The sequence below is a fragment of the Streptomyces sp. NPDC048496 genome, from assembly GCF_043200055.1.
Taxonomy (GTDB): domain Bacteria; phylum Actinomycetota; class Actinomycetes; order Streptomycetales; family Streptomycetaceae; genus Streptomyces.
The window spans coordinates 55854-97710 of sequence record NZ_JBICXB010000023.1; the positions used below are offsets into that span (position 1 = coordinate 55854).

Consider the following 41857-nt stretch of genomic DNA (forward strand, 5'->3'; position numbering starts at 1 on the left):
ATCCACAGCACGGTGAAGCCGAGGACGACGACCCCCGCGCACGCGACCAGCAGCCGGGACCGGAGCACCACACCCACCACCGTCACGGCCGCAGCGAAGAGAAGCGGCAGCCAGACCGACCCCCACGGTCCCGGCCGCGCACCGCTGATGCCGTTGAAGAGGTCTGCGATCCGGTACTGCCGCCCGAGGCGGCCGTCGTACCAGTCACGGAAGGGGCTCAGCACGGCGGCCGCCGCTCCTGCGAGAGCGACGGTCGAGCCGAGGACGTTGCGGATCATCATCGGCCTCCTGCGGTCGTGCGGACCGGCGTCGCGCGTCAGCACCGCTCTCGGCGTCGACGCTACGCCGGGCCCCTGGCCCCCGCCATGCAGGAGCGCACCGGCCGGACGGCCCTTCCCGTGTGCCATGCGTTACGGTGTCGCGCGGTCGTTCGACAGCAACATGACAACAACACAAGGGGGGCTGCATCGGTGATGCGGCAGCATCTGAAACTCTCGGCGGTCCTGGTGGCGGTGGTGCTCGCGCTGACCGGCTTCTCGACCTCGACCCACGGTGGCAAGAGCCGCGGCGGCAAGAGTCGCGGCAGCAAGAGCCATGGTTCGAGCAGTAGCGGCGGCGGCTGCTCCAACTCCAAGAAGAGCAACGGCAGCTACCACCACAACGACTACGACGACGATGACAACTCGTCGAGCAGCTCGTCCGGGGGCTCCACCTACGAGACCGCGACCCCCGGCGCCACGGCGACCGACGCGCCCCAGGTGACCGTCGTCCGCTGCGCGCAGCCCCGCAAGGGCAAGCGGCGCGCCGTGACGGCCTCCACCGTCCGCATCGCGGCCGTTGCGTACGACACGCACATGTACGACATCGACGTCACCTTCCTCGACGCGGCCGGCAGCACCGTCGACACCGGCGAGGCGAGCGTGGAGGTCGACGGCGGCGCGAGCCGGACCCTCTCCGTGCGGATGGACACCCCGGGCAAGGTGTCCCGGGTGAAGAAGTGCCGGGTCGAGGCCACGCTCAGCTACTGACCGCGCTCACCGCAGCCCGAACCCGCTGTCGCCCCGCCCCCGCCCCTTGAACAGCTCCCCCTGCCGCTCCACCGGCAGGTTTCCGAGCGCGATCAGGTGCGGGGCGTGGGCCAGCGCCTGGGTGCGCGCCGCTTCCTTGGCGGACCACACCGCCCGCACCGTTCCCTGCACCGCCCCGGTCGGGTACGACGCGATGACGGCCGCCGCCCGCACCGCCGCCGCCACCGCGCCGCCGGGCGCCGTCACCTCGCTGACCAGCCCGGTCTCGTACGCACGCCGGGCCGTCACCCGTTCGGCCGTACCCATCAGGGACATCCGGGCGACCTCCCCGAACGGCATCCGCTGCGCCATGTGAATCGCCTCGTACGCGCTGACCATGCCGTATGTCGTATGCGGGTCGAAGAACGTCGCTTCCTCCGACGCGATGACGAACTCCGCCTCGCCCAAAAGATAGAACGCCCCGCCGCACGCCATCCCCTCCACGGCGGCGATCACCGGCTTCCACAGGTCGTTCGTCTTCGGTCCGATCGCGAGCAGCGGATCGTCGATCGTGTACGGGGACGAGGGCTGCGGCACCGCCACGTCCCGGTCGATCCCCGTACAGAAGGCGCGCCCGCCCGCACCGGTGACGACGACGGCCCGCACCCCGTCGTCGAAACGGAACGCCCGCCACGCGGCGGCGAGTTCGTCCGCCGTCGCCAGGTCGATCGCGTTCAGCTTCTCCGGCCGGTCGAGGGTGACGACCGCGACCCCGGTCTCCTTGTCGGTCTCCGTCCGCAGCGTCATCGTCGCCCGCTCACCGTTCCAGCAGCCAGCGGACCACGGTCAGCTCCGGGCTCACGGGCGCGAAGACCGCCCTCACCGGTGCCCCGATCCGCAGCCGCGCCGGATCGACCGAGTTCAGCGGTGCTTCGGGGCCGCTGACCACATTGCCGACCAGCCGGATGCGCGGAGCTTCGGCGAGTTCGACGACCACCGCGTTGTACGGGGCCTGCGCGGTGTACGCGGGCAGCAGCGGCGGATGCGGCAGCACGTACGACCAGATCCGGCCGCGCCCGTTCATCGCCCGCCACTCGCTCTCGAAGGACTGGCAGTGCGGGCAGCAGGGCCGCGGCGGGAAACGGAGGGCGCCGCAAGCGGGGGCGGCGCACGCCTGGACACGGAGTTCGCCCCGGGCGGCGTACTCCCAGAAGGGGGCACCGTCCTCGTCGGCGACAGGCAGCAGCAGCGAATCCATGGTCCTCTCAACTCCTCAGCAGTACGGCGGAGGTCGGCACGCCCTCACCGGCGGTGACCAGACAGGTGGCGGCGTCCGGAACCTGCGCGGTGGAGATCCCGCGCAGCTGCTTCACCCCTTCGTTGATGAGGTTGAAGCCGTGCACATACGCCTCGCTGAGCCCGCCGCCCCCGGTGTTGATCGGCAGCCGGCCGCCACTCTCCAGCGCCCCGCCCTCGGTGAACGCGGCACCCTCACCGCGCCCGCAGAAGCCGTAACCCTCCAGGGAGAGCGGGATGAGCGGGGTGAACGCGTCATAGATCTGTGCGACATCGACATCGTCCGGCCCGAAGTCGGCGTGCTTCCACAGCTGTCGGGCGGCCGTCCAGGCGGGGCCGGTGAGCGGGTCGTCGTTCCAGTAGTTGACCATCCCGTGGTGCTGGGCGGGCAGCCCCTGGGCGACGGAGTGGATGTAGACGGGCTTTTGGCGGCAGTCCCGGGCCCGCTCGGCGGAGACGACGACGCAGGCCAGTGCCCCGTCCGTCTCCAGACAGTTGTCGAAGAGACAGAGCGGCTCACTGATCCAGCGGGAGGTCATATACATGTCGCGGGTCAGCGGCCGTTCGTACATCACCGCGTCCGGGTTCTGGTTGGCGCGGTTGCGGCAGGCCAGCGCGACATTGAAGAGATGGTCGCGGGTGGCCCCGTACTCGTGCATGTACCGCCGCGCGAGCATCCCGATCTCGTCGGCGGGCCGCAGCAACCCGTACGGGCGGGTCCACTGGGCGGGGGTGGGCAGCTGGGCGGTGGTGTTCCTCCAGGGCCTCGGCCCCGAGCCGCGCTTCCGCGAGCGCCAGGCGACCCCGACGCTCGCCTGTCCGGTGGCGACGGCGGCGGCGAGATGCGCGATCGTCGCGCACGAACCACCGCCTCCGTAGCCGACCTTGGAGAAGAAGGTGACATCACCGGCCCCGATCGCCTTGGCGACCTCGACCTCGTCCGTCTCCTCCATCGTGTACGAGGCGAACCCGTCGACCTCCGACGCGGCGATGCCCGCGTCGTCGAGCGCCGCCACGATGGCCCGGCAGGCCAAGGTCTTCTCGGATTCGGGGAGTTGTTTCGCGAAGGCCGTCTGTCCGATCCCTGCTATCGCCGTCACGTCCTTGAGCGTCGCCACCCGCCACCTCCGCGATCGTCATGACTGCTGACAGCGGCAGAGGCTACAGCTAATCTGACGGATAGTCAGCTATTGCGGTTCGGTGGGAGGGGATGCGATGCGCGGCGACGAGGAATGGGGCAGCATCCCGAGGCTGGTGCGGGCGGCGGCGCAGCGGTACGGGGAGCGGGAGGCTGTCGTCGAGGGCCGCACCCGCATCTCGTACGTCGAACTCGGTGACCGCGTCGAACGCGCCGCCGCCGCGTGCATGGCCTCGGGCGTGGAGCCCGGCGACCGGGTCGCCGTCTGGGCGCCGAACACCCTGGACTGGATCGTCTCCGCGCTCGGGGCGGTCACGGCGGGCGCGGTCCTGGTCCCCCTCAACACGCGCTTCAAGGGCGCGGAGGCGGCGTACATCCTGGAACGCAGCCGGGCGAAAATGCTCTTCATCACCGGCACGTTCCTGGGCACGTCGTACGTGGCGTCACTGCGCCGCGCGGCGGCGGAACTCCCGCACCTGGAGCGGGTGGTGGTGCTTGCGGACACGGCACCCGAGTCCTACGTCACCTGGAAGGACTTCCTGGCGGCGGGGGAGCGGATATCACCTGCCGCGGTACGGGACCGGGCCGACGCGGTCGCCTCCTCGTCCCCGTCCGACATCATCTACACCTCCGGCACCACAGGCCGTCCCAAGGGCGCCGTCATCACCCACGCCCAGACCCTGCGCTGCTACGCGATCTGGAGCGAGCTGGCCGGCCTGCGCGAGGGCGACCGCTATCTGATCGTGAACCCGTTCTTCCACACCTTCGGCTACAAGGCGGGCATCATCGCGTGCCTGATGCGGGGCGCGACGATGATCCCGCAGCCGGTGTTCAACGTGGACACCGTCCTGGCGAACATCGCCGCCGAACGCATCTCGGTCCTCCCCGGCCCGCCCAACCTCCACCAGTCCCTGCTGGACCACCCGGCGCGGGCGACGCACGACCTCTCGGCCCTGCGCCTGGTGGTGACGGGTGCGGCGGTCGTCCCCCTCCGACTGGTGGAACGCCTGCGCACGGAGCTGGGCATCGAGACGGTCCTCACGGCATACGGCCTCTCCGAGGCGAGCGGCATCGTCACGATGTGCCGAAGGGGCGACCCGCCCGAGACGATCGCCTCCACCTCCGGCCGAGGGATCCCGGACACGGAGATCCGCGTCCTGGCCGACCCGGGCGCCCCCGGCGAGGTCCTGGTCCGCGGCTTCCACGTGATGCGGGGCTACTTCGAGGACCCGGACACCACGGCCGCCACGATCACCGAGGACGGCTGGCTCCGCACCGGCGACATCGGCATCCTCGACGAGGCGGGCAACCTGCGCATCACGGACCGGATCAAGGACATGTTCATCGTCGGCGGCTTTAACGCGTACCCGGCCGAGATCGAACAACTCCTGGGCCTCCACCCGGACATCACAGACGTGGCGGTGATCGGCATCCCTGACCCGAGGCTTGGCGAGGTCGGCAAGGCGTACGCGGTCCGGCGCGCGGGCACCACGCTGACGGCGGACGACCTGATCGCCTGGTCGAGGCGCGAGATGGCGAACTACAAGGTGCCGAGAGCGGTGGAGTTCGTGGGGGAGCTGCCGCGGAACGCGAGCGGGAAGGTGGTGAAGGGGGAGCTGCGGGGGCGGGCGGGGTCCTGACGGCTCACGGTGAGCCAGGGCTCCGGACCGGCAGCCCCAGGGACTGTGCGGATTCGACGAGCCGCTTGTCGTACGCCACGAACGCAGTGAGCGCCCGTCCCAGCCCCGCCGCTGCGGCCAGATGCAGAGCATCCAGGGAACGGAGCCGGTGCCCGGGGGACAGGCTGCCCGCGCGGTCGAAGAGCAGGGGCGGTATGCGGATGAGGGCGCTTTCGTCGAGCCAGCTTTCGGCCTCCGCGGCTACATCGGGGTCCACGCCCACAGCATGCAGCGCACGCCGTACCTCGGTCCGCGCGAGGTCGCAGGTCAGGGCGATGGCAGAGCCTTGGGTGGGCAAGACCGATTGGAGGGAGCTGCGGGGGCGGGGGTAGGCGGGCTCAGCTCGAGGGCCGGGTTGTCACCTGGAGCACGTACACGCACTGGTGCCGGATGACGGTGAGGCAGAGGAACATCCCGCCCGGCACGAATGTGGTCTGCACGCCGCCACCCGCCCCTTGGAACGACGTGCCGTCGAGGTGCAGCGCGGACGCGGCCCACACGAGCTCGTCGGCGCGCTTCTCGACCTCGGCGACAAAGACGGGCGGGGGCGGAGTGGCGCCTCAGATGACGTGGGTCTCGTCCGGGTCGTACTCCCACCGCCACTCACTCATGTGCGAGAGGCTCCCGGGCGGACGCGTGCACGCTCCGGATCTCGTCCATGGCTGCCCGCCAGGCAGGGGCATCCCTGTCGAGGTTCTGCACCGCGTACTCGGCAGAGTGCAGGCGGCCGGCGGCAACAGGAAGCCGGGCGATCTCCACCGCGACGGCCCATGCCTCCAGGAACTGCATGATCGGCCCCAGGCTGCCGGTCTCCGCAGCCAGCGCGATGGCTGCGTCCTTCTGCTGCTCCATCTCGCCCAGCCGGTGCGGAGCCACCCGCGCGAGGGTGACTCGGAGCGCCGCCGGGGTCCGCTGCGGGCGGGGGATGAGGGGCCCCGCGGGGTCGATGCGCTGTGCGGTCATTCCGGTCCCTTCGCGCGTCTTCGCAGCCACGGTACGGGAGAGGCGTGCGGCGGCGCATGTGCTTCACCGGATGGGGGGAATGGGGTGATGCGGGCACGATCGCGGCAGTATGGTGATTGGTATGGCAACTAAGAAATACACGGTCACCCTGCCGGAGGAGCTGGCGGAGGAGATCCGCAGCGAGGTCGGCCCCGGTGCGTTCAGCGCGTATGTCACGCGCGCCATAGAGCGCCAGCGCGAGCACGACCGGCTGGGGGAGCTGGTCGCCTGGATGCAGGAAGAGGGCGGGCCGCTCACAGAGGAGGAGCAGGCCGCGGCTGCGGCGGAGTTCCGCGACATCGAGCGGTGGTTCGAGGAGCGGGAATCCGGGGCGCAGGGCGGGGCGGCAGCTGCCTGATGGGAGACACCTGCTTTGTGCTGGACAGCGAGGCACTGTCCAGGGCCGTACTCCGCGACAGGGCCATGACCGCCATCCTCACGAAGGCTCATCAGTCCGGTGTCCGCGTGGTGACCAGCTCCATGACACTCATTGAGGCGTATCACAGCAAGATTCGGCGACCCGTCTGGAACTGGGCGATGGCGCGGGTGGTGGTCGAGCCCGTGACCAAGGAAATCGCCGACGAGGCGATTGAACTATTGGGGAAGACCGGGCTGCACGGCCATAAGTACGCCATCGATGCGGCCCTGGCGGTGATCGCGGGGCGTCAGCCGGGGCGAGTGGTGGTCTTCACGTCGGACGATGACGACATGGGGAAGTTGTGCGAGGCGAGGGTGCTGGTGCGGCGGCTTTAGGGGCGACCGGGAGCACACAACGCGAGGGGCCCGAGCCGACGGCTCGGGCCCCTCTTTCCTGCGCGTGTGGCTCAGGTGGCGTGGATGTCCTGCGGGGTCACCACGGTGGCGTGCATGTCCTGAGTGGTGACGGGGGTGGCGCCGGTCATGTGGCTGTCGGCCAGGGCGGGGCTGGCCGCGCCGAGACCGAGGGCCACGGCGAACGCGGCGGCGACGAGCGTCTTCTTCGTGCGGGTCATTCCAACTCCTGTGTGAGGAGAGAGCTTCCGGACGTGAAGTGACAGTAGTGACAGGGGGGGCGATGGTGGACCCCGTTGGCGGGAAGCGGTCGAACGTTGGCGCGAATAAGTGAGCCGGTGTGCGAACATGCAGCGGCCGCGACGGCTCCCCCTCCGCGCCGCCGCGGCCACTCCCCATGCGAGTTAGGACTAGTTGGGCTTCGGAGCCGATGCGTGACTATCGAGGGTGGTGATCTCTTCGCCAGAGGCGTGGCTGTCCTGGACCGTGAGCACTTCGCCGGAGGCGTGGCTGTCCAGCGGCTTGATGGGACTGCCGGAGGCGTGGCTGTCCTGCACGGTGAGCTCTTCGCCGGAGGCGTGGCTGTCCAGCGGCTTGATGACGGGCTTCTTGGCGTCGCTCATCGTGGTCAACTCCCGTGATTCGTTTGATGCAGACGGTGGGTGATGCCCGCCCGGCGGTTCCCCCGTGGATCGCCGGACGGGCATCTCTGGGCCGTTCACCATAGTGGGGTGGCCCTTCGTCGATCCGTCTGCCCCCCGACGCGACGGCTCGATGGGTATAAGAGTGCCGTCAGTCGATAAACGAACGATGAACGCCGAAGAGGGAACTCACGCAGCCACGATGGGCGACAGCAGACTGCGAACCTCCTCGGCCTCGCTGGAACCCAGGTGTTCGTAGATTGCCAAGGCTTCGCTCCAGCAGGCTCTGGCGCGGTCCGGCTGGTCCATCTGCTTCAGTGCCCGACCCAGGACCGTGAGCACCGTGCCGCGACGCCACTCACCTCCGATACCTCGCAAGGCGATTGCCTGTTCGGCATGGGCTGCGGAAAGTGTGTAGCGCCGTGCGGCGAGATGTACTTCGGCGAGCCTGAAGTGAGTGACACCTTCCCATAGCGGCTGGCGGTTCTCGTGGAAGATGCCGAGCGCCTGGGTCAGCTGATCAAGCGCCTCAGGCAGTCGCCCGGCCTGGGTGAGTGCGAGGCCGAGGGCATATCGCCCATTTGCGAGACGCAGGGCCAAGCCCAGTCGGTCGTAGATTTTGATCCCTTGCTCAGCGAGATCCACAGCGCTGTCTGTACGGAACAGAGCCAGATGGATCCTGGAGAGGTTGCACAGTGCACTCGCCTCGCCGGGCCTGTTGCCATCCGCACGAAAAGCCTCGATGGCCTTCTGGAGGTAGGCCTCGCCCTCCGCGTGGTGATTGCGGTAGATGGCGAGGATGCCGCGTTCATTGGGGGCGTTGCCACTTGTCCACGGATCTTCCGCTGTGACGCCGAGCGCCATGGCGTGGTGCGCCTCGACATCGGCCTGTTCGAACAGGCCAGCGTTGCTGTACACCTGCGTAAGCGTGGTGCGTGCCCGACCTTCTGCGCGGGGGTCGCCCGCCGCGATGGCAGCTTCGCGCAGTGCGGTGGCCGCTGTTTCGTACCTGCGAGCATTTGCTCCTGATTCCGCGAGGTCCTTGACTGCCATCAACAGATCGACTGCCCGCCGCAGGGTCTGTTTGCCGAGGGACTGCAGCACACATGCGAGCAGGCAGTCTGCCTCGGCATAGAGCCAGTCGAGCGCTCGAGGACGGTCGGCAAATGCGTACCCCGGGTACTGGGTGGGCTCCAAGTGATCCACGGTTCGATCCCCCGGCCGCTCCAGCGCATACACCCCCGCCGCCGTGGCCAGATAGAAGTCCAGCAGCCGCGAAAGCGCAAACTCCCGCTCCTCCGACGGCTGTTCGTCCCGCTCCGCGCACGCACGCGCGTAGAGCCGCACCAGGTCGTGGTAGCGGTACCTGCCCGGCGCCGCCGATTCCAGGAGCGACGTGTCGACCAGGGACTCCAGTACGTCCTCCGCCGCATGCGCCTCCAGGTTCAGCAGTGCCGCCGCTGCCGCCAGGGAGATGTCCGGGCCGTCCGCCAGGCCCAGCAGGCGGAACGCGCGGGCCTGGGCCGGTTCCAGCTGGCCGTAGCCGAGTTCGAAGGTGGCCTTCACCGCCAGGTCGCCCGCCTGGAGCTCGTCCAGGCGGCGCCGCTCGTCCGCGAGCTTCGCCGCCAGGACCGAGACCGTCCAGGTGCGGCGAGAGGCCAGGCGGGAGGCGGCGATGCGGATGGCCAGGGGGAGGAAGCCGCAGGCGGCGACCACGTCGAGGGCGGCCTCGCGCTCGGAGTTGACGCGCTCCTCGCCGACGATGCGGGTGAAGAGCTGGAGTGCCTCCTCGGGGGACATCACGTCCAGGTCCACGAGGTGCGCGCCCGCCAGGTCGACCATGCGGACGCGGCTGGTCACCAGGGCCGCGCAGCCGGCCGTGCCGGGCAGCAGGGGGCGGATCTGCGCCGCGTCGTGCGCGTTGTCCAGGAGGACCAGGATGCGGCGGCCGTCGAGCGTGGAGCGGTACAGCGCCGCCCGTTCGTCCAATGAGTCGGGGATCGCCGAGTCGGCGGTGCCGAGGGCGCGCAGGAACGCGCCGAGCACCGTCTCCGGCTCCGCCGCCCGTGCGCCGGCGCCCTGCAGGTCGACGTAGAGCTGGCCGTCCGGGAAGTGCGGGCGCGCCTGGTGGGCGACGTGCACGGCGAGGGTCGTCTTGCCGACGCCGCCGATGCCCGCGAGCGCCGACACGGCCATGACCGAACCCTCCGCCGTCGCCAGCCGGTCGCCCAGTTCGCGTACGAAGGAGGCGCGGCCGGTGAAGTCCGGCACCGTCGCCGGGAGCTGGGCCGGGCGGACGGCGGCGGGCGCGGGCGTCGCCTCGTCGGCCGGGTGGGCCAGGTCCTCGTCGGCCTGCAGGATCCGCTGCTGGAGCTGCGAGAGCTCGGGGCGCGGGTCGACGCCCAGCTCGTCGGCGAGCAGCCGGCGCGTGTCGGCGTACACCGCGAGCGCTTCCGCCTGGCGGCCGCTGCGGTACAGGGCGATCATCAGCAGTTCGCGCAGCCGCTCCCGCAGCGGGTGCGCCGCGGTGAGTGCGGTGAGTTCGGAGACCGCCTCCGCGTGGCTGCCGACCTCCAGATCCAGGTCGAGCCGGGTCTCGGTGAGCTGGAGCCGCCACTCGGCGAGCCTGGTGCGCTGGTTCTCGGCGTAGGGGCCCGGAACGGAGGCCAGGGTTTCGCCGTCCCACAGCGCCAGCGCCTCGTTGAGCAGGGTGCGGGCCCGGCACCGGTCCCCGCCCGCCCGCGCCTTCTCCGCGTCGGCGGCCAACTCCTGGGCCGTCGTGAGGTCGAGAGCGTCGGGCCGGGTCCGTATGGCGTATCCGCCGGCGTTGCTGATCAGCGTGGACGGGTCGAGGATCTTGCGCAGCCGGGACGCGTACGTCCGTACGGCGGCGAGCGCCTGGGACGGGGGCTCGTCGCCCCAGATGGCGTCGATGAGTTCGGCGGCGGTGGCCGTGCGTCCGTCGCGCAGCAGCAGCGCGACCAGCAGGGCACGCTGCTGCGGCGAGCCGGACGCCAGCGGTTCGTCGTCGCGCCAGGCGCGTACGGGGCCGAGCACGGCGAACCGCAGACCGGCCCCGGTCGTCTGCTGCTGAGCAGCGCGCTGCTCCGGAACGCGCGCACGTGGCCCGTGGTCACGGCCCATTGATGCCCCCTGTCCTGGTCGCCCCGCCAGTCCTGCCGGTCGCGCTGATCCCGCTGGTGCTGCTGATCCTGATGGTCCCGCTGGTGCCTCTGCCCGGAAAAACCGCCGCTGCGCCGATGTGGTCCGGGTGGATCCGGATGACGACCTACCGCCGGTATCGCGGTCAACAGTCTGCCTTGTTATGGGCGGACACGTCAGCAGTGGGTGACGCTCTGCACAAGCCCTCGACAACGATTTGGAGCCGAGGCGCGGTCCAGATAGCTGACGGTATGTCAGATCGGCGCTACCGTGGTGCACATGGAGACCTTCCCGAAGATCATCTCGGTGGACGACCACACGGTGGAGCCCGCTCATGTCTGGCGGGACCGGCTCCCGTCCAAGTACCTCGACCGCGGCCCGCGCATCGTCCGCGCCCCGCTGAAGGAAATGACCTTCCTGGGCGGCAGGTTCGCACCGGTGATGGGTGCGAAGGGCGACGAGGGGCCGATCGGCGACTGGTGGGTGTACGAGGATCTGCACCGGCCGCTCACCCGGCTCGACACCTCCGTCGGCTACGACCGGGACGAGATCAAGCTCGAAGTCATCACGTACGAGCAGATGCGCCCCGGTTCGTACGCGGTCCCGGACCGGCTCGCCGACATGGACATCAACCACGTCCAGTCCGCGCTCTGTTTCCCGACCTTCCCGCGGTTCTGCGGCCAGACGTTCACGGAGGCGAAGGACCGTGAACTCGGGCTGCTCGGCGTGCGCGCGTACAACGACTGGATGGTGGAGGAGTGGTGCGGCCCCGACGCGCAGGGACGGCTGATCCCGCTGACCCTCGTCCCACTCTGGGACGCACAGCTCGCCGCCGACGAGGTCCGGCGGAACGCCGCGCGCGGGGTGCGTGCCGTCGCGTTCTCCGAGATACCCCCACATCTCGGACTCCCGTCGATACATACGGACGAGTGGGATCCGTTCCTGCGGGCCTGCGACGAGACGGGCACCGTGATCGCGATGCACATCGGCTCGTCCTCGAAGATGCCGTCCACCTCGGCCGACGCCCCGCCCGCGGTCGGCTCCACCATCACCTTCGCCAACTGCTGCTTCTCGATGGTCGACTGGCTGATGAGCGGCAAGTTCGAACGGTTCCCGAACCTCCGGATCATGTACGCGGAGGGTCAGATCGGCTGGATCCCGTACATCCTGGAACGGGCCGACGTGGTCTGGGAGGAGAACCGGGCCTGGGGCGGTGTCGCCGACAAGGTGCACCGACCGCCGTCGGAGCTCTTCACCGAGCATGTGTACGGGTGCTTCTTCGATGACGCGTTCGGGCTGAAGAACCTGGACGCGATCGGCGTCGGAAACGTCCTGTACGAGACCGACTATCCGCACTCGGACTCGACCTGGCCCAAGTCGCGCGAGGTCGGCGAGGCGCAGATGGGGCACCTGGACCCGGACGTGGTGGACCTGATCGTGCGCCGCAACGCCATCGATCTGCTGGGGCTCACGGACGAGGGACTGTGGGCGGGGCCGGGGGCGTGAGGCCGTAGGCCCGCCGGCGGGTGGTGCGGCACGGGGCCGGCTCCCGTCCGCGGCGGCACCGGGCGGGGTATCACAAGGCAGGAGCCCCGCTCCCCCACCGAGGCGGGGGAGCGGAGCTCCTTGGGTACTGCATGCCGGCCGCGATCGGCCGACCCGGGCAACTAGGCCGGGCTGACGTTCTCAGCCTGCGGGCCCTTCGGCCCCTGAGTGACGTCGAAGTTCACGACCTGGTTCTCCTCGAGGGAGCGGAACCCGGACGCGTTGATCGCGGAGTAGTGAACGAAGACATCCGGGCCGCCGCCGTCCTGGGCGATGAAGCCGAAGCCCTTTTCAGCGTTGAACCACTTGACGGTTCCGGTAGCCATAAGCCCTCCTTGGGCCAAAGGGTTGCCCTGCTCCAGAACCTGCAAAGAAGTCTGAAAACTACAAAAGCCTGCGGGTTACATGCTCCGCAGGCTCTGTACTGCAAGGGAAACCAAACTGCAACTTGCGTCGAGCCTAGCACGCAGCGTGTGCGGAACGGTAGAGGGAAAGATCACTTCACCCGGATGTTTGATTGCCCTGCCGAGAGGCTGACGGAGATAGCGGTCGGAAGGGGGCCCGGGGGTGTCGTTCGGGTGGCGCGGAGGTGGCCGCGGAGACACGCCGGGGCGCGGGACCGGCAGGCGCGGAGGGGCGGGAGGGCGCGCCCCTCCGCGCCCCGGTGGCGGCGGGATGCCCGCACGGGTCTAGCCTCGCGATGTGGACAATTCAACCGTCTCCCCCGCAGCAGGCGACGACCGTCGCAGCAGGCCGCGCGTCGGCCACATCCAGTTCCTGAACTGCCTTCCCCTCTACTGGGGCCTGGCACGGACCGGAACGCTGCTCGACCTGGAGCTGTCGAAGGACACCCCGGAGAAGCTCAGCGAGCAGCTGGTACGCGGTGACCTCGACATCGGCCCCATCACCCTCGTCGAGTACCTGCGCAACGCCGATCAGCTCGTCGCCTTCCCCGATATCGCGGTCGGCTGCGACGGGCCCGTCATGTCGTGCGTGATCGTGTCGCAGCTGCCCCTGGAGCAGCTCGACGGGGCCCGGGTGGCACTCGGTTCCACCTCGCGCACCTCCGTACGCCTCGCTCAGCTGCTGCTTGCCGAGCGGTATGAGGTGACGCCCGACTACTACACCTGCCCGCCCGACCTCGGCCTGATGATGCAGGAGGCGGACGCCGCCGTGCTGATCGGCGACGCCGCGCTGCGCGCCTCGCTGCACGACGCGCCGCGCCTCGGTCTGCAGGTCCATGACCTGGGGCAGATGTGGAAGGAGTGGACGGGGCTGCCGTTCGTCTTCGCGGTCTGGGCGGCCCGCAAGGACTATCTGGCCGCGCATCCGGCCGTGGTGGCGGAGGTGCACCGGGCGTTCCTCGCCTCGCGGGACCTGTCGCTGGAAGAGGTCACCAAGGTCGCCGAGACGGCGGCGCGGTGGGAGGTCTTCGACGCGGAACTGCTGGAGCGGTACTTCACGACGCTGGACTTCCGCTTCGGTCCGGACCAGCTGTCGGGCGTACGTGAGTTCGCCCGCCGGACCGGGGCGACGACCGGTTTCCCGGTGGACGTGAACGTCGAGCTGCTCGACCACTGATCCGGCACCGGCCACTGTGCGGGAGGGAATGGGCCCGGGCAATAGGTGAATGCTGAACCTTCTCCTGGCTTCCCCGTTTCCTCCCGTGCTGTTTATCGCACTGCCCCGTGGATTCCTTTCCGGTGAATGCCACGAATGCCGCGGCCGGACAGCTCGCACGTCCTGTCCCGAATAGCGGACGGCGTACGGGGTGAGTCCAGGTCGAGTCCCGGATTCGATCGGGTGAACGACTCATTCGCGCCTTTTACTGTGTCGAAAACCGCGGTTCGTTCCCATAGGGGCGAAATCGGCCGATGGTTTCTCTGTGATCGCACGACCTCCGACCCCTAGGCTTCGGTCGGAGGTCCGGCCGGTCCACAGGGGGAGTCCATATGCAGCCGCTGGAAGCCGGCGAACCGCTCACCATCGGTGCCTACCGGTTGCTCGGCAGACTCGGTGCGGGCGGCATGGGCCGGGTGTACCTGGGACGCAGCGCGGGCGGACGCACCGTCGCGGTCAAGGTCGTCCATCCGCACTTCGCACTCGACGAACAGTTCCGTGCCCGGTTCCGGCGCGAGGTCGACGCGGCGCGGCGGATCGGCGCCCAGTGGACGGCGCCCGTCCTGGACGCCGATCCGGACGCACCCGTGCCGTGGGTCGCCACCGGCTATGTCGCCGGGCCCCCGCTGTCGGCCGCGGTCACGGAGCACGGGCCGCTGCCCGAGCAGGCGGTACGGACCCTGGGCGCCGGACTCGCGGAGGCCCTGGCCGCCGTGCACGGGCAGGGGCTCATCCACCGCGACGTGAAGCCGTCCAACGTGCTGCTCGCCCTCGACGGCCCCCGCCTCATCGACTTCGGCATCGCCCGTGCGATCGACGCCACCGCCTCGCTCACCTCCACCGGGGTCTCGGTCGGTTCGCCCGGCTACATGGCACCGGAGCAGATCCGGGGTCTGGAGATCTCGGGCGCCGCCGACGTCTTCTCGCTCGGCGCGGTGCTCGCGTACGCGGCGACGGGCGACGCCCCCTTCCTCGGCGACTCCTCGGCGGTGCTCCTCTACAAGGTGGTGCACGAGGAGCCGGAGCTGGGTGAGATCGAGGGCGAACTGCGGGACGTGATCGCCACGTGCCTGGCGAAGGACCCGGCGCGTCGGCCCACCCCGACGGAGCTCGCCCGACAGCTGGCACCCGGCGGGGCGGCGGCGGCGGTGGCGGCCGGCTGGCTGCCCGGACCGCTGGTGCGCGAGGTCAGCCGCTCGGCAGTGGCGCTGCTGGACCTGGAGCCGCAGGACGGGCCCGTGCAGTCGGGACCGGTGCCGTTCAGCAACGCCTCCCTCGCCGCCCACGGCTCCGCCGACAGCAACGGCGCGCGCGGAGTGTTCGGGCCGCCGGTCGAGCCGACCCGCCCACCCCGGACGTTCCCGTCGGCCGAGACCGGGGACCACGACTCGGACGGGCTCCCCGGCCCCCGTACCCCCGATTCCCGCTTCTCCGTCGGCGCCGACTCCGGACCCGGCCCCGCCGGCCGGAACCGCGGCCGCAGGCTCAGTTGCACCGTCGCCCTCGCCGTGGCGGGCGCGCTCGCCGCCGTGACCGTCGGTGGCGCCCTCCTCTTCGACCTGCTGCCGGGCATCGGTGGCAGCGACGCCGAGCACGGCCGGGTCGCCCGACCCCCTGCTGCGTCCGACAGTGCGTCGCCGAACCCTGCGGACGAGGGCACCGGCGGTGCGGGCCAGGTCACCGCGCTGCCCAGGAGGTTCGTCGGTACCTGGAAGGGGCAGCTGACCGAGAAGACGACCGGACAGCCGCACGGCACCCTCACCGCGGTGTTCACCGAGGGGAAGAAGGGCACGGACGTCGTCCGTATGAACACCACCTTCTCCACCCTCGGAGTGACCGTCAGCTGCAACAGCATCGCGAAGCTCTCCTCCGGCACCGCCGAGGAACTGACGCTCCGGGAGCGCGCCGACCCGGACCGGCCCGGAACCGCCGGGCTCTGCACGGACACCACGACCGACGTCACCTTCACCCTCGCCGGGGACGGCACACTCCGCTTCCGGTCCGAGGAGCGGGGCGCGGGGCTTCCGTACGGCACACTCGCCCGGTCCGGCAACTGACCCCGGGAGGGGCTGGCGTAGGCTGAACCGGTCCATGGATCCGTTGAAAAACCGCCGAAAGGTGACAGCCCGGTGACCGAGAAGGCCGACCTCCAGCCCATCCTCGACCGAGCCGCCGAAGGCGGCCGGATCACTCCGGAGGAGGCCCTCGACCTCTACCGGTCGGCGCCCCTGCACGCGCTGGGCGCGGCCGCCGACGCCGTGCGCCGACGCCGCTACGCCGGTACGGAGCACATTGCGACGTACATCATCGAGCGCAACATCAACTACACCAACGTGTGCGTCACGGCCTGCAAGTTCTGCGCCTTCTACGCCGCACCGAAGGACACCGCCAAGGGCTGGTCCCGCGACCTCGACGACATCCTGCGCCGCTGCGCGGAGACCGTCGAGCTCGGCGGCACGCAGATCATGTTCCAGGGCGGACACCACCCGGACTACGGCGTCGAGTACTACGAGGAGCACTTCTCCGCGATCAAGAAGGCGTTCCCGCAGCTGGTCATCCACTCGCTGGGCGCCTCCGAGGTCGAGCACATGGCCCGGATCTCCAAGGTCTCCGTGGAGGAGGCCATCCAGCGGATCCACGCCGCCGGTCTCGACTCCTTCGCGGGCGCCGGCGCCGAGCTGCTGCCGGCCCGGCCACGCAAGGCGATCGCCCCGCTCAAGGAGTCGGGCGAGCGCTGGCTGGAGATCATGGAGGCGGCGCACCGGCTCGGTGTCGAGTCCACCTCCACGATGCTGATGGGCACCGGCGAGACCAACGCCGAGCGTATCGAGCACCTGCGGATGATCCGCGACGTACAGGACCGGACCGGTGGCTTCCGCGCGTTCATCCCGTACACGTACCAGCCGGAGAACAACCACCTGAAGGGCCGGACGCAGGCCACGCTCTTCGAGTACCTGAGGATGATCGCCATCGCCCGGCTCTTCCTCGACAACGTCGCCCACATCCAGGGCTCCTGGCTGACCACCGGCAAGGAGGTCGGCCAGCTGTCGCTGCACTACGGCGCCGACGACCTCGGCTCGATCATGCTGGAGGAGAACGTCGTCTCCTCCGCCGGTGCCAAGCACCGCTCCAACCGGCTGGAGATCATCGACCTGATCCGCAAGGCGGGCCGGGTCCCGGCGCAGCGCGCCACGACGTACGAGCACCTCGTCGTCCACGACGACCCGGCGAACGACCCGGTCGACGAGCGCGTCGTCTCGCACATCTCGTCCACCGCGATCGAGGGCGGCACCGCACACCCGGAGCTCAAGCTCCTCAGCGCCAACTGAGAGCCTGTCGGGTGACCTCTGATCGGGCGGCCACGCCCTGGCACGCACGCTTCCCGCGTTGCCGAAATGCCCTAGTAGCTCCGCTACGAGGACCTTCCAGCGCCTTGGAATCGCACGCACCAGACCGCGTCCGCTTTCCGATCGAAGGTCACCCGACAGGCTCTGAGGCCGACCGGCACATGGGGGGTGGGAGAAGGAGCGGGGCTGGGTGCGTGCAGCTGCAAGGCGGAGGATTGAGGCATGGCGGAGCCATGGTGAGTGATGACAACGCGGCAGATGTGCGTGCCCAGCCCCGCGACGCCGCCCCCCATGTGCCGGTCGGCCTGGGGCTGTTGTGCTGACCGTTCACGCCGCGCCGCTGGTTCTTCCGGTCGGCGCGGCTGCCATTGCGCAGGGCGCGGTCGCCGTGGAGCACGACCGGATCGTCGCCCTCGGACCGTACGACGAGGTCGTCGCCGACCGCCCGACGGCCCGGGTCCGCCAGTGGCCGGGCGTCCTCACGCCCGGACTGCGGCAGTGGCACGGGCTGTGGCTGCTCACCCGCTGCTACCACCCCGACCCGCGCGAGGCGGACGAGCTCGGCGACCGGCCGCTGTGGGGCAAGGAGTTCGAGCGGCTGGCCGGGGAGATGGACGCGGCGCGGCGGGCGGGCAGCGTACGGCGCGGACTGCAGCAGATGCTGCGGCACGGCACCACACACCTCGCGGGCCGGTTCCACGACCCGCTCGTCCGCACCGCCGTGGACCGCTCGGGGCTGACCGAGGTATCGGCCGTCGGCGCCCCCGGCATCCTGGTCGGCGAACCGAGCCTGGACCCGTTCGCGGAGGGTTACGACCTGCCCGGCTCCGTGCACGGCCCGCTCACCGTCGGCGGCCGCGCCGACCTCGCCGTCTTCGACGTACCGGACGAGGACGCGCTCTGCGCGGCGGGCGCCGGGGCGTGCATCGCCACGGTGCTGGGCGGGCGGCTGGTGTACCGGCGGCGGTAGGCGCTCCGGACCCCGTCAGGGAACGGACGGGCCACTTACGTACCTGCCCGTGGCCGTGTACGGCCAGGCGTTGGCGACGCACCCGCGCAACCCGTCGATCTGCTGCATCATCGCGGGCGCGGGGCGTCCCGGCCCCGGGCAGGTCTCGTGGCCATGGCCCAGCCAGTGGCCGACCTCGTGGTTGATGATCAGCGCCCGGTACTCGGCGAGCGGCCCGCCGAACTGTGGCGAGCCCTGTATCCACCGCTTCAGGTTCACCACGACCGTGCTGCCGACGCGGCAGTTGACCTCGCCCCGCGTGTGCAGCCCGTACGCCCCGCAGAGCCGGTCGACGGTGTCCGGCGTCGCGATACGGATCACCAGACCGGCCGGGCCCGGGCCGACCTGCCGGAACGCGTCGTGCCCGGTGCGGGTCCAGCCGCGGGGGGCGGCGAGCACCCCGGAGACCGCGGCGGCGGCCGGGCCGGCGGTCAGACCGCTGCCCCGCTCCACCTCGACGCGGTAGCGGTGGACGGTGCCCGTGCCATGAGCGGCCGCGGATGCCGGGGCGGCGGTGATGAACGTGCCGGAGCCGTGGCCGGGCACGGACCCGGACGGGTTCCGCGTTCCGGCCGCCCGCTTCTTCCTGCCGTCGCGGGAACCGGCCGTCGAGCCGGCGGGTTCCGGACTGCCGGGCACGGAACGGGAGTCGGGCTCGACGGCCGTGGCCGACCGGGTCACCGACGGCCGGACCGATGGGGCGTTCGACGCTGCCGACGCCCCGTCCCCACCGCCCCACGGCCCCCACACCAGCGCCCCGCAGAGCAGCGCGCCCGGCACCAGCAAGGCGCCCACCACCCGTATCCGGGTCCGTCGGCGGCGGGCACGCCGGGCCGCGCCTCGGCCGCGGCCACGCGCCCGGCGCCCCCGTGCCTCACCCGCCACGGACGGACTCCTGCTTCGGCTCCATCGGGTACGCGTCCGCATAACGCACCAGGTTCAGGAAGCGGGGGTCCCGTGCGATGTGGAGCAACTGGTCCACGGTGACCGGCGCCGAGACCATGGAGGAGTCGTCGCCGTCCGCCGAGAGGAGGACGGTGCTGTCCCCGAACTCGAAGCGGACGCTCACACCGACGATGTCCTTCCCGCCCTTCGAGTTCCCGGTCGTGGTGACGGCGCGGGCCACGATGCCGCCGGGCAGCTGTGCCTTCTCGCACCGGTACTTCTTCGTCGGGCCGTACGCGCAGGGGACCTCCGGGCCGCCGGACGAGTCACCGGTGGGGCGTACGGAGAAGACGACGGGGAAGACGCTGCCCTTGGACGCGCCCTGGTACCGGCTGACCGCCAGATCGACCGGGCGGACGGTACCGAACGCCGCCGGCAGCATCGTGTCGAACAACGCCGCCGCGGCCTGCTGGAACTGCTCCATCCGCCTGCGCTCGGCGGCGGGCAGGTCCGCCATGGACGACTCGCCCGGGGTGGGCACGACGTGCACCGGCGTGCGCGGCGGCTCGGTGGGAACGGCGGTCGGCTTGACGAAGTCGCTCGCGGTCCCGGTAGGGGCGGGCGACGTGGTCGCGTCGCTGCGGCCCGGGGCGGGCGCCCCGACCTGTGCGGTGCCGTTTTTCGCACCGGTGCCGGTGCCGTTGCCCGTGCCCCAGGACGGCAGCGTCGCACCGAATACCCCGAGCGCCACTACCCCGGCCACCCCCGCGCCGATGGCCGCCCGCGCCCTGGTGCGACGCCTGCGCCCCTCGGCAAGCGCGACCGGCAGCAGGTCCGGCAGCGGTGGCGCCCCCTCGGCCGCCTCCGTCATCGCCTCCTTGATCCGCCGCGTCCCGGTCTCCTCCGGCGCGCCTTCCGAAAGCATGTCCATGACGGTTCTCCTCAGCTGCGAGTGGTGTAGAGATGTGCGTCGCCCAGCCGCGTACGCAGCGTGGCGAGCGAGCGCGAGCACTGGCTCTTGACGGTGGACTCGCTGCAGCGCAGCAGTTCGGCGACCGTCTGCACGCCCAGGTCCTCCCAGTAGCGCAGGACGACCATCGCCCGGGCGCGGGGCGGCAGTTCGGCGAGTGCGGACAGCAGCGTGACCGTCAGCTCGGGTCCCGCCGCGGGCGGCGGGACATCGACATGGCTGTGGGCCAGGAAGTCGCGGAGCCGGCGGCGGCGCTCGGCGAGATACGTCCGGGTGAGGACGGTGCGCGCATAGGCGGCGGGATGGTCGGCGGCACTCGCCCGGTGCCAGTGCTGGAACAGCTTGGCGAGCGTCGTCTGCGTCAGATCGCGGGCGCTCTCCGCATCACCGCACAGCAGATATGCGGTCCGGTACAGACGCCGTTGGTTCGCCCGGGCGAATTCCTCGAAGTCGGTGGCGTTCCGAGTGCGGTCTGCGGTCATCTGTCCCCCTTTCCGGTTCTCGGTGGTCTCTCGCCCCTGTACTGAGTGGCCTCACGCCCAAAAGGTTGAAGCCGGTTTCCGAGCGGCTCCGGGCGCCGACGCACGACCGGCGCGAGGCGTCCGCGGCCGGGCTGCTTGAATGGGTGGGTGACCCGAGCATCCCTGGACAAGCAGCCGCACGAAGTCGCCTCGATGTTCGACGACGTGGCGGCGAACTACGACCTCACCAACGATGTGCTGTCGCTCGGCCAGGCCCGGCTGTGGCGCAAGGAGGTCGCGAAGGCGGTGCACGCCCGCCCCGCGGAGAAGGTCCTCGACCTGGCCGCGGGCACGGCGACGTCCTCGCAGCCGTTCGCTCACGCCGGGGCCTACGTCGTGCCGTGCGACTTCTCGATCGGCATGCTCCAGGTCGGCAAGAAGCGGCACCCGTGGATGCCGTTCACGGCGGGCGACGGCATGAAGCTGCCCTTCCGTGACGACGTCTTCGATGCGGTCACGATCTCCTTCGGCCTGCGCAACATTCAGGACACCGAGGCGGCGCTGCGCGAGCTGTACCGGGTGACGAAGCCCGGCGGTCGTGTCGTGATCTGCGAGTTCTCGCATCCGACGTGGGCGCCGTTCCGCACGGTGTACGAGGAGTATCTGATGCGTGCGCTGCCGCCGGTGGCGCGAGCCGTTTCCTCCAACCCGGACGCGTACGTCTATCTCGCCGAGTCCATTCAGTCCTGGCCCGACCAGCCGACCCTCGCGAACATGCTCCAGAAGGCCGGCTGGTCGAAGGTGGCCTGGCGGAACCTCACCGGCGGCATCGTCGCGCTCCACCGGGGTTCCAAGGCTGTCTGAAGCCCCAGGCCCTACTTCGCGTACATGCCGTAGCGGCCGACACCCGTGTACACCGCGTCGGCGACCCGCCGGTGGACGTACTTCGGTCCGTCCGGATTCTTGCCTGCGTCCGTCGGCGGCGTCTGCACCTCCGTACCCGTCAGGAGCGTCGTGGAGCCGCCGCCGTCGAGGTTGAGCACGTCGACGGTGACGACACCGTTCGTATCGAGGACGACCTCGAAGCCGGGGTCGTCGTCAGCGGTGATGTTCGGCTCGATGCCCGGCTTGGGGACGGGGAACGCGTAGTCGTCCGTGAACAGGACGATCTCGTCCGGGTCGGTGTAGAGCCCCGACCGGCCCGTCACGGCCACGTCCTCGGCGTCGCGTGCACAGCCCCGGGCGAGGCCCGGATCCCGGTTGATGTCGTCGATCCGTACGGTCGCGCCGGAGGCGGACACGGGGGGCAACGGGTATCCGGACCGGGCCGGCCGCGACTCACCCGCACCCACCCGCCCTCCGGCTCCAGGTGGCCCCCCATAGACTGCACGGGACATGTGCCGCGCGGCACGCGATTTCGAGTCTTCGGGAGATCCGACCGTGACCGAGCCCCTCTCCGAACACAGCGCGGATGTGATCGTCGTCGGGGCAGGCCCAGCCGGCTCCACGACCGCGCACTACCTCGCCAAGGCCGGACTCGACGTTCTCCTGCTGGAGAAGACCGCCTTCCCGCGCGAGAAGGTCTGCGGCGACGGTCTCACCCCGCGCGCCACCAAGCAGCTCGTCGCCATGGGCATCGACATCTCCGAAGAGGCCGGCTGGCTGCGCAACAAGGGGCTGCGCATCATCGGCGGCGGCGTCCGGCTGCAGCTGGACTGGCCGGATCTCGCCTCGTACCCGGACTACGGACTGGTCCGCAAGCGCGACGACTTCGACGAGCAGCTGGCCCGCCAGGCGCAGAAGGCGGGCGCCCGGCTGTACGAGCGGTGCAATGTCGGCGCCCCGATCATCGACGAGCGCACCGGCCGCATCATCGGTGTGAACGCGAAGCTCGGCGAGGAGAAGACCCCGGTCACCTTCCACGCCCCGCTCGTCGTCGCCGCCGACGGCAACTCCACCCGGCTGTCGCTCGCCATGGGTCTGCACCGCCGCGAGGACCGCCCGATGGGTGTCGCGGTCCGTACGTACTTCACCTCCCCGCGCCACGACGACGACTACCTGGAGTCCTGGCTGGAGCTGTGGGACCGGCGCGGCCCCCAGGACCGGCTGCTGCCCGGCTACGGCTGGATCTTCGGCATGGGCGACGGCACGTCCAATGTCGGCCTCGGCATCCTCAACTCGTCGTCCGCGTTCAAGGAGCTGGACTGGCGGGAGGTCCTCAAGGCGTGGTGCGCGTCCATGCCGGAGGACTGGGGCTACACCCCGGAGAACATGACGATGCCGATCCGCGGCGCCGCGCTCCCCATGGCGTTCAACCGCCAGCCGCACTACACCAAGGGGCTGCTGCTCGTCGGTGACGCGGGCGGCATGGTCAACCCGTTCAACGGCGAAGGCATCGCGTACGCGATGGAGTCGGGCCAGATCGCCGCGGACGTCATCGTCCAGGCCCACGCCCGCGCGACCCCCGCCCAGCGCGAACTGGCGCTGCACAGCTACCCGAAGATCCTGAAGGAGACCTACGGCGGCTACTACACGATGGGCCGCGCCTTCGTGAAGATGATCGGCAACCCGAAGGTCATGAAGATCGCCACCCAGCGCGGTCTGACGCACCCGCTGCTGATGAAGTTCACGCTGAAGATGCTCGCCAACCTCACTGACCCGACCGGCGGCGACGCGATGGACCGCATCATCAACGGCCTCTCGAAGGTGGCTCCCAAAGCTTGATCATTCAAGCCGTTTGAACCAGACCTTGAGCCGTTGCTCGACCACGTTCACGACGGCTTGACCCTCAGACATTGACGATCTTCACCCTTGGCGAGCCGGGGAGCTCCTCGGCGGCCTTGCACAGGGCCGGGATGTGCGACTTGTCGGACGTCACGAGCAGTACGGGGGGCGTGCAGAGCGCGGCCGTGGCGACCACAAGAGCGTCGACCAGGCATTCGTGTCCGTCGAGGCCTGAGGTGTCGAGAAGTTTCTCCGCGGCGTCTATCACCGCGTCGCTGACCGGTTTCACGTCGAACCGGGACAGTAGGAAATGAAGCCGCTTGGCGGCATCCCCGCTTCGGCGCACTTCCAAGGGCGTCAGGGCGGACAGCGCCACGCGTCGGCCGCTCTGTTGGGCGACTTCGATTCGCGCACGCATGCCCTCGTCGCCGTCGACGTGCGGAGAGAGGCCTTGGGTATCCAGGACGAGCGTGCCCTCACTCTTGGCCTTGATCTTGAGGCGCTTGCTCACCACTCTTGTTCCGCCTGCCGCCGCGCTTTGGCGGAGACGGAGCCGAATGCCTTGCGGTCAGCTGCCACGACCTCGCGGAGCTTGGCCGCGGCGAGCCACTCCTCCAGGGCTTCGGCCACGACGGAGGAGAAGCCGTTCTTCCCGGTCCGCTCCTCGACTTCCTTGATCAACGACTGCGCCAGCGAGACGGATCTCTTACCGGCCCGCTCGGGCGCCTGGTGGGATACGTCGCTACTCATACCTAAAACGTAACACCGGTGGTAGGAAAAATCTCCGGGCCCGCCGTTCCACGACGAAGGGCCGTCGCTCCCGAGCGGGGGAGTGACGGCCCTTCGCCGTGTTCGCGCGCTTGTGAATCAGAGAACGCGGACCGCGCCCGACGGCGGGTCGTAGCTCAGCGGGCGCTGCACCACACCGGTGCTGGAATTCTGCGCACCGACGAACTGGCCGCCGCCCACGTAGACGCCGACGTGGTAAGCGGAGCCCGCGCCACCCCAGTACAGGATGTCGCCCGGCTGGAGGTTGCTCAGCGAGACCTGGGTGCCGGCGGTCGACTGGGCCTGCGAGACGCGCGGCAGGTCGACGCCCACCGTGCGGAACGCGGCCTGGACCAGGCCGGAGCAGTCCCAGGAGTTGGGGCCGGTGCCGCCGGACACGTACGCGTCGCCGACCTGGGCCCGGACGAACGCGATGACGGAGGCGGCGGAGCCGGTGGCGCTCGATGAGGAGGAGGACGAAGCAGACGTGGGGGCCACGGCGGTGGCACCGGACGTGCTGAGCGTCGTACGGGCCTCGGAGCGGGAGGCGCGCAGGGCGGCCTCCGCCTTGGCCTTGGCGGCCGCCTCAGCCTTGGCCTTGGCCTCTGCCTTGCGGACCGCCTCGGCCTTGGCCTTCGTGGCGGCCTTGGCCGCGCTGGTGGCCGCGGCGTCCTCCTGGGCCTGCGTCTCCAGGTCCAGGGCGACCTGCTGCGTGGCCTCGGCGGACGCGGCGACGGCGGTGGAGAGCCCGGAGGTGAGGGTGGGCATCTCGATGGTCTGGGTCACCGGCTCGGCCTGGGCAGGACCGGCAGCGGCTGCGACCGCGATGGTGCTGAGGACGCCACCGGCAACTCCGGCCCGCAGCGCCGACTTCGGGGCGCTTCGACGGGGCTTCCGGTGGCTGGGTATGTGAGCGGTGAGGGACATGAGTACTAGCGCTATCAGGGCACCTGGGTCCCCTTCAAGAAACGTGTGTTGCGACACAGTTACGTTCGGAATCCGCGAATCCGCTTTCCGGCGACCCTTATTGACGCCGTAACGGGCAAATCGGTCATGCGTGATCACCGCTGTGATCACGGACTTTCAGCAATTCGCCCGAATTGCCCGCCGCTTACCATCCGTTCGCACCGATGGCCAAGCCCGCTTTTGTTGAGGGCTGCACAGAGTGACACAGGTCACAGCACGACGGTGACGTGGCGGGCATGCGGGCGGCCGACGCGCGATGGCGTAACGGTCGGCGCGGTGGCCGGAGCAGTGAGTGACCTTTCGTCCGGAAAGTCGCGAATGTGCGCAGCCGTCCACATCGCTCCCCGCGCGCCCCTCGTGCGGGTGACCCCAGGGTGGGGCGGATCCTCTTATCACCCGCCTGCCGTCCATTGCCAATTTGCCGGTCGAGGCGTCTGATTGTTAGAGGAGCATCGCCTTGACCAGCAAGAACAACGCCAGATGTCACGTCTCGTGATCACGCGGCCCCTTTGTGTACGAAGATCACCCCTCATCCGGCTTCATGATCCTTCGCCGGGTGGTGGAGATCACAAAGTCGGTGTAGTACCCCGTGTCGCAGATCACAGGACGGCAGGCATAGGATGCGGGGCAGTCGGGCTTGTGAACTGCCTCACATGTGCACGATCTTGGTGAGGTGGCGAGCCGGTCGCCCGATGCGGTCCAACGGTCAAGGACGACTGGAAGGAGCGAGGAGCGTGAATGCCTACGCGCCCATCCTCGTGCTCGGCGCCCTCGGGGCAGGGTTTGCGATCTTCTCCGTGGTCATGGCCACGCTTATCGGCCCGAAGCGATACAACCGAGCAAAGCTCGAAGCGTACGAGTGCGGTATTGAACCCACCCCCACTCCAGCCGGAGGCGGCCGCTTCCCCATCAAGTACTACCTGACGGCGATGCTCTTCATCGTCTTCGACATCGAGATCGTCTTCCTCTATCCCTGGGCGGTCACCTTCGACGCCCTGGGGATCTTCGGGCTCGTCGAGATGCTGCTCTTCGTGCTCACCGTCTTCGTCGCCTATGCGTATGTATGGCGTCGCGGCGGCCTGGAATGGGACTGAGGGGCTGAGGGGCACACCATGGGACTCGAAGAGAAGCTGCCCAGCGGCTTCGTGCTGACCACTGTCGAGCAGGCCGCCGGCTGGGTGCGGAAATCCTCCGTCTTCCCCGCCACGTTCGGCCTCGCCTGCTGCGCCATCGAGATGATGACGACCGGAGCCGGGCGCTACGACCTGGCCCGATTCGGGATGGAGGTCTTCCGCGGATCGCCGCGGCAGGCGGATCTGATGATCGTGGCGGGTCGGGTCAGCCAGAAGATGGCGCCCGTCCTGCGGCAGGTCTACGACCAGATGCCGAACCCCAAGTGGGTTATCTCCATGGGGGTTTGCGCATCATCGGGTGGAATGTTCAACAATTACGCCATTGTGCAAGGTGTTGATCACATTGTTCCGGTCGATATCTATTTGCCGGGCTGCCCGCCGCGCCCCGAGATGCTGATGGACGCCATTCTCAAGCTCCACCAGAAGATCCAGGGCTCCAAGCTCGGGGTCAACGCGGAGGAGGCCGCCCGCGAGGCGGAGGACGCGGCACTCAAGGCGCTTCCCCTGATCGAGATGAAGGGGCTGCTGCGGTGAGCGACGAGCAGAACAACAACGGCGTACCCGCGCCGCGCGACGAGACCGGCGAGGTCATCGGCGTACGTAAGGGCATGTTCGGCGCCAACAACGGCGGCGACACCTCCGGCTACGGCGGGCTCGTCCGCACGGTGACGCTGCCGGGAGCCACGTCCCGGCCGTACGGCGGCTGGTTCGACGAGGTGGCCGACGAGCTCGAAGGGGCCCTGGAGGAGCAGGATCTGCTTCCCGGGAACGCCATCGAGAAGACCGTCGTCGACCGCGGCGAGCTCACCTTCCATATCGCCCGCGAGCACCTGCTCACCGTGGCGCGAACCCTGCGCGACGACCCGGCCCTGCGCTTCGAGCTCTGTACCGGGGTGAGCGGTGTCCACTTCCTCGGCGACAAGGGCCGCGAGCTGCACGCCGTCTACCATCTCCGGTCGATCACCCACGGCCGGCTGATCCGGCTGGAGGTCTCGGCCCCGGACAGCGACCCGCACATCCCGTCGCTCGTCGCGGTCTACCCGACCAACGACTGGCACGAGCGCGAGACCTACGACTTCTTCGGGCTCGTCTTCGACGGGCACCCGGCCCTCACCCGGATCATGATGCCGGACGACTGGCAGGGCTTCCCGCAGCGCAAGGACTACCCGCTCGGTGGCATCGCCGTCGAGTACAAGGGCGCCCAGATCCCGGCTCCGGACCAGCGGAGGTCGTACTCCTGATGACTACTCCCCATGCAACGCCTCGCGCCACGACCGAGGGGACTGTATATACAGTCACCGGCGGCGACTGGGACGAGGTCGTCGAGTCCGCGGTCAAGTCCGACGACGAGCGCATCATCGTCAACATGGGTCCCCAGCACCCGTCCACGCACGGCGTGCTGCGGCTGATCCTGGAGATCGACGGCGAGACCGTCACCGAGGCCCGCTGTGGCATCGGCTACCTCCACACCGGCATCGAGAAGAACCTCGAATTCCGGAACTGGACGCAGGGCACCACGTTCGTTACGCGCATGGACTACCTGACGCCGTTCTTCAACGAGACGGCGTACTGCCTGGGCGTCGAGAAGCTGCTCGGCATCGAGGACCAGATCCCCGACCGGGCGAGTGTCCTGCGCGTGCTCCTGATGGAGCTCAACCGGATCTCCTCGCACCTGGTGTGCATCGCCACGGGCGGCATGGAACTCGGCGCGACCACGATCATGATCTACGGGTTCCGCGATCGTGAACTCGTTCTCGATCTCTTCGAGCTGATCACCGGACTCCGGATGAACCACGCGTTCGTCCGGCCCGGCGGACTCGCCCAGGACCTGCCGCCGGGCGCGGTCGACCAGCTGCGCGAGTTCGTGAAAACCATGAAGAAGAACCTGCCGGAGTACGACAAGCTCGCCACCGGCAACCCCATCTTCAAGGCCCGCATGCAGGACGTCGGCTATCTCAACCTGACCGGCTGCATGGCGCTCGGCGCCACCGGCCCGATCCTGCGCTCCGCCGGACTCCCGCACGACCTGCGCAGGACCGATCCCTACTGCGGCTACGAGACCTACGAATTCGACGTCCCCACCGCTGACAGCTGCGACGCCTACGGCCGCTTCCTCATCCGTCTGGAAGAGATGCGGCAGTCGCTGCGGATCATCGAGCAGTGCATCGACCGGCTCGCCCCCGGACCCGTCATGGTCGCCGACAAGAAGATCGCCTGGCCCGCTCAGCTCGCGCTGGGACCCGACGGGCTCGGCAACTCGCTCGACCACATCAAGAAGATCATGGGTACCTCCATGGAGGCCCTGATCCACCACTTCAAGCTGGTGACCGAGGGCTTCCGGGTCCCGGCCGGACAGACGTACACCGCCGTCGAATCGCCCAAGGGCGAGCTCGGCGTGCACATCGTCTCGGACGGCGGAACCCGCCCCTACCGGGTCCACTTCCGCGACCCGTCCTTCACCAATCTGCAGGCCATGGCGGCGATGTGCGAGGGCGGCCAGGTCGCCGATGTCATCGTCGCCGTCGCGTCCATCGACCCCGTGATGGGAGGCGTCGACCGGTGACCGAAGCACGTCAGGAAGTCAGTCTGGGGATGCCGCAGCTCCCCGCCCCCGCCTACCCGGCCGAGGTGCGCGCCCGGCTCGAAGCGGACGCGAAGGAGGTGATCGCCCGCTACCCCGACAGCCGCTCCGCGCTGCTGCCGCTGCTGCACCTGGTGCAGTCCGAGGAGGGGTACGTCTCCCGTACCGGCATGGCACTCTGCGCCGAACTGCTCGGCCTCACCACCGCCGAGGTCACCGCGGTCGCCACCTTCTACACGATGTACCGGCGCAAGCCGAGCGGCGACTACCAGGTGGGTGTCTGCACCAACACGCTGTGTGCGGTGATGGGCGGCGACGCCATCTTCGACCGACTGAAGCAGCATCTCGGCGTCGGCAACAACGAGACGACCGAGGACGGCAAGGTCACCCTCGAACACATCGAGTGCAACGCGGCCTGCGACTTCGCACCCGTGGTGATGGTCAACTGGGAGTTCTTCGACAACCAGACGCCGGAGAGCGCGACGCAGCTCGTCGACGACCTGATCGCCGGGCGCACCGTCGAACCCACCCGCGGCGCCCCGCTCTGCTCGTACAAGGAGACCGCGCGGATCCTGGCCGGCTTCCCCGACCAGCGCCCCGGCGCCGTCGAGGCGACCGGTGGAGCGGGACCCGCCTCGCTCGTCGGCCTCCGGCTGGCGAAGGGCGAGGAGCTGCACCCGAAGGTCGTCGCCCCGCGTGGCGAGCCGGCCCGCACCGACGCCCCGCAGGACCCGGACCACTCGGCCGGTACCGCAGCAGAGGAGGGGGAGTGATGACGTTGGCAGCCGAAATCAATGACGGGGGCGGCAACGGCAGCGGGGCCGGCCCCGAGAAGCTGCTCTCGCCCGTCCTCTCCGCCTTCTGGGACGAGCCCGAGTCGTGGACCCTGGACACCTACAAGCGGCACGGCGGCTACGAGGGGCTGCGCAAGGCCCTCGCCATGTCTCCGGACGACCTCATCGCGTACGTCAAGGACTCCGGCCTGCGCGGCCGCGGCGGCGCGGGCTTCCCCACCGGCATGAAGTGGCAGTTCATCCCGCAGGGCGACGGCAAGCCGCACTACCTGGTGGTCAACGCCGACGAGTCGGAGCCCGGGACCTGCAAGGACATCCCGCTCCTCTTCGCCAACCCGCACAGCCTCATCGAAGGCATCGTGATCGCCTGCTACGCGATCCGCTCCTCGCATGCCTTCATCTATCTGCGCGGTGAAGTCGTCCCCGTACTGCGGCGGCTGCACGAGGCCGTGCGCGAGGCGTACGAGGCCGGCTACCTCGGGACGAGCATCCTGGGCTCGGGGCTCGACCTGGAGCTCACCGTGCACGCGGGCGCGGGCGCGTACATCTGTGGTGAGGAGACCGCACTGCTCGACTCGCTCGAAGGGCGACGCGGCCAGCCCCGGCTGCGGCCTCCCTTCCCCGCGGTCGCCGGTCTGTACGCCTGCCCCACTGTGGTGAACAACGTCGAGTCCATCGCCTCGGTTCCCGCGATCCTGAACAAGGGCAAGGACTGGTTCAAGTCGATGGGCAGCGAGAAGTCCCCGGGCTTCACGCTGTACTCGCTCAGCGGACACGTCGCCAGCCCGGGACAGTACGAAGCCCCGCTCGGCATCACGCTGCGTCAGCTGCTCGACATGAGCGGCGGCATGCGCGCCGGCCACCGGCTGAAGTTCTGGACCCCCGGCGGCTCCTCCACCCCGATGTTCACCGACGAGCACCTCGATGTGCCCCTCGACTACGAGGGCGTCGGCGCCGCCGGTTCCATGCTCGGCACCAAGGCGCTCCAGTGCTTCGACGAGACGACCTGCGTCGTGCGGGCCGTCACCCGCTGGACCGAGTTCTACGCCCATGAGTCCTGCGGCAAGTGCACGCCATGCCGTGAAGGCACCTACTGGCTCGTCCAGTTGCTCCGCGACATCGAGGCCGGCAAGGGACAGATGGCCGACCTCGACAAGCTGAACGACATCGCCGACAACATCAACGGCAAGTCCTTCTGCGCCCTCGGCGACGGCGCCGCCTCGCCGATCTTCTCCTCGCTGAAGTACTTCCGCGAGGAGTACGAGCGGCACATCACCGGCAGGGGCTGCCCCTTCGATCCCGCCAAGTCGACCGCCTGGGCCGACGACAAGAACGCTCACCAGGGGGTGAACGCATGACAGTCACCACAAGTGCGCCCTCCGGGGGCGGCGAGGCGGCGGTCCCGCCCGAGGACCTTGTCACGCTGACGATCGACGGCATCGAGATCAGCGTGCCCAAGGGCACTCTGGTCATCCGCGCCGCCGAACTCCTCGGCATCGAGATCCCGCGCTTCTGCGACCACCCGCTCCTCGACCCGGTCGGCGCCTGCCGCCAGTGCATCGTCGAGGTCGAGGGCCAACGCAAGCCGATGGCGTCGTGCACCATCACGTGCACCGACGGCATGGTGGTCAAGTCGCAGCTCACCTCGCCGGTCGCCGACAAGGCGCAGCGCGGGGTGATGGAGCTGCTGCTCATCAACCACCCGCTGGACTGCCCGGTCTGCGACAAGGGCGGCGAGTGCCCGCTGCAGAACCAGGCGATGTCGCACGGCGACCCGGACTCCCGGTTCGACGGAAAGAAGCGGACGTACGAGAAGCCCGTCCCGATCTCCACCCAGGTGCTGCTGGACCGTGAGCGGTGTGTGCTCTGCGCGCGCTGCACCCGGTTCTCCAACCAGGTGGCGGGCGACCCGATGATCGAGCTGATCGAGCGCGGCGCGCTCCAGCAGGTCGGCACGGGCGAGGGCGACCCCTTCGAGTCGTACTTCTCCGGCAACACCATCCAGATCTGCCCGGTCGGCGCGCTCACCTCGGCGGCGTACCGGTTCCGCTCCCGCCCCTTCGATCTGGTGTCGTCGCCGTCGGTGTGCGAGCACTGCGCGGGCGGTTGCGCGACCCGCACCGATCACCGGCGCGGCAAGGTCATGCGGCGGCTCGCCGCCAACGACCCCGAGGTCAACGAGGAGTGGGTCTGCGACAAGGGCCGCTTCGGCTTCCGTTACGCGCAGCAGCGGGACCGGCTCACCACGCCGCTGGTACGGAACGCGGACGGTGTCCTCGAACCGGCGAGCTGGCCCGAGGCACTGGCTGCCGCGGCCGCCGGGCTCGCCGCCGCACGCGGCAGGACCGGCGTCCTCACCGGCGGCCGGCTGACCGTCGAGGACGCGTACGCGTACAGCAAGTTCGCCCGGATCGCCCTCGATACGAACGACATCGACTTCCGGGCCCGGGTGCACAGCAGCGAGGAGGCCGACTTCCTGGCCGCCCGCGTCGCCGGGCGCGGACGCGACCTGGACGGCAGCGGGATCACGTACACCTCGCTGGAGAAGGCACCGACCGTCCTGCTGGTCGGCTTCGAGTCCGAGGAGGAGGCGCCCGGCGTCTTCCTGCGGCTGCGCAAGGCCCACCGCAAGCACGGCCAGCGCACCTTCGCCGTCGCCTCGCACGCCACCCGCGGTCTGGAGAAGGCGGGCGGCACGCTGCTGCCCGCCGCGCCCGGCACCGAGACCGAGTGGCTGGACGCGATCGCGGGCGGCGTCGGACTCGACGGCGAGGGAGCCGCGGCGGCCGAGGCGCTGCGCGGCGAGGGCGCCGTGATCGTGGTGGGCGAGCGGCTGGCCGGAGTACCGGGCGGGCTGACCGCCGCGGTACGGGCTGCCACCGCGACCGGGTCCCGGCTGGTGTGGATCCCGCGCCGGGCCGGCGAGCGCGGTGCGGTGGAGGCGGGCGCGCTCCCGTCGCTGCTGCCCGGCGGCCGCCCGGCCACCGACCCGCGTGCCAGGGACGAGGTGGCGGCCGTGTGGGGCGTCGCCGAACTCCCCTCCCGGTTCGGCCGCGACACCGGCCAGATCGTCGAGGCCGCCGCCACCGGCGAACTGGGCGCGCTGCTTGTCGCCGGGGTGGAGACCGCCGATCTGCCGGACCCGGCCCGCGCCCTGGAGGCGCTGGACCGGGTCGGCTTCCTCGTCTCGCTGGAGCTGCGGCCCAGCGAGATCACCGAGCGGGCCGACGTCGTTCTCCCGGTCGCCGCGGTGGCCGAGAAGTCCGGCACCTTCCTCAACTGGGAGGGCAGGGCCCGGATGTTCGAGGCGGCGCTGAAGCCCGAGCAGATGACGCGGACACTCGCGCCGACCGACGCCCGGGTGCTGCACATGCTCGCCGACGCGCTCGCCCACGCCGGAGGCCTTGATGAACCCAGTCGCTTCGCGCTGCCGGATCTGAAGTCCGTACGCCGTGAGCTGGACCGGCTCGGCGGCTGGACCGGTACGCACGCCACCGACCCGCACGAGTCGGCGCAGCCGCTGCCCCGGCCCGGCGACGGCGAGGCGGTCCTCGCGGGCCACCGGCTGCTGCTCGACCAGGGGCGGCTCCAGGAGGGCGACGCGGCGCTGGCCGGCACCCGGCACGCCGCGGTCGCCCGGCTCTCCGCCGTCACCGCCGCCGAGACGGGTGTGAAGGACGGCGATCTGCTGGCCGTCACCGGACCGTCCGGCAGCGTCGAACTCCCGCTGCAGGTCACCGACATGCCGGACCGGGTGGTCTGGGTGCCGCTGAACTCCGTCGGGCGGGGCGTACCGGCCGACACCGGCGCCCACCCCGGCGGTCTGGTCCGGATCGGCCCCGCCGCACCGGGTACTCCCGACGTCACACCGGAGGTGCGAGCGTGACTGCCCTCGCTCAACTGGCCGCGGCCCCCGACCGTGCCGTACTCGCCGCCGAGGATCTGTCGATGTTCGGCACCGACCCCTGGTGGCTCGTCGTCATCAAGGCGGTGTTCTGCTTCGCGTTCCTGATGGTGACCGTGCTGTTCTCCATCGTGTGGGAGCGCAAGGTCGTCGCCTGGATGCAGCTGCGCATCGGCCCCAACCGGCACGGCCCCTGGGGCATGCTCCAGTCGCTCGCCGACGGCATCAAGCTGATGCTGAAGGAAGACGTCATCGTCAAGCGGGCGGACAAGGTCGTCTACGTCCTCGCGCCGATCGTCGCCGCCGTACCGGCGTTCATGGCGATCGCCGTGATCCCGTTCGGGCCGTCCGGCAACGAGGTCTCGATCTTCGGCCACCGTACGGCGATGCAGCTCACCGACCTGCCGATCGCGATGCTCTACGTCCTCGCGGTCGCGTCGGTCGGGATCTACGGCATCGTGCTGGCCGGCTGGTCCTCCGGATCGACGTACCCGCTGCTCGGCGGATTGCGCTCCTGCGCGCAGATGATCTCGTACGAGATCGCGATGGGCGCCGCGTTCGCCTCCGTCTTCCTCTACTCCGGGTCGATGTCGACCTCGAAGATCGTGGAGGCGCAGCAGGACCGCTGGTTCATCATTCTGCTGCCGGTCTCGTTCATCATCTACATCGTCACGATGGTCGGTGAGACCAACCGCGCCCCGTTCGACATGCCGGAGTCCGAGGGCGACCTCGTCGGTGGCTTCAACACCGAGTACTCGTCGATCAAGTTCGCGATGTTCATGCTCGCCGAGTACGTCAACATGGTCACCGTCTCCGCCGTCTCCACGACGCTGTTCCTGGGTGGCTGGCGGGCCCCGTGGCCGATCAGCACCTTCTGGGAGGGCGCGAACCACGGCTGGTGGCCGATGCTCTGGTTCGTCCTCAAGGTCCAGCTGCTGCTGTTCTTCTTCATCTGGCTGCGCGGCACGCTGCCCCGCGTCCGCTACGACCAGCTGATGAAGCTCGGCTGGAAGGTCCTGATCCCGGTCTCCGTGGTCTGGCTGATGCTGGTCGCAACGGTGCGGGCGCTGCGCAACGAGGGCTACGACTTCTCGAAGATCGTGCTGTACGTGGCCGGGGCCGTGATCGCGATCCTGCTGATCTCCTTCGTCGCCGATATCTTCCGGGACCGCTCGGCCAAGGCGGCCGGGGAGACCGGGACAGAAGCCGGACCCGGGCCGGAGTTCGACCCGATGGCGGGCGGATTCCCGGTGCCGCCGCTGCCCGGACAGACCCTGCCGCCGGTACCGCGCCGCACGCCACGGCACGAGCGGGAGCTCGTTGTCAGTGGCGGGTCGGACACTCAGAGTGACGGCAGTCAGATTGGTGGAAGTCCGAGTGACGGAAAGGAGGCTGACGGTGTCTGAGCCATCGGAGTCCACTGGGGACAAGTTCCAGAATCCTGTGGCCGGCTTCGGCGTGACCTTCAAGGCCATGTTCAAGAAGCGGCTGACCGAGCAGTACCCCGAACAGCAGAAGGTGACGGCGCCGCGCTTCCACGGCAGGCACCAGCTCAACCGTCACCCGGACGGCCTGGAGAAGTGCGTCGGCTGCGAGCTGTGCGCCTGGGCCTGTCCCGCCGATGCCATCTACGTGGAGGGCGCGGACAACACCGACGAGGAGCGCTACTCCCCGGGTGAGCGCTACGGGCGCGTCTACCAGATCAACTACGCGCGCTGCATTCTCTGCGGACTGTGCATCGAGGCGTGCCCGACCCGGGCGCTCACGATGACCAATGAGTTCGAGCTCGCCAACACCACCCGCGAAAGCCTCATCTACACCAAGGACGAGCTGCTCGCGGGCCTGGAGGAGGGCATGGTCGACACTCCGCACGCGATCTTCCCGGGCATGGACGAGCAGGACTACTACCGGGGGCTGGTCACCGAGGCGGCGCCCGGCACGGAGCGTCAGGTCGCGCTCTCCAAGGGTGAGTCCAAGGAGCAGCCGGCCACGGACAAGGAGGTGGACGCATGACCGGCCTGGCCGCAGCGGCCTCCACCACATCAATCGGCGAGGCCGTCCAGTTCTGGGTGCTCGGCACGGTCGCCGTGATCGGCGCGCTGTCCACCGTGCTGATGAAGAAAGCCGTGCACAGCGCGCTGAGCCTCGCCGGGACCATGATCGTCCTGGCGGTGTTCTACCTGGCCAACGGCGCCTACTTCCTCGGCGTCGTCCAGATCGTCGTCTACACCGGCGCGATCATGATGCTGTTCCTCTTCGTGGTCATGCTCGTCGGTGTCACGGCGGCGGACTCGCTGAAGGAGACCCTCAAGGGCCAGCGCTGGCTGGCTGCGGGATGCGGGCTCGGCTTCGGTGTCCTGCTGATCGCGGGCATCGGCCACGCCTCGCTGAACAGCTTCGACGGACTCGGCACCGCGAACGCCGCGCACGGCGGAAACGTCGAGGGGCTGGCCAGCCTCATCTTCACCAAGTACGTCTTCGCCTTCGAGATCACCGGCGCCCTGCTGATCACGGCGACGGTCGGCGCGATGGTGCTCACCCACCGGGAGCGCACCGAACGGGCCAAGACCCAGCGGGAGATGTCGGAGGAGCGCGTACGCGGCAAGCACCTGCCGCCGCTGCCCGCCCCCGGTGTCTACGCCCGGCACAACGCCGTGGACATCGCCGGTCTGCTCCCGGACGGCACCGCGTCCGAGCTGACCGTCATGCAGACGCTGCGGAAGCGCGGCCAGATCCGTGACGTGTCGAACGAGTCGCTGGCCGACCTCAAGGCGCTGGAGCAGCGCTCCGAGGAGCGGCTCGGCCGTGACCAGGACGAAGAGGAGGTCACCAAGTGAATCCGGTCAACTACCTCTATCTCTCCGCCCTGTTGTTCACCATCGGCGCGTCCGGGGTGCTGATCAGGCGGAACGCGATCGTGGTGTTCATGTGCGTGGAGCTGATGCTCAACGCCTGCAACCTCGCGTTCGTCACCTTCTCCCGGATGCACGGCAACCTCGACGGCCAGATCATCGCCTTCTTCACGATGGTCGTCGCCGCCGCCGAGGTCGTGGTCGGGCTCGCGATCATCGTGTCGCTGTTCCGTTCCCGCCACTCGGCCTCGGTCGACGACGCCAGCCTGATGAAGCTGTAAGGGGACGCTGAATCGTGGACAACCTCATTGCGCTGCTCGTCGCGGCGCCCCTGCTCGGAGCGGCCGTGCTGCTCTGCGGCGGCCGGCGGCTGGACCGCTCCGGCCACTGGCTCGGCACCCTGCTCGCCGCCGCCTCGTTCGTCATCGGGGCGGTGCTCTTCGCCGACATGCTGGGGAAGGGCGCCGATCACCGGACGCTGCACCAGCACCTGTTCAGCTGGATCCCGGTCGAGGGCTTCCGGGCCGATGCGGCCTTCCAGCTCGACCAGTTGTCGATGACGTTCGTGCTGCTGATCACCGGTGTGGGCACCCTGATCCACCTCTACTCGATCGGCTACATGGAGCATGACGAGCGCCGGCGCCGGTTCTTCGGCTATCTGAACCTGTTCCTCGCCGCGATGCTCCTGCTGGTCCTCGCCGACAACTACCTGCTGCTGTACGTCGGGTGGGAGGGCGTCGGTCTGGCGTCGTACCTGCTGATCGGCTTCTGGCAGCACAAGCCCAGTGCGGCCACCGCCGCCAAGAAGGCGTTCCTGGTCAACCGGGTCGGCGACATGGGCCTGTCGATCGCGATCATGCTGATGTTCACCACGTTCGGCACGTTCGCCTTCGGCCCCGTACTGGCCTCGACCGGGGAGACCGGCGAGGGCAAGCTGACGGCGATCGGCCTGATGCTGCTGCTCGCCGCCTGCGGCAAGTCGGCCCAGGTGCCGCTGCAGTCCTGGCTCGGTGACGCGATGGAGGGCCCGACCCCGGTCTCGGCCCTCATCCACGCCGCCACCATGGTGACCGCGGGCGTCTACCTGATCGTCCGCTCCGGTGCGATCTTCAACGCCGCCCCGGACGCGCAGCTGGTCGTCGTGGTCGTCGGTGGGGTCACGCTGCTGTTCGGTGCGATCGTCGGTTGCGCGAAGGACGACATCAAGAAGGCCCTCGCCGGGTCGACGATGTCGCAGATCGGCTACATGATCCTGGCCGCCGGGCTCGGCCCGATCGGCTATGTCTTCGCGATCATGCACCTGGTGACGCACGGCTTCTTCAAGGCCGGGCTCTTCCTCGGCGCCGGTTCGGTCATGCACGGCATGAACGACGAGGTCGACATGCGGAAGTTCGGCGGCCTGCGGACGTACATGCCGGTCACCTTCGTCACCTTCGGCCTCGGCTATCTGGCGATCATCGGCTTCCCCGGTCTTTCCGGCTTCTTCTCCAAGGATAAGATCATCGAGGCGGCGTTCGCCAAGGGCGGCACCGAGGGCTGGATCCTCGGCGCCGTCACGCTGCTGGGCGCCGCGATCACCGCGTTCTACATGACGCGCGTGATGCTGCTGACGTTCTTCGGCGAGAAGCGCTGGCAGCCCGACGCGGAAGGTCATGAGCCGCACCCGCACGAGTCCCCGAAGTCGATGACCATCCCCATGATCGTCCTGGCGTTCGGTTCGGTCTTCGCCGGAGGGTTCTTCTCCATCGGTGACCGCTTCCTGAACTGGCTGGAGCCGGTCACCGGGCACAGCCACGGAGACTCCCCCGTCAGCGCCATGACGGTCACCGCCGCCACCATGGTGGTGCTCGTCATCGGCGTCGCCATCGCCTGGGCGATGTACGGGCGCGGTCCGGTCCCGGTCGTCGCCCCGCGCGGCTCGTTGCTCACCCGGGCCGCCCGCCGCGATCTCCTCCAGGACGACTTCAACCACGTGGTCCTGGTCCGCGGCGGCGAGCACCTCACCCGCTCCCTGGTGTACGTCGACCACACTCTGGTCGACGGCGTGGTCAACGGCACGGCCGCATCGATGGGCGGGCTTTCCGGCCGGCTGCGCAAGCTGCAGAACGGCTACGCCCGCTCCTACGCGGTCTCGATGTTCGGCGGTACGGCGGTCGTCATCGCCGCGACCCTGCTGATGAGGGCGGTCTGATCACCATGTCCTTTCCCCTCCTGACAGCGACGGCGGTGCTCCCGGCGATCGGCGCGATCGCCACCGCCGCCGTCCCGGCCGCCCGGCGCACCGCCGCCAAATGGCTGGCGCTGCTCTTCTCGCTGGCCACCCTCGTGCTGGCGGGCATCGTGCTTGCCCGCTTCGAGCCCGGCGGCGCCCGCTACCAGCTCACCGAATCGCACGCCTGGATCAAGGACTTCGGCGTCCGGTACGAACTGGGTGTGGACGGCATCGGGGTGGCGCTCCTGGCGCTCACCGCCCTGCTGATCCCGTTCGTCATCCTGGCCGGCTGGCACGACGCCGATCCCCTGGAGACGAAGTCCTCGCGCTGGCGTCCCACCCAGGGCTTCTTCGCCCTGATCCTGATGGTCGAAGCGATGGTGATCCTCTCCTTCGAGGCCACGGACGTCTTCCTCTTCTACATCCTCTTCGAAGCCATGCTCATCCCGATGTACTTCCTCATCGGCGGCTTCGGGGACCGGGCTCACTCCGGTAGCGACGAGAACGCCGCGGCGCAACGCTCGTACGCCGCGGTCAAGTTCCTCCTCTACAACCTGGTCGGCGGCCTCATCATGCTGGCCGCCGTGATCGGCCTGTACGTGGTCGCGGGGACGTTCTCGCTCTCCGAGATCGCCGAGGCCCGCGCGGGCGGCTCGCTCTCCATGGCGACCAGCACGGAGCGCTGGCTCTTCCTCGGGTTCTTCTTCGCCTTCGCGGTGAAGGCCCCGCTCTGGCCGCTGCACACCTGGCTGCCCAACGCCATGGGCGAGGCGACCTCCCCGGTCGCCGTCCTGATCACCGCGGTCGTCGACAAGGTCGGCACCTTCGCGATGCTCCGCTTCTGCCTCCAGCTGTTCCCGGAGGCCAGCAAGTGGGCGACGCCGGTGATCCTGGTCCTCGCGCTGATCAGCATCGTGTACGGGGCGCTGCTCGCCGTCGGCCAGCGCGACATCAAGCGCCTGATCGCCTACGCGTCGATCTCGCACTTCGGCTTCATCATCCTGGGCATCTTCGCGATGACCAGCCAGGGCCAGTCGGGCGCCACGCTCTACATGGTCAACCACGGCATCTCGACGGCCGCGCTGATGCTGGTGGCCGGCTTCCTGATCACCCGGCGCGGTTCGCGGCTCATCGCCGACTACGGCGGGGTGCAGAAGGTGGCGCCGGTCCTGGCCGGCACGTTCCTGATCGGCGGGCTCGCCACCCTGTCGCTCCCCGGCCTCTCCCCGTTCGTCAGCGAATTCCTGGTCCTGGTCGGCACGTTCAGCGCATATCCGGCGGCCGGCATCATCGCCACCACCGGCATCGTGCTCGCCGCGCTCTATGTCCTCGTCCTCTACCAGCGGACGATGACGGGCCCGGTGAAGGCCGAGGTCCGGGGCATGCCCGACCTGAAGGTCCGGGAGCTGGTGGTGGTCCTCCCGCTCATCGCGCTGCTGGTCTTCCTGGGCGTCTACCCGAAGCCGCTCACGGAGATCGTCAACCCGGCGGTGCAGCACACCATGTCGGACGTACACAAGAAGGACCCCCAGCCTGAGGTGGAGGCCGCCAAGTGAGCGCAACAGCTGTCCACAGCCTGTGGACGATGGCGGGCGGGGTGACATCGGCCGCCCCGCACGAGAAGTTCAAGGCGCCGGTCATCGAGTACGCCCAGCTGGCCCCGGTCCTCATTGTGATCGGTGTCGCCGTCGTCGGCGTACTCGTCGAGGCCTTCGTGCCGCGCCGGGCCCGCTACTACACACAGGTCTTCCTGACCGTCGTCGCCCTCGCCGCCGCGTTCGCCGCGGTCATCGGCCTCGCGGCCGGGGGGTACGGCACGACGAAGGCGCACATCGCAGCGATGGGTGCCATCGCCGTCGACGGACCCGCCCTGTTCCTGCAGGGCACCATCCTGCTGACGTCGCTGGTCGCCGTCTTCACCTTCGCCGAGCGGCGGCTCGACCCCGAGTCGCACGGCAACCGCGTCGACTCGTTCGCCGCACAGGCCGCCTCGGTGCCCGGCAGCGAGAGCGAGCAGGCCGCCGTCAAGGCGGGCTTCACCACCACCGAGGTCTTCCCGCTGCTCCTCTTCTCGGTGGCGGGCATGCTGGTCTTCCCGGCGGCCAACGATCTGCTGACGCTCTTCGTGGCCCTGGAAGTCTTCTCCCTCCCGCTCTACCTGCTGTGCGCCGTCGCCCGCCGCAAGCGGCTGATGTCGCAGGAGGCGGCGGTGAAGTACTTCCTGCTTGGCGCCTTCTCGTCGGCGTTCCTGCTCTTCGGGATCGCCCTGCTGTACGGGTACGCGGGCTCCGTCTCGTACGCGGCCATCGCCAACGTGGTCGACGGCTCCGTCACCCAGATCGACCCGGCGCTCGCCGACACCATGGGCAACGACGTGCTGCTGCTGATCGGCGGCGCGATGCTCCTGACCGGGCTGCTCTTCAAGGTCGGCGCCGTTCCGTTCCACATGTGGACCCCGGACGTCTACCAGGGCGCCCCGACCCCGGTCACCGGCTTCATGGCCGCGGCCACGAAGGTCGCCGCGTTCGGTGCGCTGCTGCGCCTGCTGTACGTGGTGCTGCCAGGCCTCAGCTGGGACTGGCGGCCGGTCATGTGGGCCGTCGCGATCGTCACGATGCTGGGCGGTGCGATCGTCGCCATCACCCAGACCGACATCAAGCGGCTGCTGGCCTACTCGTCCATCGCGCACGCAGGCTTCATCCTCGCCGGTGTCATCGCGACGACCCCCAGCGGCATCTCCTCGGTGCTCTTCTACCTGGGCGCGTACTCCTTCGTGACGGTCGGCGCGTTCGCCGTCGTCACGCTGGTGCGCGACGCGGGCGGCGAGGCGACCCACCTGTCGAAGTGGGCCGGGCTGGGCCGGCGCTCGCCGCTGGTCGCCGCGGTCTTCGCGGTGTATCTGCTGGCCTTCGCCGGTATCCCGCTGACCTCCGGCTTCGCCGGAAAGTTCGCGGTCTTCAAGGCGGCGGCGGAGGGCGGCGCGGCCGGCCTGGTCGTGGTCGGCGTGATTTCGTCCGCCATTGCCGCGTTCTTCTACATCCGGGTCATCGTGCTCATGTTCTTCAGCGAGCCGAAGGCGGACGGCCCGGCAGTCGCCGTCCCGTCCCCGCTGACGATGACGGCGATCGCGGTCGGCGTCGCCGTCACGCTGGTGCTGGGCCTGGCCCCGCAGTACTTCCTCGACCTGGCGAGCCAGGCGGGAGTGTTCGTGAGGTGACGCGGAGCGGCCGACCGGTGTCCCGGTTGCCGCTGCGTTCCCGGTCGCGGGGGGGGGGGGGGGGCGGGCCCCCCCCGCGGCCCGCGTTACGGGGCCCGGGGGGCGGGGGGTGTGTGAAGCGGGGCGGGCGGTTTGAACCGCGGGGGGTATAGTGGCGGGGGGCCGGGGCGGCC

42 protein-coding genes (1 of these 42 running past the window's edge) are annotated in these 41857 nt (G+C 69.6%); 25 read left to right on the top strand and 17 right to left on the bottom strand.

Translation table 11 applies throughout. The features are described from left to right. A protein-coding gene (locus ACGFSA_RS21030) for a hypothetical protein (RefSeq protein ID WP_393306377.1) crosses the window boundary here: on the bottom strand, positions 1–278 show its 5' portion. Its footprint begins 325 nt before the window's first position; 278 of the gene's 603 nt are visible here — the first part of the coding sequence; its start codon is at positions 276–278; its stop codon lies beyond the left edge, outside the window. A 192-nt stretch (positions 279–470) separates the two neighbouring features. Between ACGFSA_RS21030 and ACGFSA_RS21035 the strand changes: the two genes are divergently transcribed. Continuing rightward, positions 471–1028, top strand: a complete 558-nt coding sequence (locus ACGFSA_RS21035; RefSeq protein WP_393306291.1) for a hypothetical protein — start codon at positions 471–473, stop codon at positions 1026–1028. A 6-nt stretch (positions 1029–1034) separates the two neighbouring features. Here ACGFSA_RS21035 and ACGFSA_RS21040 read toward each other — a convergent pair whose 3' ends face one another. The 3 genes from ACGFSA_RS21040 to ACGFSA_RS21050 are packed head-to-tail and all read right to left on the bottom strand — an operon-like array spanning position 1035 to position 3421. Continuing rightward, on the bottom strand, positions 1035–1814 hold the full coding sequence (locus tag ACGFSA_RS21040) for an enoyl-CoA hydratase/isomerase family protein (protein ID WP_393306293.1): 780 nt from the start codon (positions 1812–1814) through the stop codon (positions 1035–1037). Between the two features lie 10 nt (positions 1815–1824). Next, the gene (locus tag ACGFSA_RS21045) at positions 1825–2265 is read right to left on the bottom strand and encodes a Zn-ribbon domain-containing OB-fold protein (protein ID WP_393306295.1); all 441 of its coding nucleotides are present in this window, start codon (positions 2263–2265) and stop codon (positions 1825–1827) included. Positions 2266–2272: 7 nt separating this feature from the next. Beyond that, positions 2273–3421 (bottom strand): lipid-transfer protein, encoded by a 1149-nt coding sequence (locus ACGFSA_RS21050; RefSeq protein WP_393306297.1) that lies wholly within the window; start codon positions 3419–3421, stop codon positions 2273–2275. A 97-nt stretch (positions 3422–3518) separates the two neighbouring features. On the opposite strand from ACGFSA_RS21050, the gene ACGFSA_RS21055 reads away from it, so the two are divergent. Then, entirely contained in the window at positions 3519–5081 is a 1563-nt protein-coding gene (locus ACGFSA_RS21055) for a FadD3 family acyl-CoA ligase (protein WP_393306299.1), read from the top strand. Between the two features lie 4 nt (positions 5082–5085). Here the strand turns inward: ACGFSA_RS21055 and ACGFSA_RS21060 are convergent, their stop codons facing one another. Together ACGFSA_RS21060 and ACGFSA_RS21065 are read right to left on the bottom strand one after the other, a co-directional pair. Next, positions 5086–5337 carry a hypothetical protein gene (locus ACGFSA_RS21060; RefSeq protein WP_393306301.1) on the bottom strand — a complete coding sequence of 84 codons (252 nt, stop codon included), beginning with the start codon at positions 5335–5337 and terminating at the stop codon, positions 5086–5088. Positions 5338–5723: 386 nt separating this feature from the next. Beyond that, positions 5724–6083: a hypothetical protein gene (locus ACGFSA_RS21065; protein ID WP_393306303.1), complete on the bottom strand. Its 360-nt coding sequence runs from the start codon at positions 6081–6083 to the stop codon at positions 5724–5726. 121 nt (positions 6084–6204) lie between these two features. On the opposite strand from ACGFSA_RS21065, the gene ACGFSA_RS21070 reads away from it, so the two are divergent. Beyond that, complete coding sequence (locus ACGFSA_RS21070; RefSeq protein WP_393306305.1) at positions 6205–6480, top strand: hypothetical protein; 276 nt, start codon at positions 6205–6207, stop codon at positions 6478–6480. After that, complete coding sequence (locus tag ACGFSA_RS21075; RefSeq protein ID WP_393306307.1) at positions 6480–6875, top strand: PIN domain-containing protein; 396 nt, start codon at positions 6480–6482, stop codon at positions 6873–6875. The genes ACGFSA_RS21070 and ACGFSA_RS21075 overlap by 1 nt, the downstream gene beginning before the upstream one ends. A gap of 71 nt (positions 6876–6946) precedes the next feature. Here ACGFSA_RS21075 and ACGFSA_RS21080 read toward each other — a convergent pair whose 3' ends face one another. The 3 genes from ACGFSA_RS21080 to ACGFSA_RS21090 form a co-directional block, all read right to left on the bottom strand. Beyond that, positions 6947–7114, bottom strand: a complete 168-nt coding sequence (locus ACGFSA_RS21080) for a hypothetical protein (protein ID WP_393306309.1) — start codon at positions 7112–7114, stop codon at positions 6947–6949. A gap of 189 nt (positions 7115–7303) precedes the next feature. Then, positions 7304–7516, bottom strand: coding sequence for a hypothetical protein (locus ACGFSA_RS21085; RefSeq protein ID WP_393306311.1), 213 nt, complete (start codon positions 7514–7516; stop codon positions 7304–7306). A gap of 207 nt (positions 7517–7723) precedes the next feature. Then, positions 7724–10678, bottom strand: a complete 2955-nt coding sequence (locus ACGFSA_RS21090; RefSeq protein ID WP_393306313.1) for a BTAD domain-containing putative transcriptional regulator — start codon at positions 10676–10678, stop codon at positions 7724–7726. 297 nt (positions 10679–10975) lie between these two features. Between ACGFSA_RS21090 and ACGFSA_RS21095 the strand changes: the two genes are divergently transcribed. After that, entirely contained in the window at positions 10976–12202 is a 1227-nt protein-coding gene (locus ACGFSA_RS21095; RefSeq protein WP_393306315.1) for an amidohydrolase family protein, read from the top strand. A 161-nt stretch (positions 12203–12363) separates the two neighbouring features. On the opposite strand, the gene ACGFSA_RS21100 is transcribed toward ACGFSA_RS21095, so the two are convergent. Next, the gene (locus tag ACGFSA_RS21100; protein ID WP_037693088.1) at positions 12364–12567 is read right to left on the bottom strand and encodes a cold-shock protein; all 204 of its coding nucleotides are present in this window, start codon (positions 12565–12567) and stop codon (positions 12364–12366) included. A gap of 376 nt (positions 12568–12943) precedes the next feature. Here ACGFSA_RS21100 and ACGFSA_RS21105 point away from each other — a divergent pair, with 376 nt between their 5' ends. From ACGFSA_RS21105 to ACGFSA_RS21120, 4 genes are all read left to right on the top strand, one after another. Beyond that, positions 12944–13822: a menaquinone biosynthetic enzyme MqnA/MqnD family protein gene (locus ACGFSA_RS21105; RefSeq protein WP_393306318.1), complete on the top strand. Its 879-nt coding sequence runs from the start codon at positions 12944–12946 to the stop codon at positions 13820–13822. Between the two features lie 371 nt (positions 13823–14193). Next, on the top strand, positions 14194–15918 hold the full coding sequence (locus tag ACGFSA_RS21110; RefSeq protein WP_393306320.1) for a serine/threonine-protein kinase: 1725 nt from the start codon (positions 14194–14196) through the stop codon (positions 15916–15918). 72 nt (positions 15919–15990) lie between these two features. Beyond that, on the top strand, positions 15991–17190 hold the full coding sequence (mqnC, locus tag ACGFSA_RS21115; RefSeq protein WP_359106458.1) for a cyclic dehypoxanthinyl futalosine synthase: 1200 nt from the start codon (positions 15991–15993) through the stop codon (positions 17188–17190). Positions 17191–17524: 334 nt separating this feature from the next. Then, positions 17525–18178, top strand: a complete 654-nt coding sequence (locus ACGFSA_RS21120) for a hypothetical protein (RefSeq protein ID WP_393306323.1) — start codon at positions 17525–17527, stop codon at positions 18176–18178. Between the two features lie 15 nt (positions 18179–18193). Here the strand turns inward: ACGFSA_RS21120 and ACGFSA_RS21125 are convergent, their stop codons facing one another. Genes ACGFSA_RS21125 through ACGFSA_RS21135 form a run of 3 tightly spaced genes read right to left on the bottom strand, consistent with a single transcriptional unit; the run spans position 18194 to position 20554 of the window. Beyond that, positions 18194–19102, bottom strand: coding sequence for a DUF3152 domain-containing protein (locus ACGFSA_RS21125; RefSeq protein WP_393306325.1), 909 nt, complete (start codon positions 19100–19102; stop codon positions 18194–18196). After that, positions 19092–20033 carry a hypothetical protein gene (locus ACGFSA_RS21130; RefSeq protein WP_393306327.1) on the bottom strand — a complete coding sequence of 314 codons (942 nt, stop codon included), beginning with the start codon at positions 20031–20033 and terminating at the stop codon, positions 19092–19094. The genes ACGFSA_RS21125 and ACGFSA_RS21130 overlap by 11 nt, the downstream gene beginning before the upstream one ends. 11 nt (positions 20034–20044) lie before the next feature. Beyond that, positions 20045–20554 carry a SigE family RNA polymerase sigma factor gene (locus ACGFSA_RS21135; RefSeq protein WP_393306329.1) on the bottom strand — a complete coding sequence of 170 codons (510 nt, stop codon included), beginning with the start codon at positions 20552–20554 and terminating at the stop codon, positions 20045–20047. Positions 20555–20701: 147 nt separating this feature from the next. On the opposite strand from ACGFSA_RS21135, the gene ACGFSA_RS21140 reads away from it, so the two are divergent. After that, on the top strand, positions 20702–21397 hold the full coding sequence (locus tag ACGFSA_RS21140; protein WP_393306331.1) for a demethylmenaquinone methyltransferase: 696 nt from the start codon (positions 20702–20704) through the stop codon (positions 21395–21397). Between the two features lie 11 nt (positions 21398–21408). Here ACGFSA_RS21140 and ACGFSA_RS21145 read toward each other — a convergent pair whose 3' ends face one another. Then, positions 21409–21834, bottom strand: a complete 426-nt coding sequence (locus ACGFSA_RS21145; RefSeq protein WP_393306333.1) for a hypothetical protein — start codon at positions 21832–21834, stop codon at positions 21409–21411. A gap of 139 nt (positions 21835–21973) precedes the next feature. On the opposite strand from ACGFSA_RS21145, the gene ACGFSA_RS21150 reads away from it, so the two are divergent. Then, complete coding sequence (locus ACGFSA_RS21150) at positions 21974–23257, top strand: geranylgeranyl reductase family protein (RefSeq protein ID WP_393306335.1); 1284 nt, start codon at positions 21974–21976, stop codon at positions 23255–23257. 64 nt (positions 23258–23321) lie between these two features. Here the strand turns inward: ACGFSA_RS21150 and ACGFSA_RS21155 are convergent, their stop codons facing one another. From ACGFSA_RS21155 to ACGFSA_RS21165, 3 genes are all read right to left on the bottom strand, one after another. Beyond that, complete coding sequence (locus ACGFSA_RS21155) at positions 23322–23768, bottom strand: DNA-binding protein (RefSeq protein ID WP_393306337.1); 447 nt, start codon at positions 23766–23768, stop codon at positions 23322–23324. After that, complete coding sequence (locus ACGFSA_RS21160) at positions 23765–24007, bottom strand: hypothetical protein (RefSeq protein ID WP_393306339.1); 243 nt, start codon at positions 24005–24007, stop codon at positions 23765–23767. Before ACGFSA_RS21160 ends, ACGFSA_RS21155 begins: the two co-directional genes overlap by 4 nt. Positions 24008–24124: 117 nt before the next feature. Then, complete coding sequence (locus ACGFSA_RS21165; protein ID WP_393306341.1) at positions 24125–24952, bottom strand: C40 family peptidase; 828 nt, start codon at positions 24950–24952, stop codon at positions 24125–24127. 773 nt (positions 24953–25725) lie between these two features. On the opposite strand from ACGFSA_RS21165, the gene ACGFSA_RS21170 reads away from it, so the two are divergent. From ACGFSA_RS21170 to nuoN, 14 genes are read left to right on the top strand one after another with little or no spacing between them, the layout of a single operon-like run. Then, positions 25726–26085, top strand: a complete 360-nt coding sequence (locus ACGFSA_RS21170) for an NADH-quinone oxidoreductase subunit A (RefSeq protein ID WP_003992243.1) — start codon at positions 25726–25728, stop codon at positions 26083–26085. 18 nt (positions 26086–26103) lie between these two features. Next, positions 26104–26658, top strand: coding sequence for an NADH-quinone oxidoreductase subunit B family protein (locus tag ACGFSA_RS21175; protein ID WP_030926341.1), 555 nt, complete (start codon positions 26104–26106; stop codon positions 26656–26658). Then, the gene (locus tag ACGFSA_RS21180) at positions 26655–27365 is read left to right on the top strand and encodes an NADH-quinone oxidoreductase subunit C (RefSeq protein WP_393306344.1); all 711 of its coding nucleotides are present in this window, start codon (positions 26655–26657) and stop codon (positions 27363–27365) included. Before ACGFSA_RS21175 ends, ACGFSA_RS21180 begins: the two co-directional genes overlap by 4 nt. Next, complete coding sequence (locus ACGFSA_RS21185; protein WP_393306346.1) at positions 27365–28687, top strand: NADH-quinone oxidoreductase subunit D; 1323 nt, start codon at positions 27365–27367, stop codon at positions 28685–28687. The genes ACGFSA_RS21180 and ACGFSA_RS21185 overlap by 1 nt, the downstream gene beginning before the upstream one ends. A gap of 29 nt (positions 28688–28716) precedes the next feature. Further along, positions 28717–29478 (top strand): NADH-quinone oxidoreductase subunit NuoE, encoded by a 762-nt coding sequence (gene nuoE, locus ACGFSA_RS21190; RefSeq protein ID WP_358856918.1) that lies wholly within the window; start codon positions 28717–28719, stop codon positions 29476–29478. Continuing rightward, positions 29475–30857: an NADH-quinone oxidoreductase subunit NuoF gene (gene nuoF / locus ACGFSA_RS21195; RefSeq protein ID WP_393306348.1), complete on the top strand. Its 1383-nt coding sequence runs from the start codon at positions 29475–29477 to the stop codon at positions 30855–30857. Before nuoE ends, nuoF begins: the two co-directional genes overlap by 4 nt. Continuing rightward, positions 30854–33385: an NADH-quinone oxidoreductase subunit G gene (locus ACGFSA_RS21200; RefSeq protein WP_393306350.1), complete on the top strand. Its 2532-nt coding sequence runs from the start codon at positions 30854–30856 to the stop codon at positions 33383–33385. The genes nuoF and ACGFSA_RS21200 overlap by 4 nt, the downstream gene beginning before the upstream one ends. Beyond that, the gene (nuoH, locus tag ACGFSA_RS21205; RefSeq protein ID WP_393306352.1) at positions 33382–34809 is read left to right on the top strand and encodes an NADH-quinone oxidoreductase subunit NuoH; all 1428 of its coding nucleotides are present in this window, start codon (positions 33382–33384) and stop codon (positions 34807–34809) included. The genes ACGFSA_RS21200 and nuoH overlap by 4 nt, the downstream gene beginning before the upstream one ends. Beyond that, complete coding sequence (nuoI, locus tag ACGFSA_RS21210) at positions 34802–35416, top strand: NADH-quinone oxidoreductase subunit NuoI (protein ID WP_393306354.1); 615 nt, start codon at positions 34802–34804, stop codon at positions 35414–35416. The genes nuoH and nuoI overlap by 8 nt, the downstream gene beginning before the upstream one ends. Then, a complete protein-coding gene (locus ACGFSA_RS21215) occupies positions 35413–36240 on the top strand; it encodes an NADH-quinone oxidoreductase subunit J (protein ID WP_393306356.1) in 828 nt (275 codons plus the stop codon). The genes nuoI and ACGFSA_RS21215 overlap by 4 nt, the downstream gene beginning before the upstream one ends. After that, positions 36237–36536, top strand: coding sequence for an NADH-quinone oxidoreductase subunit NuoK (gene nuoK, locus ACGFSA_RS21220; RefSeq protein ID WP_037693122.1), 300 nt, complete (start codon positions 36237–36239; stop codon positions 36534–36536). Before ACGFSA_RS21215 ends, nuoK begins: the two co-directional genes overlap by 4 nt. Before the next feature lie 14 nt (positions 36537–36550). Then, on the top strand, positions 36551–38446 hold the full coding sequence (gene nuoL, locus ACGFSA_RS21225) for an NADH-quinone oxidoreductase subunit L (protein ID WP_393306359.1): 1896 nt from the start codon (positions 36551–36553) through the stop codon (positions 38444–38446). Between the two features lie 5 nt (positions 38447–38451). Next, positions 38452–40023, top strand: coding sequence for an NADH-quinone oxidoreductase subunit M (locus tag ACGFSA_RS21230; RefSeq protein WP_393306361.1), 1572 nt, complete (start codon positions 38452–38454; stop codon positions 40021–40023). Then, a complete protein-coding gene (gene nuoN / locus ACGFSA_RS21235; RefSeq protein WP_393306363.1) occupies positions 40020–41684 on the top strand; it encodes an NADH-quinone oxidoreductase subunit NuoN in 1665 nt (554 codons plus the stop codon). Before ACGFSA_RS21230 ends, nuoN begins: the two co-directional genes overlap by 4 nt. The last annotated feature ends 173 nt before the right edge of the window (positions 41685–41857 follow it).

What these genes read in the sequence shown, in the direction of transcription:
- ACGFSA_RS21100 (WP_037693088.1), bottom strand. Translation starts at nt 12,567, where the DNA reads ATGGCTACCGGAACCGTCAAGTGGTTCAACGCTGAAAAGGGCTTCGGC.
- ACGFSA_RS21160 (WP_393306339.1), bottom strand. Translation starts at nt 24,007, where the DNA reads ATGAGTAGCGACGTATCCCACCAGGCGCCCGAGCGGGCCGGTAAGAGA.
- ACGFSA_RS21080 (WP_393306309.1), bottom strand. Translation starts at nt 7,114, where the DNA reads ATGACCCGCACGAAGAAGACGCTCGTCGCCGCCGCGTTCGCCGTGGCC.
- ACGFSA_RS21055 (WP_393306299.1), top strand. Translation starts at nt 3,519, where the DNA reads ATGCGCGGCGACGAGGAATGGGGCAGCATCCCGAGGCTGGTGCGGGCG.
- ACGFSA_RS21045 (WP_393306295.1), bottom strand. Translation starts at nt 2,265, where the DNA reads ATGGATTCGCTGCTGCTGCCTGTCGCCGACGAGGACGGTGCCCCCTTC.
- ACGFSA_RS21185 (WP_393306346.1), top strand. Translation starts at nt 27,365, where the DNA reads ATGACTACTCCCCATGCAACGCCTCGCGCCACGACCGAGGGGACTGTA.
- ACGFSA_RS21175 (WP_030926341.1), top strand. Translation starts at nt 26,104, where the DNA reads ATGGGACTCGAAGAGAAGCTGCCCAGCGGCTTCGTGCTGACCACTGTC.
- ACGFSA_RS21040 (WP_393306293.1), bottom strand. Translation starts at nt 1,814, where the DNA reads ATGACGCTGCGGACGGAGACCGACAAGGAGACCGGGGTCGCGGTCGTC.
- ACGFSA_RS21070 (WP_393306305.1), top strand. Translation starts at nt 6,205, where the DNA reads ATGGCAACTAAGAAATACACGGTCACCCTGCCGGAGGAGCTGGCGGAG.
- ACGFSA_RS21065 (WP_393306303.1), bottom strand. Translation starts at nt 6,083, where the DNA reads ATGACCGCACAGCGCATCGACCCCGCGGGGCCCCTCATCCCCCGCCCG.
- ACGFSA_RS21230 (WP_393306361.1), top strand. Translation starts at nt 38,452, where the DNA reads ATGTCCTTTCCCCTCCTGACAGCGACGGCGGTGCTCCCGGCGATCGGC.
- ACGFSA_RS21200 (WP_393306350.1), top strand. Translation starts at nt 30,854, where the DNA reads ATGACAGTCACCACAAGTGCGCCCTCCGGGGGCGGCGAGGCGGCGGTC.
- ACGFSA_RS21130 (WP_393306327.1), bottom strand. Translation starts at nt 20,033, where the DNA reads ATGGACATGCTTTCGGAAGGCGCGCCGGAGGAGACCGGGACGCGGCGG.
- ACGFSA_RS21075 (WP_393306307.1), top strand. Translation starts at nt 6,480, where the DNA reads ATGGGAGACACCTGCTTTGTGCTGGACAGCGAGGCACTGTCCAGGGCC.
- ACGFSA_RS21095 (WP_393306315.1), top strand. Translation starts at nt 10,976, where the DNA reads ATGGAGACCTTCCCGAAGATCATCTCGGTGGACGACCACACGGTGGAG.
- ACGFSA_RS21110 (WP_393306320.1), top strand. Translation starts at nt 14,194, where the DNA reads ATGCAGCCGCTGGAAGCCGGCGAACCGCTCACCATCGGTGCCTACCGG.
- ACGFSA_RS21090 (WP_393306313.1), bottom strand. Translation starts at nt 10,678, where the DNA reads ATGGGCCGTGACCACGGGCCACGTGCGCGCGTTCCGGAGCAGCGCGCT.
- ACGFSA_RS21215 (WP_393306356.1), top strand. Translation starts at nt 35,413, where the DNA reads ATGACCGGCCTGGCCGCAGCGGCCTCCACCACATCAATCGGCGAGGCC.
- ACGFSA_RS21165 (WP_393306341.1), bottom strand. Translation starts at nt 24,952, where the DNA reads ATGTCCCTCACCGCTCACATACCCAGCCACCGGAAGCCCCGTCGAAGC.
- ACGFSA_RS21085 (WP_393306311.1), bottom strand. Translation starts at nt 7,516, where the DNA reads ATGAGCGACGCCAAGAAGCCCGTCATCAAGCCGCTGGACAGCCACGCC.
- ACGFSA_RS21135 (WP_393306329.1), bottom strand. Translation starts at nt 20,554, where the DNA reads ATGACCGCAGACCGCACTCGGAACGCCACCGACTTCGAGGAATTCGCC.
- nuoE (WP_358856918.1), top strand. Translation starts at nt 28,717, where the DNA reads ATGCCGCAGCTCCCCGCCCCCGCCTACCCGGCCGAGGTGCGCGCCCGG.